The 57,671-nt window shown below is 39.1% G+C and carries 61 protein-coding genes and 1 pseudogene; 21 read left to right on the top strand and 41 right to left on the bottom strand.

Annotated features, from left to right (window positions below; all coding sequences use genetic code 11):
- Nucleotides 1-414: 414 nt before the first annotated feature.
- The 8 genes from B7E07_RS12225 to sdaAB all read right to left on the bottom strand — a co-directional run bounded on the left by B7E07_RS12225 (nt 415) and on the right by sdaAB (nt 8,739).
- On the bottom strand, nt 415-2,391 hold the full coding sequence (locus B7E07_RS12225) for a methyl-accepting chemotaxis protein (protein WP_080846126.1): 1,977 nt from the start codon (nt 2,389-2,391) through the stop codon (nt 415-417).
- Nucleotides 2,392-2,569: 178 nt separating this feature from the next.
- On the bottom strand, nt 2,570-3,127 hold the full coding sequence (locus B7E07_RS12230) for a glutathione peroxidase (protein WP_080846127.1): 558 nt from the start codon (nt 3,125-3,127) through the stop codon (nt 2,570-2,572).
- Nucleotides 3,128-3,241: 114 nt separating this feature from the next.
- Entirely contained in the window at nt 3,242-3,658 is a 417-nt protein-coding gene (locus B7E07_RS12235) for a hypothetical protein (protein ID WP_080846128.1), read from the bottom strand.
- Entirely contained in the window at nt 3,655-4,119 is a 465-nt protein-coding gene (locus tag B7E07_RS12240; protein WP_080846129.1) for a GNAT family N-acetyltransferase, read from the bottom strand. Before B7E07_RS12240 ends, B7E07_RS12235 begins: the two co-directional genes overlap by 4 nt.
- A gap of 423 nt (nt 4,120-4,542) precedes the next feature.
- On the bottom strand, nt 4,543-5,739 hold the full coding sequence (locus B7E07_RS12245) for an MFS transporter (protein WP_257391444.1): 1,197 nt from the start codon (nt 5,737-5,739) through the stop codon (nt 4,543-4,545).
- Nucleotides 5,740-5,830: 91 nt separating this feature from the next.
- Entirely contained in the window at nt 5,831-6,847 is a 1,017-nt protein-coding gene (locus tag B7E07_RS12250) for a S66 family peptidase (protein WP_080849185.1), read from the bottom strand.
- A 316-nt stretch (nt 6,848-7,163) separates the two neighbouring features.
- On the bottom strand, nt 7,164-8,042 hold the full coding sequence (gene sdaAA / locus B7E07_RS12255) for an L-serine ammonia-lyase, iron-sulfur-dependent, subunit alpha (protein WP_080846131.1): 879 nt from the start codon (nt 8,040-8,042) through the stop codon (nt 7,164-7,166).
- Between the two features lie 34 nt (nt 8,043-8,076).
- On the bottom strand, nt 8,077-8,739 hold the full coding sequence (gene sdaAB, locus B7E07_RS12260) for an L-serine ammonia-lyase, iron-sulfur-dependent subunit beta (RefSeq protein WP_080846132.1): 663 nt from the start codon (nt 8,737-8,739) through the stop codon (nt 8,077-8,079).
- Between the two features lie 371 nt (nt 8,740-9,110).
- Between sdaAB and B7E07_RS12265 the strand changes: the two genes are divergently transcribed.
- Nucleotides 9,111-9,542, top strand: coding sequence for a DUF4181 domain-containing protein (locus tag B7E07_RS12265; protein ID WP_176215189.1), 432 nt, complete (start codon nt 9,111-9,113; stop codon nt 9,540-9,542).
- A 184-nt stretch (nt 9,543-9,726) separates the two neighbouring features.
- The gene (locus B7E07_RS12270) at nt 9,727-10,155 is read left to right on the top strand and encodes a hypothetical protein (protein WP_080846134.1); all 429 of its coding nucleotides are present in this window, start codon (nt 9,727-9,729) and stop codon (nt 10,153-10,155) included.
- A 10-nt stretch (nt 10,156-10,165) separates the two neighbouring features.
- On the opposite strand, the pseudogene B7E07_RS23340 reads toward B7E07_RS12270, so the two are convergent.
- The 5 genes and pseudogenes from B7E07_RS23340 to B7E07_RS12300 form a co-directional block, all read right to left on the bottom strand.
- Nucleotides 10,166-10,918, bottom strand: a pseudogene (locus tag B7E07_RS23340) (IS1595 family transposase); the annotation flags it as partial.
- Nucleotides 10,919-11,252: 334 nt separating this feature from the next.
- Complete coding sequence (locus B7E07_RS12285; RefSeq protein ID WP_080846137.1) at nt 11,253-11,486, bottom strand: group-specific protein; 234 nt, start codon at nt 11,484-11,486, stop codon at nt 11,253-11,255.
- Between the two features lie 67 nt (nt 11,487-11,553).
- Complete coding sequence (locus B7E07_RS12290) at nt 11,554-13,467, bottom strand: lipoteichoic acid synthase (protein ID WP_080846138.1); 1,914 nt, start codon at nt 13,465-13,467, stop codon at nt 11,554-11,556.
- Nucleotides 13,468-13,912: 445 nt separating this feature from the next.
- Nucleotides 13,913-14,143, bottom strand: a complete 231-nt coding sequence (locus B7E07_RS12295; RefSeq protein ID WP_080846139.1) for a hypothetical protein — start codon at nt 14,141-14,143, stop codon at nt 13,913-13,915.
- 12 nt (nt 14,144-14,155) lie between these two features.
- On the bottom strand, nt 14,156-14,617 hold the full coding sequence (locus B7E07_RS12300; protein ID WP_080846140.1) for a DUF2642 domain-containing protein: 462 nt from the start codon (nt 14,615-14,617) through the stop codon (nt 14,156-14,158).
- Between the two features lie 176 nt (nt 14,618-14,793).
- Between B7E07_RS12300 and B7E07_RS12305 the strand changes: the two genes are divergently transcribed.
- From B7E07_RS12305 to B7E07_RS12320, 4 genes are all read left to right on the top strand, one after another.
- Nucleotides 14,794-15,888: a glycosyltransferase gene (locus tag B7E07_RS12305; RefSeq protein WP_176215190.1), complete on the top strand. Its 1,095-nt coding sequence runs from the start codon at nt 14,794-14,796 to the stop codon at nt 15,886-15,888.
- Nucleotides 15,889-16,006: 118 nt separating this feature from the next.
- Entirely contained in the window at nt 16,007-16,618 is a 612-nt protein-coding gene (locus B7E07_RS12310) for a YczE/YyaS/YitT family protein (protein ID WP_080846142.1), read from the top strand.
- 99 nt (nt 16,619-16,717) lie between these two features.
- Nucleotides 16,718-16,903, top strand: coding sequence for a hypothetical protein (locus tag B7E07_RS12315; protein ID WP_066445754.1), 186 nt, complete (start codon nt 16,718-16,720; stop codon nt 16,901-16,903).
- Nucleotides 16,904-17,277: 374 nt separating this feature from the next.
- Nucleotides 17,278-18,327 carry a M42 family metallopeptidase gene (locus tag B7E07_RS12320; RefSeq protein WP_080846143.1) on the top strand — a complete coding sequence of 350 codons (1,050 nt, stop codon included), beginning with the start codon at nt 17,278-17,280 and terminating at the stop codon, nt 18,325-18,327.
- Between the two features lie 34 nt (nt 18,328-18,361).
- On the opposite strand, the gene B7E07_RS12325 is transcribed toward B7E07_RS12320, so the two are convergent.
- Nucleotides 18,362-19,096: a glycosyltransferase family 2 protein gene (locus tag B7E07_RS12325; protein ID WP_176215191.1), complete on the bottom strand. Its 735-nt coding sequence runs from the start codon at nt 19,094-19,096 to the stop codon at nt 18,362-18,364.
- A gap of 133 nt (nt 19,097-19,229) precedes the next feature.
- Here B7E07_RS12325 and B7E07_RS12330 point away from each other — a divergent pair, with 133 nt between their 5' ends.
- A complete protein-coding gene (locus B7E07_RS12330) occupies nt 19,230-20,306 on the top strand; it encodes a glycosyltransferase family 4 protein (RefSeq protein ID WP_080846145.1) in 1,077 nt (358 codons plus the stop codon).
- 592 nt (nt 20,307-20,898) lie between these two features.
- Here the strand turns inward: B7E07_RS12330 and B7E07_RS12335 are convergent.
- Both B7E07_RS12335 and B7E07_RS12340 read right to left on the bottom strand, forming a co-directional pair.
- Entirely contained in the window at nt 20,899-21,609 is a 711-nt protein-coding gene (locus B7E07_RS12335; protein ID WP_080846146.1) for a glycosyltransferase family 2 protein, read from the bottom strand.
- Nucleotides 21,610-21,682: 73 nt separating this feature from the next.
- On the bottom strand, nt 21,683-22,594 hold the full coding sequence (locus B7E07_RS12340; protein WP_176215192.1) for an NAD-dependent epimerase/dehydratase family protein: 912 nt from the start codon (nt 22,592-22,594) through the stop codon (nt 21,683-21,685).
- Nucleotides 22,595-22,760: 166 nt separating this feature from the next.
- Between B7E07_RS12340 and B7E07_RS23765 the strand changes: the two genes are divergently transcribed.
- The 5 genes from B7E07_RS23765 (at nt 22,761) to B7E07_RS12365 (ending at nt 26,792) form a co-directional block, all read left to right on the top strand.
- On the top strand, nt 22,761-23,201 hold the full coding sequence (locus B7E07_RS23765; protein WP_176215193.1) for a hypothetical protein: 441 nt from the start codon (nt 22,761-22,763) through the stop codon (nt 23,199-23,201).
- A gap of 119 nt (nt 23,202-23,320) precedes the next feature.
- Entirely contained in the window at nt 23,321-24,520 is a 1,200-nt protein-coding gene (locus B7E07_RS12350) for a glycosyltransferase family 4 protein (RefSeq protein WP_080846149.1), read from the top strand.
- Nucleotides 24,521-24,625: 105 nt separating this feature from the next.
- The gene (locus B7E07_RS12355) at nt 24,626-25,549 is read left to right on the top strand and encodes an NAD-dependent epimerase/dehydratase family protein (protein WP_080846150.1); all 924 of its coding nucleotides are present in this window, start codon (nt 24,626-24,628) and stop codon (nt 25,547-25,549) included.
- A 32-nt stretch (nt 25,550-25,581) separates the two neighbouring features.
- The gene (locus B7E07_RS12360; RefSeq protein WP_080846151.1) at nt 25,582-26,205 is read left to right on the top strand and encodes a DUF1796 family putative cysteine peptidase; all 624 of its coding nucleotides are present in this window, start codon (nt 25,582-25,584) and stop codon (nt 26,203-26,205) included.
- A 356-nt stretch (nt 26,206-26,561) separates the two neighbouring features.
- Nucleotides 26,562-26,792 (top strand): hypothetical protein, encoded by a 231-nt coding sequence (locus tag B7E07_RS12365; RefSeq protein WP_080846152.1) that lies wholly within the window; start codon nt 26,562-26,564, stop codon nt 26,790-26,792.
- A gap of 608 nt (nt 26,793-27,400) precedes the next feature.
- On the opposite strand, the gene B7E07_RS12375 is transcribed toward B7E07_RS12365, so the two are convergent.
- The gene (locus B7E07_RS12375) at nt 27,401-27,838 is read right to left on the bottom strand and encodes a DUF4279 domain-containing protein (RefSeq protein ID WP_080846154.1); all 438 of its coding nucleotides are present in this window, start codon (nt 27,836-27,838) and stop codon (nt 27,401-27,403) included.
- 101 nt (nt 27,839-27,939) lie between these two features.
- Here B7E07_RS12375 and B7E07_RS12380 point away from each other — a divergent pair, with 101 nt between their 5' ends.
- The gene (locus tag B7E07_RS12380; RefSeq protein WP_080846155.1) at nt 27,940-28,122 is read left to right on the top strand and encodes a hypothetical protein; all 183 of its coding nucleotides are present in this window, start codon (nt 27,940-27,942) and stop codon (nt 28,120-28,122) included.
- A 247-nt stretch (nt 28,123-28,369) separates the two neighbouring features.
- Here the strand turns inward: B7E07_RS12380 and B7E07_RS12385 are convergent, their stop codons facing one another.
- The 9 genes from B7E07_RS12385 to B7E07_RS12425 form a co-directional block, all read right to left on the bottom strand.
- Complete coding sequence (locus tag B7E07_RS12385) at nt 28,370-29,188, bottom strand: dTDP-4-dehydrorhamnose reductase family protein (protein WP_080846156.1); 819 nt, start codon at nt 29,186-29,188, stop codon at nt 28,370-28,372.
- Nucleotides 29,185-30,171, bottom strand: a complete 987-nt coding sequence (locus B7E07_RS12390) for a polysaccharide biosynthesis protein (protein ID WP_080846157.1) — start codon at nt 30,169-30,171, stop codon at nt 29,185-29,187. The genes B7E07_RS12385 and B7E07_RS12390 overlap by 4 nt, the downstream gene beginning before the upstream one ends.
- Nucleotides 30,158-31,255, bottom strand: coding sequence for a non-hydrolyzing UDP-N-acetylglucosamine 2-epimerase (gene wecB / locus B7E07_RS12395; protein WP_080846158.1), 1,098 nt, complete (start codon nt 31,253-31,255; stop codon nt 30,158-30,160). The genes B7E07_RS12390 and wecB overlap by 14 nt, the downstream gene beginning before the upstream one ends.
- A 256-nt stretch (nt 31,256-31,511) precedes the next feature.
- Nucleotides 31,512-31,718 (bottom strand): hypothetical protein, encoded by a 207-nt coding sequence (locus B7E07_RS12400; protein ID WP_080846159.1) that lies wholly within the window; start codon nt 31,716-31,718, stop codon nt 31,512-31,514.
- 146 nt (nt 31,719-31,864) lie between these two features.
- Nucleotides 31,865-32,950, bottom strand: a complete 1,086-nt coding sequence (locus tag B7E07_RS12405) for a tetratricopeptide repeat-containing glycosyltransferase family 2 protein (protein ID WP_080846160.1) — start codon at nt 32,948-32,950, stop codon at nt 31,865-31,867.
- Complete coding sequence (locus B7E07_RS12410) at nt 32,937-33,221, bottom strand: hypothetical protein (protein ID WP_080846161.1); 285 nt, start codon at nt 33,219-33,221, stop codon at nt 32,937-32,939. The genes B7E07_RS12405 and B7E07_RS12410 overlap by 14 nt, the downstream gene beginning before the upstream one ends.
- 32 nt (nt 33,222-33,253) lie before the next feature.
- A complete protein-coding gene (locus B7E07_RS12415; RefSeq protein WP_080846162.1) occupies nt 33,254-33,604 on the bottom strand; it encodes a DMT family transporter in 351 nt (116 codons plus the stop codon).
- Nucleotides 33,605-33,616: 12 nt separating this feature from the next.
- Nucleotides 33,617-33,940, bottom strand: coding sequence for a DMT family transporter (locus tag B7E07_RS12420; RefSeq protein ID WP_080846163.1), 324 nt, complete (start codon nt 33,938-33,940; stop codon nt 33,617-33,619).
- Between the two features lie 22 nt (nt 33,941-33,962).
- On the bottom strand, nt 33,963-34,463 hold the full coding sequence (locus B7E07_RS12425; protein ID WP_257391545.1) for a M15 family metallopeptidase: 501 nt from the start codon (nt 34,461-34,463) through the stop codon (nt 33,963-33,965).
- A gap of 176 nt (nt 34,464-34,639) precedes the next feature.
- On the opposite strand from B7E07_RS12425, the gene B7E07_RS12430 reads away from it, so the two are divergent.
- On the top strand, nt 34,640-34,816 hold the full coding sequence (locus B7E07_RS12430; protein ID WP_080846165.1) for a CsbD family protein: 177 nt from the start codon (nt 34,640-34,642) through the stop codon (nt 34,814-34,816).
- A gap of 865 nt (nt 34,817-35,681) precedes the next feature.
- Here the strand turns inward: B7E07_RS12430 and B7E07_RS12435 are convergent.
- The 3 genes from B7E07_RS12435 to B7E07_RS12445 form a co-directional block, all read right to left on the bottom strand.
- Nucleotides 35,682-37,019 (bottom strand): GGDEF domain-containing protein, encoded by a 1,338-nt coding sequence (locus B7E07_RS12435; protein WP_080846166.1) that lies wholly within the window; start codon nt 37,017-37,019, stop codon nt 35,682-35,684.
- A 271-nt stretch (nt 37,020-37,290) separates the two neighbouring features.
- A complete protein-coding gene (locus B7E07_RS12440; RefSeq protein WP_373886053.1) occupies nt 37,291-38,226 on the bottom strand; it encodes a LysM peptidoglycan-binding domain-containing protein in 936 nt (311 codons plus the stop codon).
- 578 nt (nt 38,227-38,804) lie between these two features.
- Complete coding sequence (locus B7E07_RS12445; protein ID WP_080846168.1) at nt 38,805-39,788, bottom strand: LLM class flavin-dependent oxidoreductase; 984 nt, start codon at nt 39,786-39,788, stop codon at nt 38,805-38,807.
- A gap of 700 nt (nt 39,789-40,488) precedes the next feature.
- Here B7E07_RS12445 and B7E07_RS23770 point away from each other — a divergent pair.
- Together B7E07_RS23770 and B7E07_RS12455 are read left to right on the top strand one after the other, a co-directional pair.
- Nucleotides 40,489-40,794: a hypothetical protein gene (locus tag B7E07_RS23770; protein WP_176215194.1), complete on the top strand. Its 306-nt coding sequence runs from the start codon at nt 40,489-40,491 to the stop codon at nt 40,792-40,794.
- A gap of 37 nt (nt 40,795-40,831) precedes the next feature.
- Complete coding sequence (locus tag B7E07_RS12455; protein ID WP_080846169.1) at nt 40,832-41,038, top strand: hypothetical protein; 207 nt, start codon at nt 40,832-40,834, stop codon at nt 41,036-41,038.
- Between the two features lie 46 nt (nt 41,039-41,084).
- Here the strand turns inward: B7E07_RS12455 and selB are convergent, their stop codons facing one another.
- The 4 genes from selB to B7E07_RS12475 form a co-directional block, all read right to left on the bottom strand.
- A complete protein-coding gene (selB, locus tag B7E07_RS12460; protein ID WP_080846170.1) occupies nt 41,085-42,968 on the bottom strand; it encodes a selenocysteine-specific translation elongation factor in 1,884 nt (627 codons plus the stop codon).
- 30 nt (nt 42,969-42,998) lie between these two features.
- Entirely contained in the window at nt 42,999-43,769 is a 771-nt protein-coding gene (locus B7E07_RS12465; protein ID WP_257391546.1) for an acetate and sugar kinases/Hsc70/actin family protein, read from the bottom strand.
- Between the two features lie 5 nt (nt 43,770-43,774).
- On the bottom strand, nt 43,775-44,497 hold the full coding sequence (locus B7E07_RS12470; protein ID WP_080846172.1) for a YwaF family protein: 723 nt from the start codon (nt 44,495-44,497) through the stop codon (nt 43,775-43,777).
- 210 nt (nt 44,498-44,707) lie between these two features.
- Nucleotides 44,708-45,610, bottom strand: a complete 903-nt coding sequence (locus tag B7E07_RS12475) for an acetamidase/formamidase family protein (protein WP_080846173.1) — start codon at nt 45,608-45,610, stop codon at nt 44,708-44,710.
- A gap of 124 nt (nt 45,611-45,734) precedes the next feature.
- Here B7E07_RS12475 and B7E07_RS12480 point away from each other — a divergent pair, with 124 nt between their 5' ends.
- Nucleotides 45,735-46,370 (top strand): cupin domain-containing protein, encoded by a 636-nt coding sequence (locus B7E07_RS12480; RefSeq protein WP_080846174.1) that lies wholly within the window; start codon nt 45,735-45,737, stop codon nt 46,368-46,370.
- Nucleotides 46,371-46,454: 84 nt separating this feature from the next.
- Here the strand turns inward: B7E07_RS12480 and B7E07_RS12485 are convergent, their stop codons facing one another.
- The 5 genes from B7E07_RS12485 to B7E07_RS12505 form a co-directional block, all read right to left on the bottom strand.
- The gene (locus B7E07_RS12485; protein WP_080846175.1) at nt 46,455-47,198 is read right to left on the bottom strand and encodes an SDR family NAD(P)-dependent oxidoreductase; all 744 of its coding nucleotides are present in this window, start codon (nt 47,196-47,198) and stop codon (nt 46,455-46,457) included.
- A gap of 214 nt (nt 47,199-47,412) precedes the next feature.
- Nucleotides 47,413-47,628 (bottom strand): hypothetical protein, encoded by a 216-nt coding sequence (locus B7E07_RS12490; protein ID WP_080846176.1) that lies wholly within the window; start codon nt 47,626-47,628, stop codon nt 47,413-47,415.
- A 396-nt stretch (nt 47,629-48,024) separates the two neighbouring features.
- Entirely contained in the window at nt 48,025-49,950 is a 1,926-nt protein-coding gene (locus B7E07_RS12495) for an endonuclease MutS2 (protein WP_080846177.1), read from the bottom strand.
- 426 nt (nt 49,951-50,376) lie between these two features.
- A complete protein-coding gene (locus B7E07_RS12500; protein ID WP_080846178.1) occupies nt 50,377-50,967 on the bottom strand; it encodes a hypothetical protein in 591 nt (196 codons plus the stop codon).
- Nucleotides 50,968-51,108: 141 nt separating this feature from the next.
- Nucleotides 51,109-51,321: a hypothetical protein gene (locus tag B7E07_RS12505; RefSeq protein ID WP_080846179.1), complete on the bottom strand. Its 213-nt coding sequence runs from the start codon at nt 51,319-51,321 to the stop codon at nt 51,109-51,111.
- Between the two features lie 263 nt (nt 51,322-51,584).
- On the opposite strand from B7E07_RS12505, the gene B7E07_RS12510 reads away from it, so the two are divergent.
- The 3 genes from B7E07_RS12510 to B7E07_RS12520 all read left to right on the top strand — a co-directional run bounded on the left by B7E07_RS12510 (nt 51,585) and on the right by B7E07_RS12520 (nt 53,609).
- On the top strand, nt 51,585-52,079 hold the full coding sequence (locus B7E07_RS12510) for a DUF2243 domain-containing protein (RefSeq protein WP_080846180.1): 495 nt from the start codon (nt 51,585-51,587) through the stop codon (nt 52,077-52,079).
- The gene (locus B7E07_RS12515; protein ID WP_080846181.1) at nt 52,066-52,881 is read left to right on the top strand and encodes a cytochrome c oxidase assembly protein; all 816 of its coding nucleotides are present in this window, start codon (nt 52,066-52,068) and stop codon (nt 52,879-52,881) included. Before B7E07_RS12510 ends, B7E07_RS12515 begins: the two co-directional genes overlap by 14 nt.
- A gap of 80 nt (nt 52,882-52,961) precedes the next feature.
- Nucleotides 52,962-53,609, top strand: coding sequence for a DUF1796 family putative cysteine peptidase (locus tag B7E07_RS12520; RefSeq protein WP_176215195.1), 648 nt, complete (start codon nt 52,962-52,964; stop codon nt 53,607-53,609).
- A 90-nt stretch (nt 53,610-53,699) separates the two neighbouring features.
- Here the strand turns inward: B7E07_RS12520 and B7E07_RS23775 are convergent, their stop codons facing one another.
- From B7E07_RS23775 to pdxR, 3 genes are all read right to left on the bottom strand, one after another.
- On the bottom strand, nt 53,700-53,873 hold the full coding sequence (locus tag B7E07_RS23775; protein ID WP_176215196.1) for a hypothetical protein: 174 nt from the start codon (nt 53,871-53,873) through the stop codon (nt 53,700-53,702).
- A 314-nt stretch (nt 53,874-54,187) separates the two neighbouring features.
- Nucleotides 54,188-54,718 carry a ClbS/DfsB family four-helix bundle protein gene (locus B7E07_RS12525; protein ID WP_080846183.1) on the bottom strand — a complete coding sequence of 177 codons (531 nt, stop codon included), beginning with the start codon at nt 54,716-54,718 and terminating at the stop codon, nt 54,188-54,190.
- An 80-nt stretch (nt 54,719-54,798) separates the two neighbouring features.
- On the bottom strand, nt 54,799-56,181 hold the full coding sequence (gene pdxR, locus B7E07_RS12530) for a MocR-like pyridoxine biosynthesis transcription factor PdxR (RefSeq protein WP_080846184.1): 1,383 nt from the start codon (nt 56,179-56,181) through the stop codon (nt 54,799-54,801).
- A 107-nt stretch (nt 56,182-56,288) separates the two neighbouring features.
- On the opposite strand from pdxR, the gene B7E07_RS12535 reads away from it, so the two are divergent.
- Nucleotides 56,289-56,996, top strand: a complete 708-nt coding sequence (locus B7E07_RS12535; protein WP_080846185.1) for an aspartate/glutamate racemase family protein — start codon at nt 56,289-56,291, stop codon at nt 56,994-56,996.
- Nucleotides 56,997-57,671: the final 675 nt, after the last annotated feature.

Genomic DNA, 57,671 nt, shown 5'->3' on the forward strand with positions numbered 1-57,671 from the left:
TTTCTAATCATTCGGTTTTTTATTTGTTTAACATTTAATATTTCTAAACATGAGTGAAATGGAGCGGAGGACCCTCGACTCCTATGGGCAATAGAGGAAAGGGTGAGACCCCGCAGGAGCTTTGCTCCGAGGAGGCTCAGCTTCCTCCCCATGGAAAGCGAGGGTCTGGAGTGCAGGTGGAACAGACTTGTGTAAACGCGTAAACCTTGAAAATGAACATTCGTGTTTTACAAATAGGAATTTCGTTTTGTTTTAACAAGCTTTTTGCTGCACTTACATATACAAAAACTCGCTATTCAGGTTACTCACTTTCCAGAGGGACAGATACTTAGCCCCACGCACTCTTTCATCTCATCTCAACATACATGCCCACTAAAAAGTGATGATCAAAATAACATTCACTCCGAAAAAAACCTAAAATTTAAATGCTTTTCCGAGTGTTTCTAATTCCGCTGCTTTCCGTTCAAGATCATGCGCTTTAGTTGTTATCTGCTGTATTGACGCACTTGTCTGCTGAACAGACGCAGATGTCTCCTCGATTCCTGCAGCAGATTCTTCTGAGATGGAAGCTACCTGTTCAAGTGATTGCTTCATAGCTGTACTATTAGAAGAAATATGTGTTAAATGGTTTGAAATGGTTTCTGTTCGATTGACCATATTCAGCATAGATTGATAGATTGTTTCAAATGCCTGATCTGTTTTCGATAAATCATTTGAGCCTTTTTCTACCTGTTCAAAGCCTTCTGATAGTGACCTAGAAACGGCTTGAGATTCCAGTTGAATGCGATCGACAATGTTTGTAATTTCTGTAATAGATGATGAAACTTGTTCTGCCAGCTTTCGTACTTCATCTGCCACCACTGCAAAACCTTTCCCATGTTCCCCCGCTCGTGCAGCTTCAATTGCTGCATTCAGTGCCAGTAGGTTCGTTTGATCTGCAATACCGCGAATCACTTCTACGAGCATATTGATCTCTTTTGATTGCTGATCCAATCCTTGCACTTTTTCAACTGCACTCTCCATCATTGAATGAATCGCTGACATCTGTTCGATCGATTGAGTCATTAATTTTTTTCCATTTTTCGTAATCCCATTCACTTCTGCAGCAGATGTAAGAATGACCTTTCCTTCATGATCCGTCGCTGTGATGCTCTCATCAAACACAGCCATCTGTTCAGAAATGGATACAGTCCGATCGGCCTGCTGTTCTGATCCAGAAGATAGATGCTGCATGGTCACAGCTACGGCCTCTGTGCCTTCCATCATCTCAGCGCAAGCATGTTTCATTTCGATAGACTCTCGTTTGACAACAGAGGAGAGATCTTGGATACCCTGAATCATTTCCTTCATTTTGGTTTGTGTTTCTAAAATATCCTGTATTAACAAACCAAATTCGTCTTTTCTTGCTTTTCCTTGATACGTATTCATTAAGTTTCCGTTTGCCAATTGCTGCATCATTTCTTTGATCTGCTGAATAGGCTTGGAGAAACTGCTGCTGAGAAGCATGGAAACAATGATCACAACAATAACAGAGCTAACACCAATGAGCAGTAAAAAGAACAGAATTTCATTATTGATCTGTTTAACTGCCTGTATGTCCTGAATCACTTCCATTGCACCTATGACAGTAGTGCCTGTAGGGTCAAGAATGGGCACAAATAATTCTAGATTTTTTTCATTTTCGTAGACTACTTCCTGCTGTGCCAATACCTTAGCCAGGATCTCATCATTTATAGAACTGCTTGCTTCAGTATGGTTTTCCATTGAACTGGCAGCAATGTTTCCGTCTTGGTCCAATAAATTTAAAGTAATACCTTTCATAGAATTAGTAATATGTTCGATCGCTTTGCCGCTAATTCCAGTTTGCAGCGTTCCCACAACTTTTCCACCATCAACAATAGGAACAAACGCACGAACAGCCAAGCCGCTGCTTCCAAATTCAAAGCCAGCTGAATGGTCTTTATTTAGTGCATGCTGAATGGCAAGCAAATCACTTTTGTCATCACCGGATTTTTCTGGATTATGTCCACGATGCTGAACAATTCCGGAAGCATCTCCTAATTCAAAAACATCTAAGCCATGCTCAGAACGCAATCTGCTGAAAATGGGAGCAACGGTCTCTTTCACCATTTCAGAATCTCCGCTCAGGAAGGCTTCTTTTATTTCATTGTTTTCAGCATATAATTCTGTCAGTTGCAGCAATTCATCAGCAGCTTGATCAAACTGGGCTGTAATCGTTTCTTTCATTGCAGTCTGATTGTTTTCAAGGACCGTGTTAAAACCTTGATTTGTTTTCCATACTAAAAAACCACTTATAAGAATGATAGGAATAATGGCAACCATCAAAATAGTAGTTAATAATCTTGCTTTGATCGATGATGTAATCTTCAAGTTCTTATCTCCTCTGCTAAAACATGATCATTAAAAATACTTATTCAGTTTATCATTATAGAAAAGTAAGTGTCTATAACATTTAAATTATGGCAATATAGAGACTAATTTCGCATCTTTTACTGGATATTTCTTCCCATAAAAAAAGAACGGCATCTAACCGCTCTTTTTCCATATCTTATATTCCTTCTTCTAATAAAGCTTCGATCACAGGTTCCATTTCGTACGGTTCAGCAGTGGATTCAAACCTTTCGATCACATTGCCCTCTCGATCAATTAGGAATTTTGTAAAATTCCATTTGATAGAATCTCCATGTAAATAATGAGGATAGCGGCCATTTAAAATGGACATCAGCAATTTAGAAACTGGGTGATTCAAATTAAACCCATCAAATGGCTTTTGTTCAGAAAGATAGACAAATAATGGATGAGCATCCTCGTCTCGGACGTCAATCTTTTTGAAAATGGGAAAGTTAACTCCATGTTTTAATGCACAAAACTCAGCAATTTCTCCATCCTTTAAAGGCTCTTGATCCGCAAATTGATTGGAAGGAAAAGCGAGGATTTGCAATCCTTGTTCCCCGTATTTTTCCTGCAGCTTTTGCAGGTCCGTTAATTGAGGTGTAAAAGAGCATTTTGTGGCTGTATTTACGATTAATAAAACTTTGCCTTTATATTTTTCCAAGCTAGTTGTTAAACCGCTTGCTGTTTTTACTTTATAATCAAATATAGTCATAAGGTCCCTCCGAATTTAGGTAAAATGCACTATATTTATCCTACCTAAAAACGAGCAAGTTGGCAATAAATTTATCTCGAATTAAAGATAAATTTATTTTGATTGCTGATGATCCTAAACTGACGTTCTACTTTCTGCACTTACCTGGATTAGACGGATAAAAAAAGGATAAAATAGCATCCCCGCTATGATCACTAATCCGAATATAGGAAACATTGTTTCCCCCGGACCTAATGGAAACAAACTGCGAAAGCTATAGGACATGATGAAGTAATACGGAAACCAAAGAAACATGCTCCATTTTTTATGCTTGCTGGAGCCTTTCCAATAGCTGCGATGAAAAATGTAAGCACCAAAACCCACTAAGCAAAAGAGAAGCACATTGATAATCACGATGAATAATTGCACAGTATCTAAATCAATTCCTGTGATTCTTCCTACACGATAGACATTAATAAAGAGTTCTGTTGTAAGAAAAAAAATAAAACCATAGAAAAAACTAACTGTGTTCAACTTAATAAAAAATGTCATAACAGCTCCTTAAGTTCCATTGCCAGCACAATTTTATCACTGCAGCGAATGCCATTCTCAATAATTTCTTCTTTGTAATGATTTATAAAGTAGTTATGTTCAATTCTATTTATTCTGAAACCGCACTTTTGGTAGAGTAAAAGCTGATGAATACTGGAATTGCCTGTACCGATTTCTAAATGATGATAGCCTAGTTCTTTTGCCTTCGAAATAGCATGGGTTACTAATTTTTTTCCGATCCCCTTGCCTTGCTGTTCTGCTGCAACGGCGATATTGACAATTTCAGCTGTTTGCGGACCTGTTTCAAGGAGCACATATTCCCCCATTATCTCATCATCTATTTCCGCTAGAAAGCAAGATCCTCTATGTAAATAGGTTAAAACCATTTCTTCAGATGGATCTGCGAGCAGAAGCAAATCCAGTGGAGCATTTTCTTTTTTGGACAGTTCTCTAATCTTCATAATTACACCTTCTTTTATTTAGGCTCTATTCTAACCTTCTACTCTTTCAGTTCATAGCCACAATAATGGCAAAAACAGCCCTTTATTAAAAAAATCCTATATAAAAACGGACGAAGCAAATAGGATGATTGTTTCGCGGAAAATAGAAAAAAACGATTTATTTAAAAAACGAACAAAGATAATAGCTTGTAAAAACGCAGGATAAAATACCGCTCATTGGAGAAAATACCAATAACTTCTTCAATGAGCGGAGTGTAAATTATGTGGTCCTGGATTTATGAACATATCATTAATACCATTTATTTCATCGTGAGCGTTGTTGGGATCCTATTCCTTGGCTGGTGTGTCCTTTTTTATTATTGTTTTAAAACAGATACAAACGATAATAATGAAAAGAAAATGTAATCCATAGCTCCTTCTTGTTCAGAGATCTGTTGCCTTTACTTGCCCTTCAAGAAAATAGTGTTTCTTAGATGGAAGCACAACGAACATAAACAAAATCACTGACAAGGTTACGGCGATAACACTAAAGACGAGACAGGCAGTTTGCAGGGAAAACCAGCCAGCCCCTAACCCCAGTATGAGTGTCAGTATGATCTGCAGCAAGCCTTGAACGAATTCAGCCATACTCGAAACTCTTCCCATGATTCTAACCGGCACGCTATTCTGAAAGAAAGTGGCATATCCTGCATGAGCAAAGGCCATAAAAAAGCCTAAAAAGACAAATGCAAGCAGAGCTGTTGTGAAACCATTGGATGAATAAAACAATAAATAGCAGATGGAAGAAAGCAGAACTCCGGCACCTAGATAAAACTTTAAGCTTAATAGATGTGCCAGAAAGGCTGCCAAAATGGCTCCGATTATCGATCCAATGCCAGTCACACTTACAATCCAGCCATATTCCTGAACAGATAAATCTAAGATTTCGATAATAAAAATGGATTCCTGCGCATCTAATGCGTAGCCAATTAATGTAGCTGATTGATATAAAACATACACAATGACAAAAAATGCTGCGCCCTTCACAAAGCGGCTTACCATTCCCCAGTCACGCTTAAGTGTTTTCCATTTAAAGCTTCCTTTATGTGAACTCTTTTGCTCGTCCAAGTCAGGAAGCAGCATGATGAATAGTCCGCAGATGACAAATGTGGCAGCATTCAGATACATACAAACATCTGTGCCAAATTGCCAGATCAGCAGACCGCCTAATGCTGGCCCGAGAATAAATGCTCCTGAGTTCATCATACTCAGCAAGGAATTGAAGCGCTTTCTCTGTTGGGACGGAATCAGTTTCGTTATGTACACAGTTGAACTAGGTCCAAAAAAAGAGCCGGCGATATGTATAAGAAGCAATACGGCATAAATGGCCCATAAATCTTGCATAAATGGCAGAAGGAATACAAAGGCACCGCGAATAAAATCGACTGCAGCCATTAATCTCCGTTTGTTGACTCGGTCAATGACACTGCCTGCCCAAGTATTTGTCAAGAGGATGGCAATTGGACGTATCATATAAATTCCTGCAACAGCTGCTGGAGAGCCTGTTAAATCAATGATGGCTATATTTAAAGCAATCAAATAAATCCAATTTCCTAAGTAAGAGATGCCTATTCCACTCAACAATAAACTAGCATTTTTCCAAGAAACGGAGTCCCCCCCCTTTTATTCTAAACTCATTTACGCTGCTCTTCGTGTAATGGTTAATCAGGTATTAAACAAATGATTGAGACAGCTTTCCTTTTCCATTTTTAATCGTAATCTCCGCTTTTGCTCCATTCACAAAGGTCATTTGAGGCGGAACATGTCCACAGTCAACATCATAGAAAATGGGCAAGGAAACATCCTCTTTCAGATCTTTATAAAAATCTTCAATCCTGTACCCATCAACAGTCTCATTGGCACTGCTCCTGCCAAAAACTATGCCTGCAGCATGTTCAAACCAGCCGGCAAGCTTCATTTGAATAAAGGTTCTTCGTAAGTCAGTTGTAGTCATTTCACAATTTTCAAAGTACCAAAGTATTCTTTCGTTCTTTAAATCGTTATTCTGAAATGAGCGAATATCTCCGTATGGAGTACCAATAACATGTCTAATCACGTCAATACAGCCTCCAAGCAATCGCCCTTTTAGTGTGAGCTCTTCATGCTCTTCTAGCGTTTTCCATTCTGTCTTTTCTGTTAAGTGAAAGACAGCTGGACTAGGATTCTCATGCTGCCAGCTTTTCTGATAGTGCTGAGAAGAGACTTGGTCAATCCTTTCTCCTCTTTTGGTTAACAGAACTTCTTCCCACTTTGCTGTCACATCATCTGTCAGTGTACCGCGCAGATCAATTAAATTTGTGCCATGAGCTGTGGCCATTCCTGTTTTTAGCGTTATAACAAATAGAAGCAAGCTTATATCAGAATAGCCTAGGATCCATTTGGGCTTGATGCTTTCATAATCGATCAGATCAATTATTTCTAACAGCAGCTCACCGCCCCATGGAGGAAAAATAAGCTGAATAGATGGATCGTTCAGCATGGTGTTTAGCTCATGGGCCCGCTTTTTTGCTTCTGCTGATTTGGCTTTTTTTTGCGTCCAGCTCGTTTCGCCAGCTTGAATAGCATAACCTTTATTCTGCATTTTTTGAATTGCTTGGCGCAGCAGCTGATGCATCGATTCCGGCACGCCGGAGGACGGTGCTGTGATGCAAATTCGCCCATTTTTATGGAACTCTGGATAAGTGATCATTTTATCTTCCTCACTTGTCTTTTCAATCTTATTTGAATAATATAACATTATTATCATAATTTTCACATCATTTTGTTAAAAAATGACTATAAAAAAGAGGCTGGACAAAACGAAATTAATATTTATAAAACACGAATGTTCATTTTCAAGGTTTACGTGTTTACACAAGCCCGTTCCACCTGCGCTCCATTTCACACATGTTTAGAAATATTAAATGTTAAACAAATAAAAAAACCGAATGATTAGAAAGATAACTTCCTTACCATTCGATTCTATGAGTGTGTTAAATACTTATATCCCAGCCTCTAAAGTAAAACTATTGTTTCTTTCCAAAGATTTCTGCTTCTAGTCTTTTGCCTGTTGGTGTCGCTGCCAGCCCGCCTTCTGCTGTTTCTCTTAGGGCAGATGGCATGGATTGGCCGATTAGGAACATGGCACCGATTACTTCATCACATGGAATCCGGCTCGTGATGCCAGCTAACGCCATATCAGCAGCTGTCATGGCATTGGACGCTCCCATCGCATTACGTTTGACACATGGAACTTCAACTAATCCTGCAACAGGATCACATACAAGACCGAGCATATTTTTTAATGTGATGGCCATTGCTTCAGCCGCTTGCTTAGGCGAACCGCCAGCCATTTCAACGATCGATGCTGCCGCCATGCCGCTCGCTGAGCCAACTTCAGCCTGACATCCTCCAGCAGCACCAGAGATCGATGCGTTATTCGCTACAACAAATCCGAACGCAGCTGATGTAAATAAGTATTCAATCATTTCCAATCTTGTAGGATTTAACACTTCTTTTACAGCAAAAAGAGTACCTGGCACAACGCCGGCTGAACCTGCAGTCGGCGTAGCACAGATTGTGCCCATGGCTGCATTTACTTCGTTCGTTGCAACCGCCTTGCTGACCGCATCTAAAAGGGTATGCCCAGATAATGCTTTGCCTGACTTGAGATATTTTTGGAGGAGCACAGCATCTCCTCCCGTTAAACCGGAAACTGACGTAACACCGTTTAACCCTCTCTCAACCGCTTGCTCCATCACCGTTAAGTTTCGATCCATTTTAGCGATAATCTCTTCACGAGTTAGCCCCGTTACTTCAATCTCCTGCCGGATCATAATTTCAGCTGTTTTAACTCCTTCTTTTTCTGCAAGTTCAACCAGCTCGGCTACGTTTTTAAATAACATGATGTAATTCCTCCTTCATGATCGCCTTGTGTATCTATTCAACCATCCGAATAACCTGTGTCACATTGTGCAGCTTTTCAATATCCTCAATTAGATCCTGAGCGATTTTTTGATCAACCTCAATAACCATTAAAGCCATTTTCCCTTTTTCTTTGCGGGAAACTTCCATATGACCAATATTAATTTCATGCTGTGCTAAAATATGGGTTACCGCAGAAATAACACCAAACTGGTCGTTATGCACAACCAGGATCGCCGGATGTTCACCAGATAGCTTAAGCTTGAAGCTGTTCAGCTCTGTTATTTCAATAGTACCTCCGCCGATTGAAATCCCAACCAGCTCTAAATCCTTTTCATCGTCAGACAATTTAATCCGTACAGTATTGGGGTGCTCTGGAACCGCTTCTTCAACGGAAAAAGTGACCTCCATCCCTGCTTCCTCTGCTAGTTGAAGCGATGTGGGAATTCGTTCATCAAATGTATCAAAGTCTAAAATTCCGCCTACAATCGCTACATCCGTTCCATGTCCCTTATAGGTTTTCGCAAAAGAGCCATAAAGCAGAATCTCTGCTTTTTTTGGCTGTCTAGCAAATAAAGTTCGCGCCACCCGGCCAATTCTTGCTGCTCCGGCTGTATGGGAACTGGAAGGACCGATCATGACCGGACCGATTATATCAAACGCTGATCTGTATTTCATGTTAATACCCTCCTCAACTGTACCGCACTTTTTTGTACACGCTTATCATCATATATTATCCTGTGAAGATTTATGTTCAACAGTTATTGTGCATGGCAATTAATTAAATCTGGATGTATGATTATATAGATATATAGTATTGTGAATGAATAAATCTCAGTTTCTTTGAAAACGTTTTCTTTATTGTTAGATCACACCTCAACCATCTTAACATAAAAAGAATCATCTTCATATATTTTTAATCGAAAGCACCATTTGTGTGATGGAAATTTTACTATTTAGGTCACTTAACTTCATTTTACCATGGTATAATTAGGAAGAACTGTTTAATACCTGTTAAAACATAAAAAATGTACGAGTGGAGGTCTTTTATGTACGGACTAGATGGCGTTTTTCTTCTAAAAATAGCACTTTTTCTTGTAGCCTTTATTGCATTCATGATGGTATTAGAAATGATCATGAGGAAATCGTTTAAAATTGAGAAACGAAACTTGTTTTGGAGATCTGCTTATGTCAATGAGACTCACAGAAAAATAGACTGGACCATTCGCGGCGTGGGCATTGCGGGTATCATATTAGGCTTTATCATACATAGTGTAAGAAGCTTTGATGATCGAATTTGGTACTTAGAACCATGGACGATCTTATTCTTATTAGTTATATCCGCTGAAATAGCAAGAGCCATAATGGAGAAGAAACATGCACCTCATCCAAAGCAATACCTAGCTACAATCAGCCAACTATCCCTTATTGTCTTGTTGTGTGTAAGCTTATATTTAACTGATTTCTTTGGCTTGCTATAAACAGGGATGGGACATAAGTATTTAAGACACCCATAGAACCGAATGGTTAGGAAGTCATCTTTCTAATCATCCGGTTTTTTATATAGGTTGTTTTCGTAAAGATTGTTGTTTTTAGAGATTAAAGAGAGAAATTTAAAACTTTTCCCAGCACTTTTCGTCTTATAATTTAAAAGGGGGAAATGCCTTGAAAAAATTTAAGTATTTAATAGCCTTTATAGGAATAATTTCGCTTTTTATAGCTGGATGTTCAAACCAAGAACAAAACATTGAAGTTCATAAGCGTATTGGTGATGAAAATAATTATGAAGACTTCAAAATAATTACTAAGAATCAACAAGTTCAAAAGGTCAGGGAGATAATCAATAATATTGATTGGGAGACAGCAAAGGTAGAAATGGCACGTCCTGCTGATTACAGATTTGCTTTTCAATTTAAAAATCCTGATATAGAAGCAAAAGCGGTGCTATATAAACTTTGGATTAGTCCAAATAAAGATAAAGTAGAACTCGTTATTGATGCTGAAAGTAAATATGTTCAGTTAGACAACAATAAGTCAGCAGAACTTTTTGAGATACTTACAGGCGAAAAAATATCTGAACAAGACCTCAAATAGAAGTCTTTAATTATGCTCTCCTTATCATTTCAACAGTTGTAATAACAGAATTTCGACACGCTGAAATAAGCATTTGGTCCACTTGATTTTCAAATGCTAAGTTCTTCCCTATTTGAAGCCAACGAAACCAGTAGATGTAGTTATCCAAGTAATAGTAGCCACACCCTGGAACCGTTCCATCCAATCTTTTAAACGATGGTGAAAGTTGTTAACGTGTTGGATATGAAAAATCCCTTTCTTTACACGTTGTTTTTGGCGTTCATTCACTGTTTCGTGTTGCAATTTCTTGTTTTTTGCAAACTTCATGTAATTTGAAGCTATATCAGTGCATAGCAAAGCAGACGGGTGAATATATTCACCAATCACAACATCAATTTCCTTTCACATGTCCTGTTCCAACTTTACGGGCAATAACACTACCGTTTCGGTCTTGAGCTACAACAACAGCGATTTTGAGATTAGAAATTATTCTTTTTTCATCTTTTTCTCCACATTTCTTTGCCTTCCTATGAGTAATTTCCCGACCTTTCATTGACTCACGAAAGAATGTCTCGTCACTTTCAACGATGCCTTGCAATTGATTAAGCCCGTTGCTTCCTAACGCATTCAAGATTTTATGTCTTCAATAAAATGCAGTGGACAGGTGAATCTTTAATCGTTCAGCGATTTTTGGAGGTGTATATCCTTCGACCATCATTTGATGTATTTTACCCACTTCTCAGGATAACGAGAACCTGAAAAACGGTGTGTTAGTCATATCATTAGATGTCTATCCACATATTTGTATGTCTCCTGAGACCGTCTTATATCAACCTTTTATTAATTGGTCAAGAAAGCAACAGTCAATGCGAAAACAGCCTTTATATGATTATAAAATAATTTTATTACCATAGTGAAATGGAGCGGAGGACCCTCGACTCCTGTGGGCAATAGAGGAAAGGGTGAGACCCCGCAGGAGCGACAGTGACGAGGAGGCTCAGCTTCCTCCCCACGGAAAGCGAGGGTCTGCAGCGCAATGGAACGGACTTGTTTAAATAACCAAATCAAGATATTGAATATTCGTGTATTAAAAGATTAATTTCGTTTTATCCCAGTTCCTACAAATTCGCTAATAATATCTGAAAACGTTTGTTTCTCGCTGTTTTTTCTTCTTCATCAGCGAGATCGTATTTTTTCAAGAGGTGAAAAATTTCATTTAAGATTTCCTGTGTATGATCTTGTTCCAAGAATTGCAGAAGTCTTTCCGGCATGCCTTCTGGAAGATGATGTTTTTGCTGATGCAGTTTTCCTTTTACATCTTCAACATTATGATCTATATTGCATTCACTCATTTCGCTTCCTCCTTGTTCATTCGGACAATCTCTTTCTTCTTCGATTCATACCCTGTTCTTAGCTTTTCTAATCCTCTTCCTTTACATACTGATAGTCTTCCCTGTTAATGGGCTTAAAGCCTGCTGGTTTATAAAAACGCAGCAGATCTTTGTATAGCAGCTGATCCGACATTTCTAGCTCCTTGCGCGCTTTTTCTGCTAAATGTGCATATAAGCCTGCTTCCTCCACTAATTCACCTGACTGGCTATCATACATTTTTTCGCCAATCATCGTGACGTCTGGTGAGACAAAATCTCCGTTTCGCAATGGAATGATTTCATTATGCTCCTCCGATAACAAATCAGATCCAAAGTCTAAATATTCCTTCGTGCTGATGCCTAAAAGGTGCAGAACCGTTGCACGAATATCCAGCTGTCCGCCATACGATTGAATCAGGCCACCCTCCACACCAGGAACATGAATGAACACCGGTACTCTCTGCAGCTGCGCATACTCAAATGGAGTCACTTCTTTTCCAATGATTTCTGTCATTGCTTCATTGTGGTTTTCGGAAATGCCATAATGATCGCCATATAAGACTACGACTGTATCGTCATATAAACCAGACGTTTTTAAGTCTTGAAAAAACTGTTCTAATGCCGCATCCATATAGTGAGCAGATTGAAAATACTGATTGACAATCTTATCATCTGTTTCTGCTGCGGGAAAATCGGTGTCCCCTTCATCCATTTCAAATGGAAAATGATTGGATAGTGTAATAAATCTTGTATAAAACGGCTGCGGAAGTTCTTCAAGCATTGGCATTGACTCTTTAAAGAATGGTTTATCCTTCAGTCCATAATTTTTCGTATCTTCTTCATTCATACTATAGTATTCAGCATCATAAAAGCGATCGATGCCCATACTTTTATACATTTCATTACGGTTCCAAAACGTTTTATAATTTCCATGAAAGACAGCAGACGTATATCCGTTTGCTTTCAAAATCGCTGGTGCCGACTGAAACGTATTTTGAGCTTTATTTACATAAACAGCTCCCTGAGCCATTGGGTAAAGAGCATTATCCATTATAAACTCAGCATCAGATGTTTTCCCTTGACCTGTCTGGTTGTAGATATGATCAAAATAAAAAGCTTCCCCAGTATCAACAAGAGAATTTAGAAATGGAGTCACTTCTTCCCCATTTAACTCATAATCAATAAGGAAGGTCTGCAGTGATTCCATCGATACATAAATCACATTTTTTCCTTCAGCAGCACCGAAATAGTCTGGATTAGGTGCAGCTTTATTGGCTTTAATATAGTTTTCAACTTCAGTAATATCGTTTGTATCCGCCATGGCGCGCTGCCCAGCTGATTTTACATTTTGAACAACATCGTAAATAGAGAAATTATAAGTGCCTAAATATTTCACTAAATAATTGCGGTCAAAGGATCTTGATAAAAGCTCAGGCCGGTCTTTTTCAGCTAGTCCTAAATTCAGCATAAATAAAGCAATGGCTGCTGACATGATGATTAGGGCAGGTTTTCTGTTGGAAATCTGAGATGGTTTGTACCACTTTTTTACTAAAAACAGAATTAAAAAGATACTATCTGCAAAATAGAAAATATCATACGGAGTCATTAATGAAAACGCACTATTGCCTAGTTGTCCGGCATTCGTTTTTGTCTGCATGATCACAGGTATGGTGATAAAATCATCAAAAAAGCGGTAATATACCACATTGGCATACAGCAGAATGGACATCAGCAGCTGCGTAACCAATAGAAGCATTTTTTGAATTTTCCCTTTAAAGAACAGTGCTATTCCTAAGAAAAATAAACTTGAGCTTAAAGGATTTAAAAAGAGCAAAAATTGCTGTAACCCATTTTCAATGCCAAGCCGGAATTCGATTAAATAGGCCGCATACGTTTTTAGCCATAATAAAATAGCCACACAAAAGAAAAAAGATAAGCTGCCTTGTTTAAAATATGTTTTCATGAATTTCACCTCAAGACTTACGAGACATTTTTACCTATTACTTCATTTTAGAAGTATTCATATGCTGCTTACTAAAGAAAGTCATAAAGAAAACTTGCCGTCTGGGCAAGCTTAATGAACAACAGATTCTTTCTGCATTTAATTCCCTGCTCGAAAGAAATATGAATTTAATATAGCACAAACAATAAAAAAAGAGAATTATTAAGAGTGATGTATCAGTGCTCATTTACAATTACTTTTAACAGATTAATGTGTGTTAATCCATGGTACTCGCTTTCGTGGAAAAAGGTCGCTGAACCTTCTGAGGAACTCCCTCTGCTCATCATGATCAAATCACAATCAACGAGAATATGATGATATTTATATGAAAATAAATGTTAAAACCCCCGTTTATCGAAACGAGGGTTTTAACATCAAACTGATTATACGAATGAAACTTACATGCTTATGCAGATAGGGAAGATACGCGTACAAACGCAATTGCATCAACAGGAACTAGCGATTGGCGCGTAGCAGCCGCAGTTTCGTACCCAGGAATTACTTCAGTAATTCTAACAAATTCGTCAGACACCACTTCGATTAGAACACCTACATAGTAGCCGTATTCTCCTGTCACAATTTCTACTTCTCTTCCTGCATAACGTGACAACTGTTCAATGAAACTTGTACTAAACATTATTCTCCCTCCTTAATCAACTGTTACTATGCCTTGCATTCTAGCAGTCGGTACTAAAAGAAAATCTGTGCCATTGTTTAAAACGAGATAGTCTGGTCGAGCAACTGCTAGCACTCCGGAAACTTGCCCGCCCATTGTGTTTACTAGCACCTGTCTGCCAACTAATCCCTCTAGCTCATCATCAATGCCAGGGTTATCTGTAGGCGGATCTATTGGGTCTGATGGGCTTTCTGGAGGAAACCCTGGGAATCCTGGGGATCCAGGGAACCCTGGGAATCCTGATGGAGGTCCTGCTGGTGGTCGTCCTGGCCCTCTATCATAGCTTGGTGCTTCATCACTGCTTTCATGCCAATGATGGTGAGGTCTTCTGCCAGGAGATGAAGACACTCCCAACAAAGAATTTAATAAATCAGTTACGAACCCCAATCCAAAGCGGCCAGGAATCGCAGTGATATCTCTTAAATCAATACGCATTATATAATGCACTCCCTTCTTCTTTTGTCTATATCAGTGTATGAAGGATTGTAAAAAAAGAATGGACGAGTCTCCTATGTAAATCGCCTTTTTTACACAATTTCACTACAAGACAAAATAACACGTCTACTACATCACTATTTATGAATATTACTGTTGTAAGAGGTGATTTTAAGATGAATAAGATATTAATGGTAGTCGACCATCTTGGAGCGAATGGGACCGTCACTCATGTCATCAGTCTTTCTAAAGCATTAAAGGACAGAGGATTTCATATTGTAGTAGCTGGCAGAGAAGGAACGAAACAGACAGCTCTCATTGAGCATGGTATTCCATTTTATCCAACAGACTTTCCGGCTACATTTACTCCAACTCCAGGTCAAAAACACAAAATAGAAAAGAAACTAAAAGATATTATTCTGGCAGAAGGCATTACGATGATTCATGCTCATCAAGTATACTCTGGTATGATGGCAGCCAGAATTTCAGCTGCGCTCGGTCTTCGCTTTATTTACACTGTACATGGACTTTATTCTCACAATCACGAATTAAATCGTATTGCACAATATGCGGAAAAACTAATCGCGGTAAGTCCGTACGTGTATGCCCAGCTAAAAATTCAATATCCCGAAAAACTACTCCTAATCCTTAATGGCGTTGATGAAACAGAATTTTATCACGATGATTCAGATTTAATTAAGGCACTGCATTCTATTTCGGTAGATCATTTTGTCGTTTTTTATGCTAGTCGCCTAGAGTGGATAAAGGCTGACATTTGCATGCAGCTCATACAAGCTGTCAATCAGCTGAAAAATACAACCATGCCCGATCTTCATTTAGTGATCGCTGGTGAAGGAAAAAGGAGCACGCAAATAGCCGATACGGCGCGATTTTATAATCTCAATAGAAAAGAAACTTTTATCACAACCATAGGAAGTCAAACAGACTTACGGGCATACTATGGCATAAGCGATTGTATAATCGGTACTGGGCGAACAGCATTGGAGGCAATGCTGTGTGAAAAAAGAGTGATTGCAGCAGGCAATAAAGGCTATTTTGGCACAGTTACTGCTGAGAATTGGGAAGAAGCAAAATATGCTCATTTTGGCGATCACTTTGCTGTGCAGCCAACCAGCAAGGACAAAATCATCCAAAGCTTATTAGACCTTCGAAAAACAAATCTAATGGAAGGCCAGCTGCTAAGAGAAGCCGTCATCAGAGACTATTCTCTTCGTCATGCCGCACAGCTGCATATGGAGGCTTATAGATAGAAGAAGCCATCTTGATTTGTCAGATATTCTTTACTATTAAAAAAAATCGCAGACAACCTGTAATGATGGTAATATTAACGCTTACACTATAAAACACTGACAAGGGGATTAAGCTTCAATGAAAGTTCGCTTTATTTTTTATGTAATCGGTCTGATCCTATTAACAATGGGCGTTTCGCTCATCATTAAATCCCAGCTTGGTGCTTCTGCATGGGACGCTCTTGCTGTGGGACAGTCAAATCTTTTTGAGATCACTGTAGGGACTTGTGTTTTTATAAATGGAATTGTCCTCATTTTTCTGAATGCCTTTTTAATGAAGAAAAAACCTGAGGTGCTTGCAGCCTTATCCATTTTAGTCATTGGAATAATGATTGACTTTTGGCTTCTGATTGCTTTTGAACAGCTGCTTCCAGCAACCACCCTTTTGAAATGGGTCGTCCTCCTTGCTGGAATTGCTGTGACAGGAATTGGCGTTTCGATCTATTTGCAGGCGAAGTTCCCAGCAAGTCCAATGGATACTTTAATGGTAGCCATTCAAACGAGATTTGGTTTTAATCTTCGCAATTCCAGAATATTAAGCGAAAGCTTTGCTCTACTTTTAGCAATTCTTTTTAGAGGCGCAATTGGGATCGGTACCATTGTCGTTACCTTAACATTAGGCTTTGTTGTGCAATTCTTTTATCCAAAATTTGAACATCTGCTGCAAAAGTGGCAAGGTGTAAAAAGATAATGTTTAAAGCCGCCAGATAACCTGCACATATAAGGGCTCCTGTCCAATCGCCTTCTCTCTTCTTGACATATACATGTTGTAGGGGAAGGAGGCGATTACATGTATCAATTGGCCCTTTTGTATTTGGCGGCGATTTTAGCTGGCTTTGCATTAACCAATCTTCCAACTTCAGCAGTCATCACTGCAGGTATTGCACAATTTTTTGGAATTGTTGGCGGGATTGCGATTATCGTATTCTCCATCGCATTGCTCTACCTTGCTGTAAAAGCACTCATCAACAAATAGCTATAGACAGAAGAGCTGGGCAACTGGCTCTTTTTTTCTGTTCTTGATTTGCTGGGAATGAAATATCTTTGTTGCTTTAAACAAATATACAAGGGATTTCCACTTCAGAGTACTCGCTTTCCGGCGGGGCGGGTGGTGAGCCTCCTCGTCGCAAGCTCCTGCGGGGTCTCACCTTCCCACTCGTCCCGCAGGAGTCTCGCACTCTTCCGTTCCAATCAACAGATATATGACTATAACGCCTCTATAAAAAATTATTAAAACAACAATGCTCAGAAAAGAGCCTTAATCAAAAATACTTTGAGTCCCTAACCATTTCAAGTTTCACTTTTCTCCTTTATAATGAAGTGTAGAATGTTTTTGAGAGGAGATTTGTTATGACATATCCAAATGTAAAAGATACGATTTCTACTTTAGTAGACTTAGTATCCATCCCAAGTCCATCAGGCAATACAAATGAGGTTATTGGGTTTGTTGAAAAATTTTTACAAGAGCTGAAGGTTGAAACAAAAAGGAATCGCAAAGGCGGTTTAATTGCAACGCTCCCTGGCAAGGACGATCAAAATCACCGCATGCTGACAGCACATGTTGATACACTTGGTGCAATTGTGAAGGAAATTAAGCCAAGCGGCCGTTTGAAGCTGGATCTGATCGGCGGGTTTCGCTACAACTCCATTGAAGGTGAATATTGCGAAATAGAAACCTCTTCAGGCAAAAAATATACCGGAACAATCCTGATGCACCAAACATCTGTGCATGTATATAAAGATGCGGGGAAAGCAGAAAGAAATCAGGATAATATGGAAGTCCGTATTGACGAGGAAGTACATACTGCAGAGCAGGTCCGTGCATTAGGCATTGAAGTTGGGGATTTTGTTTCCTTTGATCCGCGCGTGCAAACGACTGATTCAGGCTATATTAAATCTAGACACCTTGATGATAAGGCAAGTGTGGCCATTTTGCTTCAGCTTATAAAACATATTCAAACTGAAAAAATGGATCTCCCATACACAACTCATTTTCTCATTTCCAATAATGAAGAAATCGGCTATGGCGGCAATTCAAACATTACCCCTGAAACAGCTGAATATCTTGCTGTGGATATGGGCGCGATGGGTGATGGCCAATCAACAGATGAATACACGGTCTCCATCTGTGTGAAAGATGCAAGCGGTCCATATCATTATGAGCTTCGCAAAAACCTGGTTAAGCTTGCACAGGAAAATAACATTGGCTACAAGCTAGATATTTATCCTTTTTACGGATCAGACGCATCAGCTGCTATCCGATCAGGCCACGATATCGTACACGGCCTGATTGGTCCTGGAATTGATTCTTCACATGCCTTCGAGCGTACCCATGAAAAGTCAATCGAAAATACAGCGAAACTGTTATATCATTATGTGCAATCTGAAATGATTCTGTAAGAAAAAAATGACCGTTTTGAACAAGGATTAGGGTTCAAAGCGGTCTTTTCGTATCACATGCTTTTGATAGGCTGCTTAATTTCATGCGATACTTCTCCTTATACTCCCAACGAAGCTTTTTTAACTCCTGAATAATCTCTTCTTTATGCTGATTTGTGCCCATTTTTTCATGTATCCGGTAATATACGAGGGTTTCGTTTAGAAAAGCAAAAGGATAGTGAAGCGCAGCTCTAAGCCACATTTCATAGTCATGTGTATAGCGGAACTGCTCGTTAAATACCCCAATCTTTGAAAAGACATCCATATCCATCATCACTGCATTTCCATGAATAATGCAGCGCTGGTTCAATTCTTTTAGAAACTGCATTTCATTATTAAATTGTTTTTGAAACAGATCTTTTTGCAAGGTATGTGCTTCGCCAATCAAACCTGCTGACGTGTAAGAAATCGGAGCCTGTTTATGTTCCATGAATTCTTTTTGTTTGGAAAGCTTTGTTGGACTGTATAAATCATCTGAGCTCAGCCATGTAAAGTATTTTCCGGTTGCATGCTGAATTCCGGCATTTAATGCGGTAGCTGTTCCCCCATTCTCCTTTCTAAAATAGCGTATATGTTTTTCATAAGGATCCAGCAGCTCCTGATAAGCGGTAGATCCGTCATCAACGAGAATAATTTCAAAATCGCGTTCAGTCTGACGGATGAGTGAGTCTAGTGCATATTGGATATAAACACAATTGTAAAATGGGACAATCACTGAAATTTCCGGCATCTTTCCTTCTCCCTTTTTAGTTGTTCGTGCTTTATCATATGATGGCTTGTTGCAAAAGTGAGTATATTTGTCCAAACAAAATTGAGCGTTTTGCATACGTATAAAGGAGAAGAGAATGAGCAGGAGGGTTATTGTGAAGATATTGTTTATGTTTTATGTACCAAGCGGAGGCATTGATACTTTAAATAGACAAAGAAGTGTTGCGTTACAGGAAAAAGGAATACAAGCCGAATTTTTATATTATACAAACAAAAGACACTACTTAAACGACCACGGTGCACCTGTATATATCACAGACGACGACAACGAAATCAAAGAAATCTTAGATAATGGCAACTATGATGCAGCGGTGATTGTATCTGATTTCACTGCGTTGCAGCGTTTAGATGCACTCGGATTTCAAGGAAAAAAAATCATTGAAATTCAAGGCTATGGGCCAAAGACAAGAGCAAGGGAATTCTTTTTGCGCTATCAGGACGATGTTCGGCAGTATTGCGATGGACTATTAAATCCAAAAACACCGCATATTGTTGATTTGATGAATGAAATATTCCCGGAAATTCCACAATTCAGCTTTAATAATTGCTTTGATACGGAGCATTTTTCATATGTTCCCGGGCAAGTGAGTACTGGTCCAATCATCGCCTGGATTGGCAGGATCGAAGACAACAAAAATTGGCGGGAATTCTTATTAATTGCCTCCCAGCTTCATCGCTTGATTGGAAGAAGTCTGCAGGTGAGTATGTATGAAGATCCATCCCTAAGTACACCGGATGAGCGCAAAGCTTTTGAAAAAATGGTCAAGCGTCTTCATCTAGAAGACGTACTCCATATCTATGAAAATGTACCAAATCAAGAAATGAAAGAGCATTTTTCGAGAATTGGCGATTCTGGAGGATTTTATTGTATGACATCTAAAGTGGAAGGTGCGCCATTTTCTCCGCTTGAAGCCTTGAGCTGCTGCTGCCCTGTGCTTACAACAGACTCTGATGGTGTGAGAACATCGATTTTTCATAACGTTACAGGTAAATACTATACAATCGGAAATATTGCTGAAGCTGTCAAAGAAGCAAAAGATTTAATGAGCAACACCGTTCTCCGAGATCAAATTCGCATGAATGGATTTGAATATGTAAAAGAACATTTCAACCGAAAGATTTATGCAGAACACTTCTGTCAAATGCTCTCATCACTTGGACTTAAAGTTTGATAGAACAGTATTTATCATCATGGATGATTGAAGCAGACCTAATTAAGTCTGCTTTTTATATTGGTGTTTTCAGTGAATGATTGGGTTCCAAGGCAGGCTTGTACACTTACATGTATAGAAAAGGCATGTAGAATGCTGCGTCGAAGTGCACTGTTTGAAAATAGACGGAGCAATTCCGGTTATTTCGGAAAATCCTTACATTTCTTTTAAAATAAGTGGAGATTTTACGCTTATTTTAAAAAATAGCTTCCATTTTGCCATTTTTAGAGGTGTTAACCGGAATTTCTCCCATTATTTTTGCTTATTTAGCCATATTTTAGAGAATAAGAGGAATTTCTCCCCTTATTTATTCCTCTCCTCTCTCCAAAAACGTGCAGCCGCCTGCTCAGCACGTTAGATCCCTGCCTCGTGATGCTAAACAAAAGCTTCTACAAGCAAAATACCATTTTAGTACTTTCACTCTGCAATAGCTCCATCTTGTTCCTATTATATTCGATACATTTATGGTAATCCTGAAAAAAAACGCAGTCCAAAACATGAATGAGCTGGACTGCTAGTGCGTACTTATTTAGGTTTTTTAATGAACCCTTTTCTATAACTCTTCTATACTCTTTAATAGGATTGGCAGATATGTTTGTTCAATGACTTTCATTTCTGCGAGCATTTGATCCTGATGCTTCATTGTTCCTGAATCTTGATGCTGTCTGTATTTGGTTAGGTTTTCATCTAAATAATGGAATTCGACTCCGTATGAAAGCATTTTAATCCACATTTCATAATCATGGGTGTACCGGAAAGCTGGATTAAAACAGCCGAAAGTAATGAGCTCATTCCGGTCAACGAGAACCGTACAACCATTAATGGTATTGTACTTGAGATAGGATTCAGCCACTTGTTTTGTATTTTGAAATCTCATTCCCGTAAACTGTGTTAAAACCTGGTTATGTTCATTGACACAATCATAATTGGTAAAACTCGCTTTCGCATTTCTTTCCAGCATAAAGGCTAATTGCTTTTCAATTTTTTCAGGCACAAAATAATCATCAGAGCTCAGCCAAGCGACATAGCTTCCGCTCGCCGCAGCAATTCCCTGATTTAAAGCGGTTGCCGTACCGCCGTTCTCTTTTCTAAAATATTTAATATGATCAAGATACGGAATGATCTTTTCCACATGCCTGACTGATCCATCATCAACGACAACGACTTCAATATTTTGATACGTTTGATTTAAGGCACTTTCAATCGCCTGATCAATATAGGCACAATTGTAAAATGGAATAATGATCGAAACCTTAGCTTCCATCTGTTTCCCCCCTTTCTCTTTGCTAGTTCCTAAATAAGCAAGTCTTTTTGATAAGAACTTCCGTGTAGCTTCTTTATAAATTCCTGAAATATTGTAACGTATCCCGAAGTGATTCTTCTAATGTAAACGTACAAGTACTTTTTAGCTCTTGACTTCCATTAGCAGGCTGCAAAGGTATCCCTTTTCTCTTTTCTTCTGGAACATCAAACGGAAGGGCAGCCATGGAGGATAAAATAGTGGCAACGTCTCCTATTGAGGCTGTTGTTCCAAATGAAACATCATACTCACGGCCTTTTTCTCCCATAAAAAATAACTCATGATAGGCGGAAACAGCATCTCGTACGTCTAAAAATACCCGCTCTGCCTCAAGATCCATATGAGTCAATATGTCATTAACACCTGTCTTTTCAAATTCAGCTACACGTTTGGCAAGAATGGAACAAACGCCAGTCGATGGGCCCGGTCCGATTAAATTTGTCGGCTTTGCAATGACAAGATCCAAATCATAATAGCTTGCCCACGATTTTGAAGCGAAAATCTGCAGCGTCTTGCTTAAACTATATGGATGCGGCGGGAGGCTGTTCTCTTTCACTGGATATTGCAGGATCGTCCCTGTCACTACCACCTTACAACTTGGTGCATGTTTCCGGATTGCCTCTAGTAAAAATACGGTTGCCATGACATTCGATTCCATGTAACGAACAGGATGAATCCACGATTCATCCGCATTGCTCTGACCAGCAAGATGCAATACATATGATGGCTTTAAACGCTGAATCAGATTGCTCGTCTCTATTGCATTCGTTAATTCACAGCGTTCTAATTGAACACCATGATCCTCTTCACCAATACGTCTCACAACGCTGACTACATGATACCCTTGGCTGGCAAAGTAACGACAGGCATGTCTGCCAGTAAAACCATTACCCCCTGTAATGAGAATGGTTTCCATTCCCCTCTTCGTCATTCCCTGCTCCTTATCCATTCTACATATCCTTTCATCACATTTTTTACTAGAATATGTGAACCCTCCCGATTGTTGAGGGCTGAATGGCAAGCAATTTAGAAAGTGATTGAAGGTATTATACTTGTCCAAACCTTTTGCTCCTGGTGACATAAGATATAGCAAGTACAAAAGGAGGTGAATAGAAATGGGAACTTTTTTAGATGCGCAAACATCCCAAAATGCAAGCTTTAATAGCTCCATTTCCATTCCAGTTACGACAACACCAACACTCTTTGGTTCACTTGGATTAAATACAGCAGGAGCAACAGGGCCCATTCGAGTTGAATTTGCTTTCACCGCGGCAGTAACATCCTTGCTTTCTTTATTGCAGCCAATTACTATTCAGATTTATCGTGTATCAGGCGGTGTTAGTACGCTTGTATACTCTGCTGCACCAACGCTGGCTGTGGCTGGTTTAGGAGTTGCTTCCAGAACGGTGATCTCGTTAAGTGGAGCTGACTTTAACCCGCCTGCTCCAGATAATTTCCTCGTTTACCAGGCTTATATTAGCATCCCTGGCGGTGTAACAATCGCACCAACAAGAGTAGGACCTGAATCATTTAGTGCTGCAGCATATTCAAACTAAAGATCAGGGGGAGTAAGCAGTAAAATGCTTACTCCTTCCCTTTCTATAGATTACATAGCCGACATTCCTGCCGGGAGAAAACATATCATAATGAAGAATTGAGAAAAGGAGTGCTTATTTTGAAGATATTATTAGCTACTTTTTGGGAGATCCCTCATCTTGGCGGGGTCTGGAATTATATGAATCAATTAAAAAAGAAGCTTGAGAATAGAGGGCATGAAGTTGAAATAGCCGGATACGGGGTTAAGGCCAAGCATGTTTGTTTTATTTCCAGTGGAAAAATGCTGACAAAAGCGCAGATGGGGTTCATCCCTAAACCGGTGCACCAGTTTATTGATGCAACGGTTGCCTTCTATGAAAACCAAATTGAATTTTATAAACAGGCCATGAGTCAAATGAATTTGGAACAATATGATTTAATTCACACACAGGACGTTCTTTCCTCTTATGTATTTGGACAAATCAAGCCTGTCCATACAGCTCATATTGCTACTTTGCATGGCTGTGTTGCAGATGAAATCAAGAAAACTTTTTATCAGGGCAAGCACGATCAGGTCTCTATTCTGGCCAGTCAATATCTAGATCAATTAGAACATAATGGGGCATCAGCTGCCCATAAAACGATTCTTGCTAATCAATGGATGATTTCAAAGCTTTGTAATGAATACGGAGTGGATGTCAATCAAGTAACGAAACGGCATTATGGCTATGATATTGAAAAATTTATTGAAATGCAGGCAATCCCCTCACCATTAGGAAAACCAGCCAATAAAAAGTTAATTCTATACAGCGGCAGGTTAAATGATTTTAAAGGTGTGCCGTACTTAATCCAAGCACTGAATAAATTGAATACGCTGAGAGATGATTGGGTTTGCTGGATTGCCGGTGATGGACCTCAAAGTGATGAATACAAGCAGCTAGTTTCAACCTTCAACATAGGTAATGTCATTCAGTTTATTGGAAATCGATCGGATATTCCGGCACTTTTAGCACAGGCGGATTTATTAATTCATCCAACCCTCCTTGATAACCAGCCGCTTTCCATCATTGAAGCACAAATTAGCGGGACAGCGGTCATTGCAAGCGAGGTTGGCGGGGTGCCGGAAATGATGGAACATGGCATGACGGGTGTGCTCGTTCCTCCTGCAAATGCAGACATTCTATGCGAACATATCGCTTATTTATTAGAGCATGATGATTACCGTAACAATGTTGGGTTCCGTGCGCAGGAATGGGCCTATCAGCATTGGGATCCAGAAGCAGAAGCAGAGGATTTGCTGGGCCTTTATTCAGAAGCGATTAGAGCTAATTCCATCTAAATGTTCATTTTTTAGGCAGCCTGTTTTCCTTACCGATAGGTCTCTCTCCCACTCCAGTATAGAAAAGCAAACATATACTGGAAAAAAAGAGGGAGACTGATTGATTTGAAGAAAGCTTTTGTAACAGGCGGTGCCGGGTTTATTGGATCTCAGCTGGCAGAAGAACTGTTAAAAGAAGACTATGAGGTTCATATTATCGATAATTTATCTTCAGGATATCGAAAATACATTCCAGACGGTGCACTATTTCATCATCTGGATATTTGCAGTGCGTCTGCCAAGGACATCATTATAAAAGAAAAACCAGACGTTCTGTTCCATCTTGCAGCTCAAGCAGATGTGTCTCGTTCAATAAAGAATCCGCAGCATGATGCTGAAGTTAACATTATTGGTACCATCAATATGCTTGAAGCCTGCCGTGAAGCTGGCGGATGTAAATTGATCTTTTCCTCAACATCTGCTGTTTATGGCAATTTGGACAAGAATAGGATTTCAATTGAAGATCCTGCCTTGCCTATTTCTTATTATGGGCTCTCAAAGCTTGCTGCTGAAAACTATATTCGTATTTATCATGAACTCTATCAGCTGCCCACTACGATTCTGCGTTACGGCAATGTTTACGGCCCGCGCCAAACGCCAAAAGGAGAAGGCGGAGTTGTGGCTGTTTTTTTAAATAAGTTAAAAAATAGACAACCTTTAACACTTCATGGCAATGGAAAGCAAACAAGAGATTTCATTTATGTAAGGGATGTAGTTAGCGCCAATTTGGCGGCTGTTAGGAACGGAAATGGACAAACCCTTCACGTCAGCACCGGTAAACCAACATCCATTCAAGAGGTTGCGGGCATTTTAGCAGAGCTGCATCCTGAAGAGGCAGAATTGATCTATACAAATAGCCGGCCAGGCGATATTGAACATAGCTGCTTAAACAATGAGCAGACCATTCGAGTATTAGGATGGCAACCAGAAATGAATATGAAAGCAGGATTAAAAGCAGCATACAGATCCATGCAAAATGAATCATTTTAATTTATTCCTCACATGAAAGTAGGTGATTGCATATGCGTTTTCAACAAATAAAAGGTGAATATGATGCAACATTTAGTTTAGGTCACCTCTGTCTTGCCAGTATGCAGCTGCAGAAGTTTAAGCTGCGGCCATTTTCAGGGGTGCTTGATTGGGTTGGTTCCCCAAATTTAGGAAACATCAATCAATTAATTTCCCATGATTTTCAGGATTTTTTGAATTTCCAGCATCTGCAGCCAGTAAAATATTTATCCCCCACTGACTTATATGTTTGGGATTCCTACTATGATATCGGTTTTAACCATGATTTTAAAACTGATCTAAACTCCCTGCAACAGCTGGGCGGGTACGATCTAGTGAAAGAAAAATACGATCGCCGCATCGCGCGTTTCAACAACAAGCTGAAAACGAGCAAGCGAATCTTATTTATTCGAACAGAAGGAAATATAGAGGAAATTGAAGCACTTCAGCAAATCCTTGCGCAGAAATGCAGCGGAGATTTTGAATTGCTTGTTGTCAATCATAAACCAGTGCAAACGATGAGCGAACAGTTTTGGAATATCCCCAATGTCACAGTGGCCGAAATGCCTAATGACGAGATTTGGGATGGAAATGATGCACATTGGGCAGAGCTGTTTGATGGGGTTTCTTTGGGGTAGTTACATTTATAAATTCTTTTTAAACAATGCTCACTTCCTCAAACAAAAGTAACCGTCCGGTTCAGGGCGGTTTTTATCTTTTTAAAATATTGCTCTGTTAAAGATTAATGTTAAAAAATGAAAATAGAGTTCTATCGATTTAAAGCATTTTAATAAAACATTAAAATAATAAAGTTCCCAAATCTCGTTTTGGGAATGTTAATTTTCAGCATTTAATACGTATTAATTATTATTTTCACAGGATGTTTTATATCTTAAAACGAATCTGAATTAACACCAGGTTTGTTTTTATCTTTGTCGAATATAATTACTATAATAAATTGCTGTAAAATTCAATGATACAAAGGGGGAGAAAAGTGGACCTATTACTTTGGATAACGATCGGTTTCATAATAATTGGATTTGTTGTGATCATCTCTATGAAAAAAAGTATGGAGAGAAAGGTCGCTTTTATAAAAGCAAATACGGATGACGAGGGAAATTCATCAAAAGCTAAAGCTGTAATTTGGTGGATATCTGGTGCCACTGCTTGGGGGATGGTGAGTATGTATCTTGTTGGTAGTTGTTTTGATAAATACTTCGGATAACTAGTGGCATCAAATGTACTTAAAAAACAAGTAGTTTTGTAGTATTTATTTATAGGATTACTGTAATAATATCTATTTTTGAACAATAAATACTATATACCTTATAAATTCAATAAACGTTCCCAAACGCAACTTGGGGGACATTTTAAAAAAGCACGAACGTTGATTTAACAGCTCGTGCCTTGTCTTGTGAACTTATTTTATACATTATCTTAGGCTGTTTTCGGAAAGTTTGTTGTTTTTAATAAAGATGGCTTGATGTTATAATATAATAAACAAAAAAATTGATACCAGTGAAACTTGTCAGTTATTAGAGTCGTATAAATAATGGAAATATTTTGTGATGAATTGTATAAAGTTATAGACTCTAAATACAGAAAGGAGATGGAATGTATGAAAAACCTTACTCTAATCGGAAAAGTATACTTAGGATTGGGAGTATTATTCTCCATATCTGGGATATTCTTGTTTGTTCAGAATCTTAATGAAATATTTGTATTAAAGGAACAATTCCTATCATTCTCCTTTGTTTGCCTTGGAATTTCATTATTTTTGGCTTCGTATTTGCAACAAAGGAAAAGAAATCAACAGTAAGCTCATTTATAAATCTAATCCCCACACTCACCCAGGTAAGGATTGGCGTATAAATCAATGTCAAAATCCGCCCCAATGCTATTGGCAAATTCAATAACTGGAAGATTCAAATGGAAACCAGGTGTATAGCCATCATTCATTTCGATCACGATGGCAAATCTGCATTCTAATTCAAATTCCCTTTTCAACTCATTAATCGTTTCTGTTTGATGCTGCAGCTGCAGCATGATTTGTTCTAATACCTCCCCAACATCAAGTGACTCCTGATATCCTGTGCTCACGATCCAAGCTGAATAATCTCTTTTGTGGTCTAGATCTTTGCTGACTCTTTTTATAATGTCACCTTTTTTAAAGCTTCTTGTTGGAGATATTCCTAACCTTTCAGTGACTGTTTCTATTGGAAAAACATCTGCATATAATTTGAAATAAACCATTATCTTCGTACGATCCACACATTTCACTCCTCAATTTCCTTGTTCATTATTTTATTTTCTATCTAATTATGATAATATTATTTGTCAGAATTGTCTTTACTCGTGAAAGGAGTTTGAACATGTGGAAACGCCCTATTCTCCTGTTTGTTTTAATGCTGCCTGCATTTGTTATCATCGATCTTTTAAAAGGTTCAGGTCCTCAATTCTCGGCTAATTTTATTTCAGTCCTGCTATTTGTTGTCTTATATGAGTTTGTGCATTGGTTAATTAAAGTTTCAAAGCCTTCAAAGAAAAATGGATAGACATAGTTAAACCCCTATCAATTTTTCACGTTTTTCATGTTTATAATAAAGAATTTGTCTCAGTAAGATATTACTCGCTTATTCACTTTCCTCAATTACTCGAAGGAGACACGGGTACTCACAATCATGTTTAAAAACAAAAAAAACGAATGATAGGAATAGATTATATCCTAATCATTCGAAAATATAGACGAACTGACTCAATATGTCAAAGTATATAGGATAAGAAACCAGTCCCAACCCCTACCTAGCTCCAATCTCTCATCTCTTCCAGCATCTCACGGTACCCCTGTATCTGATAACCAACGTCTGTTCTAGTATTCTGAATGGATCGGTCTTGAATCATTTTTTGATCGGGGATAATCGTTACGTCTGTTTTTTGGTAGATTTCCTGAATCATCGTCAGTAGTTCATGTTTAGAGAGTTTATGTGGGGAACCTAAATGATAGAGTCCGGACACCTTGTTTTCAATCATATAGTGAATGGCTTTTGCCAGTTCAAGAGTGGTCACTCCATTCCACATGACCTTCTCGAAGCCTTTGATAGTTCCCTCCTGCTTCATAAACCAGAGAAATAAGCCAATGCCATTCTCTTTTAGTTCTGGGCCGATGATCGACGTGCGGATCGTTAAATGCTTATCACTGACCACTTCTCCAAGCTGTTTAGACTGAGCGTAAATGGATGTTCCATCTGTCAGATCTGTTTCCGTATAATCGCCTTTACTGCCGGAAAAAACACAATCTGTACTGATATGAATCAGTCTGCCACCACTTCTTTCCATAAGTTTGGCAAGCTGGTGCGGCAAAAGGCTGTTTACCTGGAAAGCAAGCTTTGTTTCCCGTTCTGCATGTGCATTTAAGATTCCGATGCAATTTATGCTAATATCAGGTTTCACCGTTTCAATTACTTTCTCTACACTGGTTGAGTCTGTGACATCGACAAAAATGCCTTCAGAATCTGATTGATCTCTTGTCGTGTAATATACTTCATATTCCGGTCGCTGCTTGAAGTAGCGGATGATCATATGACCGGCCATGCCTGTTCCGCCGAAAACTAACAGCTTCATTCAATAAACCCGCCTTCCTCAAGCATCTGCTTAATTTCAGCTTTCGTCATTAAGGTTGTGCCAGAATTGTATTCATCGATATTAACCATATTAAAGGTTTTGTATCGTTCTTTTACTCCTTCAATATAAATAGAAGGCAGGATGACAAAATATTCCTCATCATAAACAACAGTCATCGTACTTTCATATTCTGATAGAAGCAGCTCATGAATTTTCTCACCGGGACGGACCCCTAAGATTTCAATATCAACGTCCTCCCCGCTTTTTTCAATTAAAATTTCCGCAAGATCAATAATTTTGCAGGCTGGCATTTTCATAACAAAAATTTCGCCGCCAACACTTTCTGACACAGCTTTAAACACAAGCTGAATCGCTTCTTGAACCGTTAAGAAGAAACGGGTCATTTTCATATCAGTTATTCCTATCTTTTTCTGCTCTTGTATTTGTCTTTTAAACACATGAATTACACTTCCATTTGTCCCCAAAACATTTCCGCCGCGGATACAAACAAACTTTGTTTCCGTATTCAACGTATTCGCATGAATGATCAGCTTTTCACCCATCGCTTTTGATAAACCATAAAAGTTTGAAGGGTTCGATGCTTTGTCTGTTGAAATATATACGACATTTTTCACATGACAGGCTATAGCTGCATCAATGATATTTTGCGTGCCAATTACATTTGTTTTCAATGCTTCCATTGGCTGATCCTCACAAACAGGCACATGCTTTAAGGCCGCTAAATGAAACACATATTCTACACCCTGGCAAGCCTGAATAAGGGAATCCTTTTCTTTTATATCTCCTATAATAAAATGTAGCTTTGGATGATGATTAAACTCCTGCTTCATTGTAAATTGATTGGATTCATTTCTGGATAGTATTCTAATTTCTTTTGGTTCATAGGTTAAAAGCTGGGAAACAAGCTCATAGCCCCATGAGCCTGTACCTCCAGTAACTAAAATCGTTTTATTTTTGTACACGCTCAAATCCTCCTAGCAATATTTTAATCACTTTATCTGATACATTGAGATCGCAATATCCTTCTGGAAAACTCCAGTTTTTACTTGTACTTGTCATGACTTTCACACAATTGAAAATTTGATTGGCTTCCAGACCTGAAAGCATATTGCTGCCGCATGCGATCGTTTCTGGCCTTTCTGTTGTCTTGCGCACCGTAACTGCCGGCACATGAAATAAGCAGCACTCTTCTTGAACTGTGCCGCTATCCGTTAAGACACAATAAGCATTCTTTTCAAGCTGTACGAAGTCGAAAAACCCAAATGGCTCATGGAATTCCACAAAATGATGAAGCTTTAAGTCATCTTGCGCCTCCAGTTTTGATTTCGTCCGTGGGTGAATGCTGCAAATGATTCTTTTTTGATAGGCTTCAGCGATCATGTTTAAGCCTTTTATAATTTCAAATAGCCGTTCTTTATCATCCACATTTTCGGCTCTGTGTGTTGTGACAAGGAAATAATCTTGCTCATGAAGTCCCAAGTCCTTTAATATTTCACTGGAATCAATTACTTTTTCATAGGATGTCAGCACTTCAAATATGGGGTTGCCTGTTACATATATTTTCTGGCGCGGAAAACCTTCCCGAACTAAGTTTTCCTTGCTTTGCGGTGTATATGGCAGATTAATAGAAGAAATCGCATCAATCACTCTGCGGTTTTTCTCTTCTGGCACTTCCAGATCAAAGCAGCGATTTCCAGCTTCCATATGGTAGACTGGAATCCCCATTCTTTCTGCCAATATCGCACTAAGACCGCTATTCGTATCACCTAGCACCAAAACTTTATCCGGCTTTTCAGCAATGAGTACTTCTTCTAACTTTTCATAAATGACGGCCAATTGATTGCCTAAAGAATGCTGATTCTTCAAGAAAATATAATCAGGCTTACGGATTCCCAATTCTCTAAAAAAGACATCACTCAAGTTTTCTGTAAAGTTCTGACCTGTATGGACAAGAACATGCTGATCCGCTAGCATATCAAGCTTTTTAATGATGAGACTTAATCGAATGATCTCAGGTCTCGTCCCTAAAATGGTCATGATTTTCAATTCTTTTCACTCCTTGCACCGTGTGTTTTCTTATGTGTTCTCTACTCTTGTCCGCTTAATTATTAAAATATGTTTGTTTTCTTGATTTGCTATAGGCATAGCGACTGATTTCATTTCAATCAGCAGGCATAATACTAAAATCCGCTTTGCCTCAGAATAGAGCCAAAACAAAAAACCCGAAGAAATAGACAGAAATATCATCTGTCTTTTCTTCGGGTTTGAGCACTTGCTGAACCGAAAGATTGGAATAGGACGTTTAAAGCACAAATGGCAGAATAACGACGATTAATCCTGCCATTATGAATATCGTTCCAAATATTCTCGATAAAAGAGTTTCATCCCCTGTAACACCATTCCATAAAACAAGATTGATCAGAAATAATGCTTTTTTCTTAAACACCAGCAAACCGATAATCATGATAAAAACCCCTAATAAGAACGTTAATACCGCTTCATAAGGCATGAACGTTACCCTCCATTCAAAATTACTTATGTAAAATTATGTAACTACGTATACGAATCACATTGGAAAGGGTTTCAAACAAATCGAATAAAAAAAGAAAGGAATATAATGCAAAAAGCGAGATGGATGTTCCCATTCTCGCCATGTTACGTATGTTTATTTTTCATCTGGAGCTTATCCTTAAAATAACGCTGATTGGCAAGCAGCCTTTCATCATTTGGCTGGCAGGCTAGACCATGTTGGTTATGTTCATTTGCTTTTTCAGTATCACCAAGCTTGTCATAGCAGACGGCCAGCTGCAGATGCGGCAGCCATGTTGAAAAGGAAGGATTGTAAAAAGGTGCACTAGAACCATCTTTATTTGCTAAAGCCTGCTCATACCAATAGGCTGCGGATTGAAAATCTTCTTTTTCCATAAATGAAAAACCAAGTCTGCAGCATGCCTCTGCACGCGGGGATGTAAGGATGAGCGTATGTAAAACAGCTCCTATCGCTTCCTCCGTTTTTCCAAGCTGATAAAAACAGTCTGATAGCTTATAACAGGCACGGAGATTATCCTCCAGCCAGCCCTTTTTCGTTGATAAGAACTGCTGATAATACTCAATCGCCTTTTCAGCCTGACCATGGTCAACAAGTTCATTTGCATAATAAAATAAATCTCTTGGTGTAAAATCAATCTTTTCATCCAGCATTCTTTCATAAATTCTTATATTACGATCTGCATCATGTGATAGCGGCAAATGACAAATAGCTATTTCACTTTCATATAAATTTCCGTTTACGGCTAAATATTCATGAACCGCCCCAACCCACTTAAAGCCTTTTTCACTCTTTACTAGCCGATACCGTCTTAAACTGGAGGTTGGATGATTTTCTGAATCAAATGCAAGGTGATACAGCATAGAAACCGCATCAATTTCTGAATTCAATGTTTGACAAAGCTTTTGAAACTGTCCCTGATCAGCCTCTTTGATGACATCATCTGCATCAAGCCATAAAATATAATCAGCGCTCGCCTGTGCAAATGAATAATTCCTTGCAGCCGCAAAATCATCAATCCATTCAAAATCAAATACTTGTTTTGTATATTTTGAACAAATTTCTTTTGTCTGATCAGTTGATCCAGTGTCAACAATGATAATCTCATCCACAAGGTCACTTACAGATTGCAAACAGCGTTCAATGACAGCTTCTTCGTTTTTCACAATCATACACAAACTAATGGATTTCAAAAACATTCCCCCATTGATGTGAGAATTTCCTGTATTTAAGGTGATTACGCTGTTTTTTCAAAAATGGAATTCCCCTTTTCAGCCCTTCTGTAAACATCATGGTTCCTGTCATACTCACAAGAATGCTTGAAAAAACAGCTTCAAAGGCATAATAAACAGCCGTGCCCACGCCCATTTCCAAGATTAAAAAGTGTTTAACATCAGAAAAAGGAATGACCACAAATAGTACATCGCTATTTTTTGACATGTTTTCAGCAGCATCCTTTGCCATTTTTCTCTACCATATGAGCTGTTGCGGTTGTCTTATTCCACTTCTTTTGCTGCTGTCTGGGCCTGTGATGTTCCTGTATTTAAAAGAGCGATGCCGCCGATCACCAGACAAACACCGGCTGCCTTTAGCACACTAATGCCCTCATCAAACAGTAAAATGCCAATGACGACCGTTAAGGCTGTGCCTACTCCAGACCAAGTCGCATAGGCAACGGATAAACTCATTGTTTTTAGTGCGAAGCTTAGAAGCAGGAACGCTAAAAGAAATCCAGCTGCCACACCGATTGTTGGCAGGAGGTTGGTGAAACCATCAGACAGCTTCAGCATCGTTGTCGCAAAAGCTTCAAAAATAATGGAGCCTGCCAAATAATACATTCCCTTCATACCTTCCACCTCCTATTTTGATACATTCATAAGCACGAGTCCTACAACAAGAAGTGCAATCCCCATTACTGCTTTTTTGTTTAAACGATCTTTAAAGAAAAGAACACCAATATAAACCGTTAAAATCGTTCCAAGTCCGCTCCACATGGCATAAACCAGTCCTAACGGCAGTGACTGCAATGTAAGAGATAAGAAATAAAAGGCTGCTCCATATCCTAGAATGAGTCCAATTACAGGACCAATACGTTTAAAGCCCTGTGATAACTTTAGCATCGTTGAACCAAATACCTCTGCCAGAATGGCAGCAATTAATAATAAATAAGCAGTAACAATCATGCTGACGCTCCTTCCTCTTGGATTATTCAGGCGGCCGTTTGCCTCGCTGCAATTCAGAAATAGACAAGCCAAAGGTCATCTGGAAATGAGGATAGTCTTTAAAATTCCGCCAATCTCCACCCCAAGCAAAACCTAAATCCTTCGCAATGCTAACAACCTCATCCCAATCTGGCACACCATTGCCATTTCCGTCATATTCCATATCCCAAACCACTTGACCATCTATTGTCATAAGAGCGAAATCAATCGCTAACCCATAATTATGATACGATTCACCGCCTCTTGCGTTTGTAACAATATTTCCTTCTGTTGAACGACCTTGCTCATAAAGCTGATTTTGCTCTTCAAAACTGCGGAAATCGGCTGTAATTACAATTTGAATGCCTTGCTCGGCTGCTAAACTCATCAATTCATCTCTTTTTAAAGCGACTGCTGGATGCAATCCGTCGGGAAGCGGCACATCCTCTTTAGGCACGCTGCTATATTGATAGATTAATAAGCCAACCGTAAATAGAATAAGCATAACTACTAAAAACCTGAACATTTTTGCTATCTTCAAAAGTCGTGATTCCTCCTAGCTCGTCATCGCTGTATTAAATTGTACCAAACAATAGACGTGCAAAAATAGAGAAAGGTTCCGTTTAAAAGAAAAAACAGATGGGAATAGAATAGTATACAAATGAAGAGGAGGAATTCGACATGAATAAACATCAACATGAAGGCAATAAAGATCAACTAAAAGGCGAACTAAAACGCGTATACGGAAAAGCAACCGACAATGAGAAAAAAGAGGCAGAAGGAAACATGGACAAAGCCAAAGGAAAGCTTCAAGAAACATGGGGCGACGCGAAGGAAGCTTTTAAGGATAAAAAATAATCGGATGCTGGCCAAAAACCTTCACTACAGGGTTCATGAGGCTGGGACAAAATGAAATTAATCTTTTAAAAAACGAATACAAAATATCTTGGTTTGGGTATTTAAGCAAGTCCGTTCCATTGCGCTGCGGACCCTCGCTTTCCGCGGGGAGCAAGCTGAGCCTCCTCGTCACTCCGTTCCTGCGGGGTCTCACCCTTTGCTCTACAGCCCGCAGGAGTCGAGGGTCCTCCGCTCCATTTCACTCATGTTAATAAAATATATTTTTAAAAATACCGAATGATTAGAAAGGTGACTTCCTAACCATTCGGTTCTTTGAGTGTGTTAAATACTTATATCAGCCTCTTTTTTATTCGTTTTTTTTATATAAAGTAAAATAAACGAAGGATTCTCTTCTCATATGTTCATAGATGATGGTCAGCAGCGTGATCTCACGAATAAAGGTCCACAGTGCAGGTGAAACAGACCTGTTTCAATGCCTAAACTGAACCACGGTATTGCCAAACGTTACTTTTTGTCTCCCCTGCGTTTGTTGTACTCTCTGCATCCCCACATATCGACAAATCTGACGAGAAAATAGTCAGAAAATGCAGATTTTTTTGTTGTTTCAGTCCTTCAGGATGGAGGTATTATGATAGTACAAGCCATTCATTACTCCTGAAAGGATGATATTCATGAAAATTAGAGCTGGAAGCTGGAGACTATTAAGTGATCAGGATAAACAATTTATTTTGGAAGCCGTTTGCTGGAAAAGCAGATGGAGGAAATAAACTCTTGCCTACCTCGGTGCTATCCTGCTGTTGTACCTAAACCGAAAAAGGACTGATGTAAGCAGCCTAATGAAAGGAATCGATCCTTTTTCGGTAATCTAGCGAATTGCAGCACCTTTATAAGAATACATCTCTGCATCCGCCTTGTTTAACAGTGTATTTAAATCAGCGTTTTTAATGGAGTTTTCATATGCAAAGCCTATACTGGCTGATGCGTGAATATCAGCTGAAAACCCACCTCTATCATTTAAAACCATTTGAATGATGTTCTTTCTTTCCAAAGCTTCCTTTTCTTCAATCTCCGTCATTAATATGACAAACTCATCTCCTCCCAGTCTGCATAATAAATCGGTAATTTTGAGCTGAGCTTGGATTTTTTTCGTGATATGTTTTAATAACTGATCTCCTGCTTCATGTCCATATGTATCATTAATTTGTTTAAAACCGTCCATATCTAAAAAAAGCAAGGCAAGTCCGCCTGAAAGATCTGTCCTATTTCGATCAAAAAACTGTTTTAGCAAATAGCGGTTCGCGGCCCCTGTTAAAGGATCATAATAAGCGAGCTTTCTCATCTGGTCTTCTAGTGTCTTCTCCTTTGTGATATTGATCAGAATTCCATCCCATACCCCATTTTTAGATGAGTGATTCACACGGCATTGAAGCCAGGTCAATTCATTAAATTCGTCTACGATCCGAAAATCGAAATCCTCCAGGGAATTATTCTTTAAATCGTCCAGTTTTTTTTGAACAAAGAACCGATCTTTTTCATAAACCCTTTTAAATAAATCCTCATTAAACAAATCATACGTATTGACAGCACCTGTTTCCCGGCTCGTTGCCAGAATGACGCCATTATTTGCATTACAGGACCATGTAGATACCTTGGTTTGATGTAAGAGATAAGTAAGCTGCTCTTCCTTTTCCTTCACTTGTCCCAAGAGCTTTCGATTGGATAAGATAAACGCAGCCAAGCAGGCTGTTAAAATTACACCAAAAAGAAAAAAGTAAGGAAAATCGATCAGGTCCACACCGGCAAAAATAGTGTCTCTAAAACGGATCACACTATAAAAAGTCACAATTAGAGAAAGCGATCCTGCTGTTAAAACAGCATCCATTCTCTGATAAATCGCACTTAATGGAATGCAGAGCCACATAAAAAAGAAATTAACGAGATAAGGAGAATCCTCGAGCAGAAAAATAAAATAGCCATAAGCCAAGAAAATAATGACATACATTGTGATTACTGGTTTCACCAAGAGGTTTTTCCAAATAAAAAATGCAAGAATACTAGCAAATACTATAAAAAGGAATGCTGGCGGGAAGATACTTTGAACTCCCTCTATGTACATATTTATTCCTGCCTGGATAAAATAAAATAGAATAATAAACAGAAAAGCGAAAATATTGCGTGTATGTATTACATTTTGATCCATCATGAAAAATCCATCCCATGTTTGTTATATCCATATTTTATCATTTACACAGCCAGGATGACACTTTTTATAATGATAAAAATATAGGTATAAAGACATAAGGAATCCCCTATTTTTTGAAGGAGGATGATTAAATATAATCTGTAAGAATGGATTTCACCTATTGTTTAAAAACATATATTAACAAATAAAAAACCGAATGATTAGAAAGTGTTGCTTACTAACCATTCGGATGTATCACTAGGCTGAATATTTAAGCCCAGTTTTCTGTGTATTAAAATGGTGTTTTTGCACCGAGATAACGGGATTTCCAATAAGAAGATTGAAGACTTGCAATCGTCACACCTGTTGATGAACCAGCATGAATAAATTCATTGTTGCCCAGATAGATGCCAGCATGTGAGGGACCTGATTTATACGTTTCAAAGAAAACTAAGTCCCCAACCTTTGGTGAAGAAACAGTCTTCGTTCCCGCCCAAATGGTTTCAACAGTTCTTGGAATCGTAACGCCAGCTTTTAAGAAAGAATAATGAATAAATCCGCTGCAATCAAATCCAGCTGGAGATGTTCCTCCCCATACATATGGCACACCAATATGCTTTTTCGCTTCGGCAATGATTTGTGAAACTTTCGAAACCTCTCCATTTTGCTGAGAAGACTTAATGTTCAGAACTTGACCAACGTAGATCGTATCAGCAGTCATATTGTTCATTGCTTTAAGACTTCCTACAGTTAACCCATGAAGAGTTGCAATATTCCACAGAGTATCCCCTGATTTCACCGTATATGTTACTGCACCTGTGTTTACACTTGGGCTTGAAGCTGCGCCAGTCAGCTTTAATGTTTGGCCAACATAAATGGTAGTAGAAGTTAATTGGTTATCATTCATTAATTGCTGAAGAGTAAGACCATTTTTTGCTGCAATCGACCAAAGGCTATCACCAGATTTAACAGTATAGACAGTACCGCTGCTCTCTTGGCTGTCTGGGTCCACCAGTGATAACGTTTGTCCTGGATATATAGTAGCATTGGATAACTGATTCCAAGATATTAAGTTTTGAACAGAGACTTGCTGTGAAACAGAGATTTTCCAAAGTGTATCCCCTGCTGAAACTTTATAGTTTTTTTCACTTGCACTGGCTTGTCCGCCAAATCCCGCAAATACAAAACCAGCTGTAGCTGCAATGGTTAAAAGCTGCTTCTTCATCATGTTTCCTCCTAAAGTCCTTTTTGATAGCTTAATGTTATTTCAAAATCAAGCTTGAACTCTATGAGAAAAATGTGGTTTTAATGGTAAAAATCATATGAAAGTCTAAAAATATCTATTCATGCTACTAAATACCACAACATATGAGAATATAGACCTATAAAACAAAAATAGAGCATGAAATCAAATGACAAATGGAGGGTTATTTATGAATTATTTACTGCTTGGAATTTCTGGTAAATGGGGTAAAAGAGAGATAAAGACTTAAAAAAATTTCATCATTAAAGAAGTAAGCTTTTAATCTGCTGTTTTTCTCATATGCAGTATAAACGAGTTGTTCCATTGCGCTGCGGACTCTCGCTTTCCGATGGGAGGAAGCTGAGCCTCCTCGGCACGCCTGCGGGGTCTCACCTTTTCCTCTATTTCCCTCAGGAGTCGAGTGTCCTCCGCTCCATTTCACGCGTTTTAAGAAGTATGTAAAGACATTGAAAAAACCTAAAACAAGTCCATAGACAAAATATGAAATACTTCGAATACCTTTTCTTGAAACACATAAACACGTGTCTCAAATAACAGACTCATCAAAACAGCTCTGCTACTAGTTCGTAGCTCTTCAATTTTTCTTCGAAGGAATAAACATTGCAAATAATCATAAATTCTTCTGTTTGATACAGTTCGCTTAAGTCTAAGAGTTGTTCTCGAACTTTGTCTTTTGTTCCGATCATCATTCGTTTTCTGTTTTCCTTTATAATCGAATAATCTTCAGGTGTAAGCACTTTTTTCCTTGCTTCTTCTGGGCTTAAAATTTGCGTACTTTCACCTTTTGCGATCGATAATAACCACATGTCTTGGCTTAATGCCATTTCTTCAGCTTCCTCTTGTGTATTTGCACAAATAACAAAAATACATATATTAGCCTGAGGTTTTTTCAGACGCGGTGATGGCTGAAAATGTTTGTAATAATACTCTGTGGCTCTTTTCCCATTTACTGGCGAAATAAAATGACCAAATGTAAAGGCTGTTCCATATTCTGCTGCGAGCCTTGCTCCTCGATGAGTAATACCAAGCAGCCACAGATCAGGCACAGTTTTGCTAAGCGGATATGCTACTACTTCTTCGTTATTTCCCTTTTCCTGCATCTGCAAGTAATGCTGCAGATCTCTTAGTTGACGTGGAAATTCATTCAGGCTTTTTCGTATACCGTCCGTTAACGCCAGCCTCGTTTCTGCGTTTCCTCCTGGAGAACGGCCGATCCCCAGATCAATGCGTCCCGGATATAAGGACTCTAGTATCTTAAAATTTTCTGCCACTTTGAAAGGACTATATTGCGGAAGCAAAACCCCTCCAGAACCAATTTTGATCTTTTTTGTATGTGCAGCTAAGTGCGCAATCAGGATTTCAGGCGAAGTACCTGCAATCCCGTCTGAATTATGATGCTCCGCTACCCAAAATCGCACATAACCTAGTTTTTCTGTTAACTGTGCCAATGCTGTTGTATTTTGCAGTGCTTCTTGTGGTGTACTGCCGCTGCTTATGACTGATTGATCCAAAACACTTAACTTCATGCCACTCCTCTTTTCTTAAAAGAAGGCTGTTTTCGCAAACTTTGTTGCTTTTACATTAATGTACAAAGATTTCCACTTCAGAGTACTCGCTTTCCGGCGGGGCAGGTGCTGAGCCTCCTCGTCGCTACGCTCCTGTGGGGTCTCAGCTCCCCACTCGTCCCGCAGGAGTCTCGCACTCTTTCGTTTCAATCAAACAGACATAATACTAAATGCCCCTTTACAGAGTGTTTATTAAACAACAGTCACTAAGAAAAGAGCCTAAAAAATGTAAAAGAAGATTGCTTGTTAAAAAGACCTTCTTATATATAAATTTTCAATTATGGTTACAATGTGCTGAAGTACTAGTTTTCCACAAATAAGATTACTTTTAATCTGGTGCGTAGTTGTTTTTGTGTTTCTTTTATCATCTAATAAACAATATTAGTTGTAAAATATATTGTCTGTGAAATAGGAATACAGAAAAGAAGCTAGGACATGAGTAGTTAACACGACCATAGAACCGAATGGTTAGCAGTTCATCTTTCTAATCATTCGGTTTTTCATTTGTTATATTTAATATATCTTTTTCACACATGAGTGAAATGAAACGGACTTCTTTTAAAAACGGAAATAACATTTTCAGATAATCAGAAACCTTTTTAGTTCGTAAACCGTAAAGTAAGGTAAGAATATTGTACAGTTCTAATCAAAGGAGGATATTATGTTTACAACCATTTTTTTCACCGTTGTCATATCGATTCCAGTATACGGTTTGCTTATTTGGATGTATTTGGAACCTGAAGAAAGCATGTTAGCTGGGAAACGGTGGATGTATCAAGAAGAACCTGAAGTATCAGATTCAGCGATTCGCTATACGAAGTTTTTATCAGTGACCACAATGATTGGGCTTCCTTTCTTAATCATTAGTGCTATTTTAGAGATACCCGTTTTAAGATTCGTTTACGTCATATTTCCAGTTGTCATCCTGTTAGGAGCATTAAAGATATTTACAGATCAGCAAGATTAACAAATGTTGAAAGTATATTAGGAAGGGTGTACTTAAAATGAAGAAGAAAACGTCCCAATGGAGATTGAGTCAAGCAGCGCTAATGGTATTGATCGGCAGTATCATTGGAAGTTCACTTGTTAGTCCTAGCCTAACCTATGTATTGGGAGCCTTATCAGGTTCACTGCTGCTGGTGATGATTAACGTTGTGTATGTACTATATAAAAAGAGAGCCGCAGCGAAAAAAACAGATGAAAGATATTAGTTGAAGCACAATGAAAAAGCTGGAGACATATTCCCCAGCTCAGGTGCTATTCCCTTTTCCAGACTCGTTTATTTTCTTCCCGATAAGTCATTCCCAATGCATCAAGTCGCTCCAGAAATGGAATCATATATTTTCGGGAAAGACCAAGAATTTCTTTCGCTTCTCCCACATCAAAAACATTAGCTGTTTGTTGTTTAAGCTTTTCAACAGCAGCTCTGAAATGGTTTCCATGCCAGTAGAAAACATCATCCAATGCGACCACTTCCCCTGTATCCTGCAGAAACTTCTTTACGTCTCCCTGTAAATTCTCCGGCAATCCTGCATCAGTATAATAGTCATTAAAATACGAAACCTGCATTCCATCCTTTTGCAATGCCAGCAGCATATTTTCTGTCCGCTTTTGCCAGTTCGATGGCACATGAGGCGTAAAATGCTGATGGCGAATAAATTGGCCATTGCGGATAAAAAGCCCTATTTCTTCTCCTTTGTTTATGACAAATTCAAGTAATGCTTTCGGATATTGATTTTGCAGAGACTGCAGCAGTTCTGCCTTTTTCAATCCTTGTTTTAATGGATGTAACTGATGATAATCATTCAGCTGATCGTAGACTTCTTCCTCAATAAGCAGCTGTAGTTTTTTTAAGGTGAAATCACTCTTATTCACCTGAACAAAAGGCTCGTTTTGAAGGATCTCTTTTATCGTTCCCTCATCTAAAGAAGTTTTCAGAACGAGCTCGCCTACAGACAAACTTTTCTCTTCTGTTAATAGATCAATGACCCGTTCTTCCGGAGTGCCCATTTTTTTCTTATCCAGTTCTTCAATGGTGTTTAATCCAAAACGATATTTACGGCCATTCGGATCAATGACCCAACCGCCTCCAATCGTTTCTTGCGGACTTGGCCTTCTCAGAATAAAGCGGTCTCCTCTTTTGGCCACAATCTCTTCATCCAGTCGAAGCTGACAAAGAATTTCCTCATGATCTTCTGTCAGATCATTTCGATCAAAAAAGACAATCCTGCCCATTACTTCTGAGGTGCCAATATGACATTTAATCGGCATCCGCTGTTTCACCATATACTCTAAATCGTCCACAACTTTTATGCTTACATCAATCGTGCGCGTGACGGCGAAATGCTCAGATGATACAAGAACATCTCCCCGCTTCATTTCATCTTTTGAAGCTCCTGCCAGATTAATTGCCACCCTTTGACCTGCAAATGCTAGAGATGCTTGCTTATGATGGACCTGCAGCTGCCGGGCACGAACCTCTAATCCCCTTGGCAAAATGGTTAGGGCTTGTCCTTCTTCTATTGCTCCTTCATAAACCGTTCCCCGGACAACAGTTCCTTGTCCCTTCACAGAAAACACCTGATCAATCGGCAGACGAAATTCACCTTTTACATCTCGAGTGTCCTGCTCCTTCAGCTTGCTGATAATCTCTTCTTTCAACTCTGTAATGCCCCTTAAAGATAAGCTATCCGTCAGCATGAAAGGAGCATCTTCAAAGACAGTACCGACTAGCTCTTCTTTAATATCTTCTTGTACAAGCTGTATAAATTCTTCCTCAACCCGATCACTTTTTGTGATCGCAACAATGCCTTGTTTAATGCCAAGAAAACCTAATATTTCAAGATGCTCTTTTGTCTGCGGCATTACACCTTCATCTGCGGCGACAACGAGCACAACAAGATCAATGCCCGCTACACCAGCGATCATTTGCCGGATAAAACGCTCATGACCTGGAACATCAATAACAGAAATTTGTAGTTCATCGTCCTCATATAAAGGAGCAAAGCCAAGCTCAATTGAAATCTGTCTTTCTTTTTCCTCTTTTAGCCGGTCTGTATCCACATTTGTTAATGCCTTCGTTAACGTTGTTTTTCCATGATCAATATGTCCTGCCATTCCAATTGTAAAAAACCTCTTCAATGCTGCCACCTGCTTACCAATATGTAGAGTTTAAGAATACAATGCACCAATCGCACCGCTGTATTCCCCATTTTCAATGAATGTACAATCAAAATCAAACATTTTTGCATACATTTTTAGCTGTTTTTGCAATGCACGATTCAAAGCACCAGCACCTATAAACGCCATCGGAAGCTTCTGCTGTGATGAACCAGCCATCACCAGCAAATAAATCGTCTCAGCGATCATATTGACAAGTGCAGCCATTTTCACTTCATCACTAATCGTATCTGTAAAGGCTGCTTTAGCAAAATTACTTGCTGATAATTCACCTAAAAGCGGGGCTTCATCTTGACCATAAACATCCTTGACTAACAGATCCGCTTCTGTTCGATCGCCTTCTAGAGCAAGCTCAATCAGCTGTTCATATGAAGCTTTTCCAGTTAATAGCCGACCTAAACCAAGAAAGGTGCCGCCCCCCATTGCCGTACCTGAAACTCGGACTGCTTTCCCTTTTTCCACTCGCAGGATTGAAGTTCCTGTTCCGATATTGATCAAAAGAAATGGTTCATGTAATGTATGCAGTATTTTTGCGCCGGAAGCTGCAGCAGTAAATTCATCTAGTACGGCAGCCTGAGGGAAATATTTGTTCTTCAGCACACCGGCTCCCCCTCCTGTCAAAACCACTTCAGCATGAGGAGAAATCATCTTCATCCAGTTAAAAAGAGAAGCTGCTTCTTGAATAGGATATCTTTTATAGTGAAGGTTTCCTTTCTCTTCATAGGCCAATTTGATAAAAGTTGCACCGGCATCGATCCCCATCTTATTCACGAATGATCCCTCGCCTTCTGTTGTAATACATAAAAAGGAAGCAAAATGGCAGTGAAGAAAATCAAAGCTGCTGCCTCCAAAACAAGAATATACCACGGATAGGGACCAAAATAATCGAGCAATGATCCGTTCGATGGCTTATAGGATAAAAACATATAATTCCCGCCTGTCAGTTTGTTCGCATAGTAGGCGAATGCTGCACAAATATTTAAAAAGATAAACGATTGAAACAAGCCTTTCTTAGTTGGCTTATATTTTAAAACAAAGATAAAGTAAAAGCTTGTTAAGATAATAAAAATATGGGTGATAAAAAATTGAAAATAGCGAAAGTGCGGATAGCCTAAAAACAGCTCAGGTGTTAACACAGCCATTAAGGCACCCGCTACACCAAGAAAATAGACATATTGAAAGATCACCTTTATTTTTGTAAGGTGTAAAATTAAACATAGTATCAGGCTGATCGAACACAGCTGAAGCGGAAGAGCGATTGAGCTCTCCCACTGATTTGTTGAATACAGCCAATAATGATAGCCGGCTTCAAGTGTAAATAATATAAAAAAGAAAGAAAGCCTGATTCCTATATCATATTTTCTGAGTGTTGTACGAAAAAAATATAGTCCTATTATGCCTGCTATTAAGAATAACACCATCATGATATGCGAAGCCGAATAGGCTATAAAAGGATATGTATCATACTGATTCCCAAATATACCGTCCATTCTAATGACCCCTTAATCTATTAGCTTTTGTATAGTATATTGGATACATCTCCTTCATTTCCTGCATCATCTGCACATTGTTTTTTGACTGTTTAGAATCTGTCACGAAACAGTCATAACACGTTCACAGATTTATTCAAGTATGCTGCGGTCTTACCTAATAATGACACAATCAGAGCCGCAAATCTTGTTTACATAATAATATTATGATCAAACTAAGCTAATTTTTAATTGTTCAAGGAGCCATTTTGGCACATTTATACGAACAGTCATTAATGGATCTACGATTTGGCAAACCTCGACTTGGGCTGCGGCACTCAACAGCATGACGGTTTCGCTCATGCTCTTGCCGGATTGTGCAGAAATGACATCCGCCATCATTTCGGTTCCAAGCTTTGCAGCTTCATCCAGCGTGTTAGCAGATACAATTAATGAAAAAACATCTTCATTTTCTAGAAGAGGAAATGAGAATTTGGCATTATTGACGACTTCTAACGTAACCGTTGCTTTACCCGCTACTTCAATTCCGGATACACTTACCTCTCCATCCCCCATTGCTGCATGAAAATCTCCAAGTGCGAATAATGCTCCTTCTGCAAACACGGGAAAATAAAGAGTCGCTCCCTCAGTGATCATTTTATTATCCATATTGCCGCCATGAGCACCAGGTGTTCCGCAGTTTACTCCACCTTCTGCAGGAGCCACGCCGATTACGCCAATCATCTTATTTAAAGGAATTTGAATCTCATCAAATTGCACATGATCATCCTTAATGGGAAGGATTTTCGCCTCCATCTTTTCTAAGCGATGTCCAAGCACACCTAAATCGGGACCCGTCAGCATAACTCCCTGACTGCTGATTTCTAATTTGTCGATCTTCACCTTCAGCATATCTCCCGGCTGTGCTCCTTCAACAAAAATTGGACCTGTCGCCGGATTGATGCGGTCCCAATCCAGTTCAGAGATGGGTGTATCCTCTGAGGTAATTTGATCCTCAAAACAATCATATGTTTCAATCGTTACAGTTTCTCCTGATTTTACCGTTAATACAGGTGAATTTTGTTTATTAAACTCATAGATTAAGTGATTTTCTCTCGTTAATGAATGCATCATACATCCTCCTATTGACAAAATATTTTTACATTTATTTTACCGTAAAATTGGGTACTTGCACAGAAAGTCGTCTTTACTCATACATTAAACACGAAAAATAGGGATAGAAAGATAGGTGCAATTAATGGTTTCTTATATGGATTATACCTCTCCTCAAACAAAATTCAGTTTTGACATGAATAAAAGCCGGCTGTTTACAAAGGATCAGAACAATTACATTAATGTGTTAGGTACGGCGCAGCTTAATACATTGGAGAATATGTCTTTACTTGATATTTTCTTAAGCCAAACCAATGTCATAGAGCCTCATATTCATCAAAACGCTGCCGAACTCGTTTATTGTATTTCTGGCTCTGCGATCGTTTCGATGCTGAATCCTTTTACGAAACAAATTCAGAATTATAGAATTACCCCTGGAAAAGTCGCCAATGTCCCGCAAGGCTGGTGGCATTATGAAGTTGCAGAAGTGGATCATACTCATCTCTTGGCCATCTTTGATGCGCCAACACCAGAATTTGTGTTAGGATCCGATTTATTAAGACTGACACCAGCTCATATTATGGCACATACGTATTGCCTGGATGAAAATCAATGGAAAAACACAGTCGCCCCCATTAAGGAATCAACCATTATTGGTCCTCCTAAGCATTGTAACCAGCGTGAAACAGTGCAGCAGCCTGCTCATACCTCACATGCACAAATGCACCAGCAGCCATATCAGCAGCACTATTATCCGCAGTATTACAGAGGATTCTATTAAATCATAAATAACTGCCGGATCCCGTTAATCGTGTATACAAGAAAAGGATGCTCCTGTATGAGGAACATCCTTGTTATTTCGGTTTTATAGTGCCCAGCGGCCGCCATCAATAATATGGTCTTGACCTGTAATATAAGAAGATTCATCAGATGCAAGGAACAGCGCAAGCTTCGCCATCTCTTCCGGTTCTCCCAGCCTGCCAATTGGCACCTGGTTGCTTAGGAAATCAATGATATCTTCAGATAAGCCATCTAACAATGGAGTATTAAAGATTCCTGGATTTACAGAGTTAACGCGAATCCCTTTATCTACATACTCGATTGCAGCCTGCTTTGTCAGCATGACCATCGCACCTTTAGAGACGATATAGGCACCAGAGCCTTTTGTCACACGATAACCGCCGATGGATCCTGTATTGACGATTGAGCCGCCTCCATTATCAAGCATCATTTTGATCCCTTCCTGCATGACCAAAAACGCACCTCTTACATTTACACCAAACACCTTGTCCCACTGATCAAGCGGATATTCATGGAGCGGTGTTTCGGTCTGTCCCGTGATTCCTGCGTTATTGCAAAGGACATCCAAGCGGCCAAACACTCTCTTGCATTCTTCAAAAATAGCAGCCACTTGTTCTGGATCACTGACATCTGCTTTAAACGTATGAAGCTCTCCGCTGACGGTACTTTTTAACTCTTCAACCTTATCACTCACGTCAACGGCAAGAATTCTTGCACCTTCCTTGCTGAACTCTTCAGCCATTGCTTTCCCGAATCCAGACGCAGCGCCAGTGATTACTGTTACTTTTCCTTCTAGTCTCTTACTCATTGTTAAGCCTCCTCAAGGTTTTAGCTTAATCATGATGTAAAAATTCTTCGAAGTTAATAGGGACAATCTCCCTACATTCATCATACTACTTTTTTGTAGATGAGATTTCAAATATTGTGAACTTTTTAGCAATATTAAACCTAGCTTGTTTATGCATCGAATGAATAGAGTAATAGAATTATGAACAAAAAAAAAGACCTTCTCGCAGAGGTCTTCAATCTTCACCATTTTCACATGTAACCTGAGACAAGAAACCATCTTTTTCTAAGACAACCTCTCCTACCTCATCAAAGTTATCAAAACAATCTTCAATAATGGCTTGATTTGTTACATGGTTTTGATAAATTTTAGTAAACAGGATTCCAGCTACTGTAAAAATGGTGATACTGCCGATGATGGCGATCAGAAGATTTCGTTTTTTATGGGTCAACGCTTCTCCCTCCTTATTTGCTTTTATTCTAACATTTAGAATATTGTTTTCATACCTGTGCGTTCTTAATGGGTCAATTATAAGGTGTTAGAATAAAGTGAGTATGCAATTGCGCAAGTGGATCTTCCTAAATTCTAAAAATAAACGGAAAAATTCCTTTTATTCTGGGAAATTACACTATTTCCTGCAAAATAAGAGGATTTTTTCCGACTATTAGTGGAAAATCTTAAGATTTTGCTATAAATTCAGCTGATAACCGGAAATTCTCCGCTTATTTTTGCTATTTTTTCCTCTAAATGGACATTAACCGGAATTCTTCCGCTTAAATTTTCCGATGCCGTCACGAAAGGTCAACAGCCGCTAATAGCAGACTGCACTTCAAGACTTTTTTTGCTACTATTCCTCCCCCTCCAGCCACACATCCTCCACATGCTTTTTCTTCTGCTGATGGCTGACTTTGCGGTACTCCTTTGATTTGAAAATAATATCAAAATCGTAATCTTCAGGATACAGCTCCTCAGCTCTTATATATAGCTTTAGTCTTTTCTGGTTAATGGAACGCTTTTCTTTTTGCACCTGAACAATATACTGCCCCCCAGCATCTGGCCCCTTATAGATGATGCCGAGTTCATCGGTTTCTGTTAGTTTCACATTGTCACCCATTTTAAAAGCTGGCAATTGTACTTTTTGTGGCTTCGGTGACTCAGACGTTTGCCGCGCATATTTATTGATGACAATCTGTTTTTCATATTGAGCTTCTGTTAAGTTTTGTTCATTGGTATAACTGTGAGATTGTTTGTATGTTAAAAGGTGTGCTTTTTCAATCAGCTGCGGATGGAGTCCAAGCTTGTTGGCGATCTGAAATGCCTGACTTCTTCCGCTCTGTCCCAATAAAAGGCGATACGTCGGCTGCAATGTTTCAAGATCAAACTCCATCGTGGCATTTATAAAACCTTCAGAAGCATCCGCAAACTCCTTCATCTCACTATAATGTGTCGTTGCAAGTAAGGTTGCTCCTTTTTTGTAGAGCTGCTCTAGAATCACGATCGCCAGAGCCATGCCTTCACCTGGATCTGTACCAGAACCTAATTCGTCAAGGAGTACAAGTGAACGATCATTTGTATTTTGTAAAATCTCAATAATGTTGACCAACCGAGAACTAAATGTACTTAGATTCTGCTCAATGCTCTGCCCGTCACCGATATCGACGAAAATATGCTGAAACAGGCTGATCCGGCTACCTTCTTTTGCTGGAATTGGCAGGCCGCTTTGTGCCATCAGAGTTAGGAGACCGATTGTTTTCAATGTAACCGTCTTACCGCCAGTATTTGGCCCTGTAATGACTAATGCATGATGTGATTCACCAAAGATTAGCGACAAGGGCACGGCTTTTTCACCAAGCATGGGATGACGTGCTTCTTTAAGATCAATGGTGAAGTCTTCTGTTAAAATCGGTGCTGCACATTTCATTTTGCGGCTATATTGTGCTTTAGCAAATAACACATCATAATGATGCATCGTTTCAATCGCAATTCGTATTGTCTGCTCATAGGAAAGCAATTTTTCGGTCAGCTCATATAGAATTCGTTCTGTTTCCTGCTCTTCAGCAATGGCTAAAAGTTCAATTTCTGATTGAATACTGCCCAGTTCAGCTGGCTCAATAAATAAAGTAGCACCTGAAGCTGATGTATCCAGCACCTGCCCTTGAACTTTGGAGCGATATTCTCTTTTAACCGAAAGCGCGAGCCTCCCATTTCTTTCTGCAATCAAGGTATCCTGCAGCATGTTCGCAAATCGCTTCGATTTGACAAGCTGGTGTGCTTTATCTTTAATTTTATCCTTTAGAATTGCTAGCTGCCTCCGCAAATAGGCCAAATCGCTTGAAGCATAATCATCCACCTGTGAGTGGCGGATCACTCTCTGTATTTCGTCTTCCAATTCTTTCACTTCTGGAATTGTCATCGCATACAAACTCACATGAGGAGCGGCATATTCTTTATCCTTCATAAACTGTTTAAGCTTCGTGCAATGCTGTAAAAACGAAAGAATAAACGTAAACTGATCGGCACGTATATACAAACCTTTCTTTGCCTGCTCCAAATAAAGCTGCATTTCATCTAGTGTATGAATCGGAACAGAGCTGGAAATATTCAAAATCCTGACCCCTTCTTCCACCTCACGAAGCTGCTGTTCAATTTGGCGTTTATGGTGCATGGGCACAGTAGCACGAACTGTATTTTTGCCAAGAGTGGTTTTCGCATATGAAGCGATCTCTTCAAGAATGTCGTAATATCCTAATACATCAAATGTTTGCTGATTCAATTTTTGTTCCTCCTTAAGTGTTGATTGCAGCCCAAAAAATAAAAAAAGCCGCCATGAACAACAAGTTCATGACGGCATGATGTAGGGTAATTTATCTGGCAATGTTTGCGGTAATCTTATGCATCAGAAAGAGATAGAAATGCTACATTCCTCCAAAAAATGCACACAAAAAAACTACAGCAAACACGCCATAGCTTCGTTACCCGTTCTCTATGCTATGAAGTGTGTTCTTAACTTCCTTGAAAAGCGCATACTGAATAAACAGGCATTCTCCTGTTTTTTTACGCATTCAAGGCCGTATCCAGTTAACGGTTAGTTAAGAACATTCACACTCATAAAATAATCTCCTTTAAAAGGGCTGCAATTTATATAGTAAGAATACTTTGTTAAAGGTTGTATGTCAACTGATTGTATAAAAATGACAGCTTAATCCTCCCAATAAAAAATAGCATCCATGACGAAATAATTCCCGCGATTACGATAAATGGTAGGAATTTTCGCTTGAAAAGGAAGGAATCTTTTCATCTCTCTGGCCTGTAAAATCTCATACTCATACTCTATTAGTGCCTGTTTTAATTGGGCGCCGACCGATTGATATTCTTCGTTCACTGACAAGGAATTAAGACCATCAAGGAGAGTTACACAGCTCCAGCCAACCCTTTCATTTGTCTCGGTACTGATGTTTCTATATCGAACATCTTCCCCCATAATGGCGACTGATGCCAGGGTGCTGATATCAATAATAATTCCCTTAACTTCTTCCTCGCGAACACCATTGCTTTCATGAATAGTTTTAACTTCATCTTTGCTGTAACAGAAAAACTCAACAAACGATGCATACCCGCTGCCAAAATGATCCCACTCAGCTTCACATTCTACATGATGAATTCGTTTGATTCGATAATATAATCTTCTTATATGTTCCTTAATTTCCTTCTCATCTTTTGTATCGTAAGGAAATATGTCTCCGATTATTTTACCTGCTATCAGGTCCCGTAATTGATTATCTGAAAACATTCTTCAGCCCACCTACAGATTTAATATAGAAAAATATCATTCTTTCAAGTTTACGAACAATCCAGCATGACTCAACTGTGCTCATTTGGAAATTGATCATCCAGAAAAGTAGACTAAAAGGGTCCCTGCCTCACACGTTCCTTAGTGTGATTGACTTTTATTATTTTTCCTTTTATCAAACCATACCCATATAAAAAAGAGAATGACGCCAATTGGTGTAAGAAATGAAGTCATCCAATTATGCTCATTTGGTAAAATATAGTTTAAAATGGCGGATAAAATGATAAGTGGCAGCACGATAATAAACCACCATCTTACATATTTATTTTTGAAACTGAAATCAAATCTCTCCATTGTTTGCCTCCTAATCACTTCATATCGGAATATTCAAATAATTTCGTTCTAGACTCTTGGCTGTATGCAGGAAAATAAAGCTTCTCATCAAGGATAACACATCCTTCTTAAATTAAGGGAAAAACAGGAAGATATTTCACAGAACCTTACACTTTTCCGATCCTCTCCCTTCTTTTTTCACACTTAAATAAACAGTTGTTTATCTGTTCTAAATGAAGGCAACACTTAATTTATTTAAAGAAAACATTTCTAAGGAGAAGAAGATGGTTCTAAACGAAAATAAAGAACGATTTGCTTATGCAAAACGAAATCTTTGGTCTGGCATTCTATTTGGAATTGGTCTAGCCGCTTTTATTGATGAGACCGTTTTTCATCAGCTGCTGCGCTGGCATCATTTTTATGACAAATCTACAACCGATATTGGCCTGATTTCAGACGGTTTTTTTCATGCATTTAGCTGGTTTGCGACCATTGGGAGCTTGTTTATGTTCGCTGAACTTCGCCGGCGGAACGGCTTATGGATGATGAGGTGGTGGGCAGGAGTATTGATCGGTGCCGGTGGCTTCCAGTTGTATGATGGAATCATCCAGCATAAATTAATGCGATTGCACCAGATTCGTTATGTAGAAAATGTCATTATTTACGATCTGATTTGGAACATACTAGCACTTGTAATGATCCTGTTAGGGATAATTCTTGCTGTTCGAACGAGAAACAGACAACGATATGGTAAGGATGTTTCACATGAACATTCTTAATCACATCCATCATTCTGATGGTGCTCATATTGAACATACAGTTGGCATACTGCCTCAGCTCCTCTTAGTCTTGCCGTTTGTGCTGGGTTTGGTGCTGTATATCCTTGCTGTTGTGTTTTCAAACAAAAAGCACAAAACATGGCCCATTTATCGGACTGTTTGCTGGATTTTAGGCGTTTTTTTCGCTGTCATTTCAGTAGCAGGACCTTTAGCCATTCGTGCACATACCGATTTTACCGCTCACATGTTTGGCCATTTATTATTGGGGATGTTAGCACCTTTGCTCATGGCGTTGGCTGCGCCGATGACACTGATGTTTCGCACAGTAAACGTACCGCTGGCAAGAAGATTTTCAAAGCTGCTAAAAAGCTGGCCATCACGAATGCTGACGAATCCCGTTATGGCCTCCCTTCTTAATATTGGAGGGCTATGGATCCTGTACACAACCGATCTATACTCCCTAATGCACCAATATATTCTTTTGCATCTACTCATTCATTTTCACGTATTTGCGGCTGGATATCTATTTACCATCTCAATGATTTATATCGATCCGATTTTCCATCGAACTTCATTTAGATACCGTTTAGTTGTATTTATTGTTGCGTTAGCTGGCCATGGTATTTTATCTAAGTTCATTTATGGAAATCCGCCGAATGGAGTGCCTGCTGATCAGGCAGAACTTGGCGGCATGGTGATGTATTATGGCGGCGACATCATTGATGTTATGATCATCTTTATCCTTTGTATGCAATGGTTTAAATCAGCTCGCCCGCGAATAAAAATTGCGATTAATCAATAATGATTTTTACCAGTTTGTCCAAACCATCCAGTGATTTTGAGCGTTTACTATAGTATTAATGACGTCAAAGGATGAGATGGATGAAGTTACAGGATATAAAAGGTGCTTACGATGTTATTGTGAGTATTGGGAATGCTTGTAATCCAGCTATGGAATTAAAGCGGCTAGGCTTAAGATCATTTTCCGGGCCTTTAGATTGGAGTGTTTCCAGTTCGCTTTTAAATGTAAGCAAGTTATTTGAGCATCGTTTCCGGGGATTTATGGAGCATAGCAACATGAAGTTAATGGATGAGGTTGGCGGGTACATGGAAGATGGCGTAGATCAATTCAGAAAGTCTTATTTTCTAAAAGATGAAATTTATGACGTCCTCTCTGTTCATGATTTTCCTGTCAACGACCAAAACGATTGGACACTAGGCTATAATTCTTTTAATGAAAAAAAAGAAAGACGGGTAGAACGCTATCTTCATAAAATTCATACTGGAAATCGGGTTCTGCTTGTGCGCTGGTTTGGGGATTATGAAGGAGCAGCACAGCTTGAAAAGGTATTAAAAGATTTTGTAACAGGTGATTTCAGAATCCTACTTCTCTACCCAGTAGATGGATTACCTGAAATAAGAGAAGTCGATTGGGGACTTCAGCATGTATGTGTGGTTGAGGTGCCAAATGAGCCGACAAATCAAGGGATATGGGATTATGTATTGAGTGGGGTTTCATTGGAACAATGAGTAGTTAAAGCAAAGAGCTATGAAGCGTAAAGTGAATTTGGAAGCTTTTCGATTTTTTGCGCTCTTTGCTTTTGGGTTTACATAATATTATTATCTTATACTTCGAACAATTAATAATATCACACCGGCAATCAAAGTGCCCATCAGCAGAATTGTTCCCAATCCCGTACTATATACAAAATACACCTTTGTGTTCATGATTACGTTTACGATTAAAAGGACAAAAATGACACAGCAGACAGCCACAAGAATACGATGATCCATCCTTCGCCTCAACACTCCAGCTCCTTTCATACAGAAAAGTGCAGGCAACCTGCATTAAAGGGAAAACGGTGTCTTTATTTCATGCCTATGTCGGATGGATCTTGTATTATTCACATATTTTCATATGAAGTGCTTTACTAGGAAATAGTGTGTTTCTGTGTTTCTCATTCCCCAGCTCTCATGATGGTTGGTATTTTGGGAATTACTTCGCCGTTCTCCTTCCCCAATTCTATTAATGACGGGCATTTCGGGAAGTACTCTCTACCTTTCTATCTTACAATCTTCTTCATTTTTTTAATTAACAGGAAGATCGTTTAATTCTTTTGACCAACTTTATTCCTTTTCAAATGATTTTCATATTTTTTAATGATTTTATTGGCCCAAACATAGTGGCTGGAGGTGTTCGCAACAAAATAGGCTCCGAGTGAGCTTGTGCCTGTCCATTTGTAATACTTCTTTGTAAAAAGCTCTTCATTTGTATGAGATTCAATGAGTTCCATCATTCGTTCATGACTTTCTTTTACTAAGTCAATCCCGACAGATAATTCGGTTCTCGAATATTTCTCCTGAATGGATCGGTTCAAATCGGGTGTTGTTCTCCATGTATACCCTACTGCGGGCATAGCGGGTTTTTCCCCATTCATTCCGGTCGTATACCAATTTTCTAAGAACAAATGCCATTCATGCAGATGGCAGATCAGATCACGAATCGAACGATTTAAACCTGGAAATTCGAATTCGTTTGTTCTTAGTGGTTCTGGGATTGACTGAATACGTTGAAATAGTTCAGCGAAATGATCATTGCTCGCCTGGATTAGGTCTTCTTTATTTTGCGGTCTGGCCATCGGTCTTCTCCTCCTCTTATAACTCTCCTTCCATTGTACCTTTTTATTGATGATGTTTTGTGCAATTTTTCTTACTATTCCTAAATATTCCTTTTTAAAATTTCTACGCCTTTTTTCAGCTCTTCCACTGTTATTCCTCCATAGCCTAAGACAATTTTATCTCCATGACTTCCTTTGTTCAGCGCAAAATTTTCGACAGGGTAAATTTTAATCCCTTCCTGCATCAGCTTTTCGCATAATTCTTTTGTAAAAGTGATGCCTGGAAATTGGGCGACGATATGCATTCCTGCTGCTTTTCCAATGACATGGACAGATGGAAAAGCTTGATGCAGCGCATCTGTCAGAACCTTTCTTCGTTCTATATAGATTTTTTTCATTTTCCGTACATGTTTGTCAAGATGCCCTTCATCAATAAAGCGTGCGAGTGCATATTGCTCAATGGATGACGTATGCCGATCTGAATACCACTTTAAACTGTAAAAAGGTTCAATTAGAGGTTTCGGTAGAACCACATATCCGATCCGTAATGCAGGAGATAAAATTTTACTAAAGGTTCCTACATAAATGACCGAGTCAGGATCAAGTCCCTGTATGGATGGAACAGAACCTCCTTCATAGGTGAATTCACTATCATAATCATCTTCTACTATATAGCTGTCCATTTTCCGGGCATATTCTAGCAGCTGAACTCTTCTTTGAATCGTTAATGTCCCGCCGAGCGGAAACTGGTGTGAGGGAATGACAAATGTAAAACTTGGCCGCTTTTCAGGCAATAATGCCGGCTGAATGCCTTCATGATCGGCTGCTACAGGATAAATGGAGGCGTCTGCATTTGTAAAAATATTTCTCATTTCATCTGTCACCGGGTCCTCCACCGCAATAAAGTCATCCTTTTTCACTAGCAGCTCTGTGATGAGTTTTAATGCCTGAGTTGCACCAGATGTGATAACGATTTGAGAGTGATCACAGATTACACCGCGGGCTCTTCTTAAATAATTGACTAACACCTTTCTTAAGGACAAAACACCACAAGGATCTCCATAGCCAAATATGGAGGATGGAGCATCCAGACAAACATCTTTTGTTAATTGAGCCCATTTTTTTCTAGGAAAATGGTCAATTGCAGGATTTCCTCCTTTAAAATCAATAAAAGTTGGCTGTTTTTCAAACATAATCCCTTGCGGCGTTATGCTTCCCCCTTTTTTCGCAGCTTTAATGGATGCCCCTTTAGCAACAAAGGTACCGCTTTTCGGAATTACTTCCAGATAGCCTTCTGATAGTAAGCGATCATATGCTTCAATAACAATATTACGTGAAATATGCAAACTGCCTGCAACCTCTCGAGTTGAAAAAATGCGCTCTCCCTCGTGGAGCTCATCATTTAAAATAAGGGATCTAATTTGCTCATATAACTGCTGTGTTAAGGTGACGCTGCTTTGCCGATTCAAGTCTTTTAGTATCATACTGATGCTCCTTTAAACTGGTACTATAAAATTAACCGTTTTCTGGATCTATTATAATACCAGATTAACATGATACGATGATGAAAAAAATAGAGGAGCGTTTAAATATGAAAACAATCGGATTAATTGGCGGCTTAAGCTGGGAATCAACAAGTGAATATTACCGGATTATCAATACAGCGGTGAAAAATAAGTTCGGCGGCTTGCATTCAGCAAAATGCTTGATACACTCCTTCAATTTTGAAGAGATAGCGGATATGCAAAGAACCGGGAAATGGAAGGAAGCAACGGAAAGTATGGTGGAAGCGGCAGTCAAGCTAGAACAAGCTGGTGCAGAAGTCATCGTGATTTGTACGAATACCATGCATAAAATGGCGAAGGAAGTTCAAGAGGCTGTTTCTGTTCCCCTCATTCATATAGCAGAATCAACAGCATCAGCCATTAAACAGCAAAATTTAAAAAAGGTAGCTCTGCTTGGAACGGCATTTACAATGGAACAACCATTTTACAAAGACATCCTCTCTAAACACGAAATTGAAACGATCATTCCAAATGAGGCTGATCGCCAAATGGTACACAGTGTGATTTTCGATGAGCTTTGTCAGGGCAGATTTTTAGAAGAATCCCGGGTGAAATACCAAGAATTAATTTCAAAATTGGAAGCTGAAGGCGCAGAAGGCGTTATCTTGGGCTGCACTGAAATTCCGCTGCTCATTCAGCAGAAACATAGCAGCCTTCCTCTATTGGATACCACATATCTGCATGCAATGGCTGCAATTGAATATGCGATGGAGTTGGAGTTTTATTCTGCTTGATTGGGGAGTTTGGGTAGATGCAATAATCGCGGATTAACGACTGAAGTGTACGAATTTGTATGAGGTGGGTCGTTAAAACCTTGCGTTAACGACCGAAGTGCTTGAATTAGCCTGAGTTGGGTTGTTAAAACCTTGGGTTAACGACCCAAGTGCTTCGATCGACCTGTATTGGGTCGTTAAAACTCTGGGTTAACTACCCAAGTGCTTCGATCGACCTGTGTTGCGTCGTTAAAGTACTGGATTAACGACCGAAGTGCTTGGATTGGTCTGAGTTGGGTCGTTAAAACCCTGGGTTAACTACCCAAGTGCTTCGATTGGTCTGAGTTGGGTCGTTAAAACCCTGGGTTAACTACCCAAGTGCACGAATCGCACCAAGTTGGGTCGTTAAAACTCTGGATTAACGACTCAAGTGCACGAATCGCACCAAGGTGGGTCGTTAAAACCCTGGGTTAACGACCCAAGTGCTTCGACCGACCTGAGTTGGGTCGTTAAAACTCTGGATTAACGACCGAAGTGCTTCGATCGACCTGAGTTGGGTTGTTAAAACACTGAATTAACGACCCAAGTGCACGAATCACACCAAGGTGGGTCGTTAAAACACTGAATTAACGACCCAAGTGCTTCGATTGAGCTTAGTTGGGTTGTTAAAACTCTGGGTTAACGACCGAAATACCT

Origin of the sequence: Cytobacillus gottheilii (assembly GCF_900166665.1) — a bacterium.
In the GTDB taxonomy this organism is placed as follows: domain Bacteria; phylum Bacillota; class Bacilli; order Bacillales; family Cytobacillaceae; genus Cytobacillus; species Cytobacillus gottheilii_A.

What these genes read in the sequence shown, in the direction of transcription:
- B7E07_RS12230 (WP_080846127.1), bottom strand. Translation starts at nt 3,127, where the DNA reads ATGACTATATTTGATTATAAAGTAAAAACAGCAAGCGGTTTAACAACT.
- B7E07_RS12235 (WP_080846128.1), bottom strand. Translation starts at nt 3,658, where the DNA reads ATGACATTTTTTATTAAGTTGAACACAGTTAGTTTTTTCTATGGTTTT.
- B7E07_RS12240 (WP_080846129.1), bottom strand. Translation starts at nt 4,119, where the DNA reads ATGAAGATTAGAGAACTGTCCAAAAAAGAAAATGCTCCACTGGATTTG.
- B7E07_RS12250 (WP_080849185.1), bottom strand. Translation starts at nt 6,847, where the DNA reads ATGATCACTTATCCAGAGTTCCATAAAAATGGGCGAATTTGCATCACA.
- sdaAA (WP_080846131.1), bottom strand. Translation starts at nt 8,042, where the DNA reads ATGTTATTTAAAAACGTAGCCGAGCTGGTTGAACTTGCAGAAAAAGAA.
- sdaAB (WP_080846132.1), bottom strand. Translation starts at nt 8,739, where the DNA reads ATGAAATACAGATCAGCGTTTGATATAATCGGTCCGGTCATGATCGGT.
- B7E07_RS12265 (WP_176215189.1), top strand. Translation starts at nt 9,111, where the DNA reads ATGTACGGACTAGATGGCGTTTTTCTTCTAAAAATAGCACTTTTTCTT.
- B7E07_RS12285 (WP_080846137.1), bottom strand. Translation starts at nt 11,486, where the DNA reads ATGAGTGAATGCAATATAGATCATAATGTTGAAGATGTAAAAGGAAAA.
- B7E07_RS12290 (WP_080846138.1), bottom strand. Translation starts at nt 13,467, where the DNA reads ATGAAAACATATTTTAAACAAGGCAGCTTATCTTTTTTCTTTTGTGTG.
- B7E07_RS12295 (WP_080846139.1), bottom strand. Translation starts at nt 14,143, where the DNA reads ATGTTTAGTACAAGTTTCATTGAACAGTTGTCACGTTATGCAGGAAGA.
- B7E07_RS12300 (WP_080846140.1), bottom strand. Translation starts at nt 14,617, where the DNA reads ATGCGTATTGATTTAAGAGATATCACTGCGATTCCTGGCCGCTTTGGA.
- B7E07_RS12305 (WP_176215190.1), top strand. Translation starts at nt 14,794, where the DNA reads ATGAATAAGATATTAATGGTAGTCGACCATCTTGGAGCGAATGGGACC.
- B7E07_RS12310 (WP_080846142.1), top strand. Translation starts at nt 16,007, where the DNA reads ATGAAAGTTCGCTTTATTTTTTATGTAATCGGTCTGATCCTATTAACA.
- B7E07_RS12315 (WP_066445754.1), top strand. Translation starts at nt 16,718, where the DNA reads ATGTATCAATTGGCCCTTTTGTATTTGGCGGCGATTTTAGCTGGCTTT.
- B7E07_RS12320 (WP_080846143.1), top strand. Translation starts at nt 17,278, where the DNA reads ATGACATATCCAAATGTAAAAGATACGATTTCTACTTTAGTAGACTTA.
- B7E07_RS12325 (WP_176215191.1), bottom strand. Translation starts at nt 19,096, where the DNA reads ATGCCGGAAATTTCAGTGATTGTCCCATTTTACAATTGTGTTTATATC.
- B7E07_RS12335 (WP_080846146.1), bottom strand. Translation starts at nt 21,609, where the DNA reads ATGGAAGCTAAGGTTTCGATCATTATTCCATTTTACAATTGTGCCTAT.
- B7E07_RS12340 (WP_176215192.1), bottom strand. Translation starts at nt 22,594, where the DNA reads ATGGATAAGGAGCAGGGAATGACGAAGAGGGGAATGGAAACCATTCTC.
- B7E07_RS23765 (WP_176215193.1), top strand. Translation starts at nt 22,761, where the DNA reads ATGGGAACTTTTTTAGATGCGCAAACATCCCAAAATGCAAGCTTTAAT.
- B7E07_RS12360 (WP_080846151.1), top strand. Translation starts at nt 25,582, where the DNA reads ATGCGTTTTCAACAAATAAAAGGTGAATATGATGCAACATTTAGTTTA.
- B7E07_RS12380 (WP_080846155.1), top strand. Translation starts at nt 27,940, where the DNA reads ATGTGGAAACGCCCTATTCTCCTGTTTGTTTTAATGCTGCCTGCATTT.
- B7E07_RS12385 (WP_080846156.1), bottom strand. Translation starts at nt 29,188, where the DNA reads ATGAAGCTGTTAGTTTTCGGCGGAACAGGCATGGCCGGTCATATGATC.
- B7E07_RS12400 (WP_080846159.1), bottom strand. Translation starts at nt 31,718, where the DNA reads ATGCCTTATGAAGCGGTATTAACGTTCTTATTAGGGGTTTTTATCATG.
- B7E07_RS12410 (WP_080846161.1), bottom strand. Translation starts at nt 33,221, where the DNA reads ATGGCAAAGGATGCTGCTGAAAACATGTCAAAAAATAGCGATGTACTA.
- B7E07_RS12415 (WP_080846162.1), bottom strand. Translation starts at nt 33,604, where the DNA reads ATGAAGGGAATGTATTATTTGGCAGGCTCCATTATTTTTGAAGCTTTT.
- B7E07_RS12420 (WP_080846163.1), bottom strand. Translation starts at nt 33,940, where the DNA reads ATGATTGTTACTGCTTATTTATTATTAATTGCTGCCATTCTGGCAGAG.
- B7E07_RS12425 (WP_257391545.1), bottom strand. Translation starts at nt 34,463, where the DNA reads ATGCTTATTCTATTTACGGTTGGCTTATTAATCTATCAATATAGCAGC.
- B7E07_RS12430 (WP_080846165.1), top strand. Translation starts at nt 34,640, where the DNA reads ATGAATAAACATCAACATGAAGGCAATAAAGATCAACTAAAAGGCGAA.
- B7E07_RS12435 (WP_080846166.1), bottom strand. Translation starts at nt 37,019, where the DNA reads ATGATGGATCAAAATGTAATACATACACGCAATATTTTCGCTTTTCTG.
- B7E07_RS12440 (WP_373886053.1), bottom strand. Translation starts at nt 38,226, where the DNA reads ATGATGAAGAAGCAGCTTTTAACCATTGCAGCTACAGCTGGTTTTGTA.
- B7E07_RS12445 (WP_080846168.1), bottom strand. Translation starts at nt 39,788, where the DNA reads ATGAAGTTAAGTGTTTTGGATCAATCAGTCATAAGCAGCGGCAGTACA.
- B7E07_RS23770 (WP_176215194.1), top strand. Translation starts at nt 40,489, where the DNA reads ATGTTTACAACCATTTTTTTCACCGTTGTCATATCGATTCCAGTATAC.
- B7E07_RS12455 (WP_080846169.1), top strand. Translation starts at nt 40,832, where the DNA reads ATGAAGAAGAAAACGTCCCAATGGAGATTGAGTCAAGCAGCGCTAATG.
- B7E07_RS12465 (WP_257391546.1), bottom strand. Translation starts at nt 43,769, where the DNA reads ATGGGGATCGATGCCGGTGCAACTTTTATCAAATTGGCCTATGAAGAG.
- B7E07_RS12470 (WP_080846172.1), bottom strand. Translation starts at nt 44,497, where the DNA reads ATGGACGGTATATTTGGGAATCAGTATGATACATATCCTTTTATAGCC.
- B7E07_RS12475 (WP_080846173.1), bottom strand. Translation starts at nt 45,610, where the DNA reads ATGATGCATTCATTAACGAGAGAAAATCACTTAATCTATGAGTTTAAT.
- B7E07_RS12480 (WP_080846174.1), top strand. Translation starts at nt 45,735, where the DNA reads ATGGTTTCTTATATGGATTATACCTCTCCTCAAACAAAATTCAGTTTT.
- B7E07_RS12485 (WP_080846175.1), bottom strand. Translation starts at nt 47,198, where the DNA reads ATGAGTAAGAGACTAGAAGGAAAAGTAACAGTAATCACTGGCGCTGCG.
- B7E07_RS12500 (WP_080846178.1), bottom strand. Translation starts at nt 50,967, where the DNA reads ATGTTTTCAGATAATCAATTACGGGACCTGATAGCAGGTAAAATAATC.
- B7E07_RS12505 (WP_080846179.1), bottom strand. Translation starts at nt 51,321, where the DNA reads ATGGAGAGATTTGATTTCAGTTTCAAAAATAAATATGTAAGATGGTGG.
- B7E07_RS12510 (WP_080846180.1), top strand. Translation starts at nt 51,585, where the DNA reads ATGGTTCTAAACGAAAATAAAGAACGATTTGCTTATGCAAAACGAAAT.
- B7E07_RS12515 (WP_080846181.1), top strand. Translation starts at nt 52,066, where the DNA reads ATGAACATTCTTAATCACATCCATCATTCTGATGGTGCTCATATTGAA.
- B7E07_RS12520 (WP_176215195.1), top strand. Translation starts at nt 52,962, where the DNA reads ATGAAGTTACAGGATATAAAAGGTGCTTACGATGTTATTGTGAGTATT.
- B7E07_RS23775 (WP_176215196.1), bottom strand. Translation starts at nt 53,873, where the DNA reads ATGGATCATCGTATTCTTGTGGCTGTCTGCTGTGTCATTTTTGTCCTT.
- B7E07_RS12525 (WP_080846183.1), bottom strand. Translation starts at nt 54,718, where the DNA reads ATGGCCAGACCGCAAAATAAAGAAGACCTAATCCAGGCGAGCAATGAT.
- pdxR (WP_080846184.1), bottom strand. Translation starts at nt 56,181, where the DNA reads ATGATACTAAAAGACTTGAATCGGCAAAGCAGCGTCACCTTAACACAG.
- B7E07_RS12535 (WP_080846185.1), top strand. Translation starts at nt 56,289, where the DNA reads ATGAAAACAATCGGATTAATTGGCGGCTTAAGCTGGGAATCAACAAGT.